The organism is Streptomyces sp. NPDC107517, from assembly GCF_055582645.1.
On sequence record NZ_JBVJPM010000013.1, the window covers coordinates 112,265 to 168,575 of the forward strand.

Consider the following 56,311-nt stretch of genomic DNA (forward strand, 5'->3'; position numbering starts at 1 on the left):
CGGCGGCCGCCCTCGCGTTCGTCCTGATGCTGCTCACCGCGGCGCTCACCTACGTCCAGTTCCGGCTCCAGAAGAAGTGGGTGCACTATGCCTGAGCGCTCCCGGATCCGCCCCGGCTCCGTCGCCACGCACGCACTGCTGTCGCTGGGCGCCCTGGTGATGGTCTTCCCGTTCCTGTGGCAACTGCTGACGGCGCTGAAGACCCTGCCGGAGGCGGTGCACGTCCCGGTGACGTTCTTCCCCGAACACGCCAACTGGGCGTCGTTCAAAGAGGTCTTCACCGCGATGCCGTACGGCGACATGCTCGGCAACAGCGTCGTCAACACCGTGGCCCGTACGGTGGGACAGCTCGTCTTCTGCTCGCTCGCCGCGTACGCCTTCGCCCGCATGCGGTTCCGCGGCAAGAACGTGCTGTTCGCGCTGTTCCTGTCGGTGCTGCTCGTACCCTCGTCGCTGCTGATCCTGCCGCAGTACGACATCATCCAGCGGCTCGGCCTGCTCAACACGACGCCGGCCCTCTTCCTCCCCGGCATGTTCAGCGCCTTCGGGACCTTCCTCCTGCGGCAGTTCTTCATGGCGCTGCCCAGAGAGCTGGAGGAGGCGGCCCGCATCGACGGCGCCGGGCCCTTCCGGATCTTCTGGTCGATCATGCTGCCGCTGATCCGCCCGGCGCTCGCCGCCCTCGCGGTCATCACGGCGATGTGGTCGTGGAACGACCTCCTGTGGCCGCTGGTCGTGAACACCGATCCGGCGAAGATGCCGATCAGTGCGGGCCTGACGTCCCTGGAGGGCCAGTTCGAGACCAACTACCCCGTGATGATGGCGGGTTCGCTCATCGCGAGCCTGCCCATGATCGTCCTCTACCTCTTCCTCCAGCGGCACTTCGTGCAGGGCATCGCCCAGAGCGGCACCAAGGGCTGAGTCGCAGGCAGGGCCGAACCTCCGTCTCCAGAAAGGAACGCCATGACACGCCTCGATGTGGGTCTGATCGGCGCGGGCGGCATCGCCCGGGCCCATCTGCCCGCGTGGATCGAGCTGGGCGCACGCGTCACCATCCTGTCCACGGACGGGAACGCGGAGAAGCTCGCCGCGAAGTACGCCGGGTCCGGCGTGACCGCCACGCACAGTCTGACCGGTCTCCTGGACCGCTCCACCGTCGTCGACATCTGTACGCCCACGTTCACACACCGGGAACTCGCCCTCGACGCGATCGCCGCCGGCAAGCACGTCGTCTGCGAGAAGCCCCTCGCGCTCACCGCGTCCGAGGCCGCCGAGATGGCGGACGCGGCCGAGGCGGCGGGCGTGCTGCTGTTCCCGGCGCACGTGGTCCGCTACTTTCCCGCGTACGCGGCGATGGCCGGGTCCGTCGCCGAGGGTGCCATCGGTACCCCGGCGGTACTGCGCTTCACCCGCTCGGGCGCCTATCCGGTGTGGGCCCCGTGGTTCTGCGACCCGGCGCTGTCCGGCGGCATCCTGATGGACCAGATGATCCACGACCTCGACTTCGCGCGCCTGCTCGCGGGCGACGTCGTACGCGTCCACGCACGGCTGCGCGGGCGCCAGGAGCCGGGCGCGAAGCCCGGTGACGTCGCGGTCGGCACGGCGGTGCTGACCCACGCGTCGGGCGCGATCAGCCACATTCTCGGCGTGTGGGGTCTGCCGGACCTCCAGTTCCGTACGACGTTCCGCGTCGCGGGGCCCGACGGGATCCTGGAGCACGACTCGACGGCGCTGCCCGGGTTCCGCATCCTCGCCCAGGGCACGCGCCCGCCCGGCGAGGGCATTCCCAGCAGCCCGATGACGGAGAGCCCTTACCTCACCGAGCTGCGCGAGTTCGCCGCTGCCGTGGAAGGCGGGCCAGCTCCCCGCGTGACGGCCCGCGACGGCGTCGAGGCGGTACGGATCGCGGAAGCGGCGGCGGCTTCGGCCCGTACCGGCGAGCCCGTGGAACTCAAGATCTCCGAGGAGGCGGCCCGATGAAGGTCGGAGTGCTGTCGTTCGCGCATGTCCACGCAGGCGGGTTCGCCCGCCTGCTCGACGGGATGGAAGGCGTCGAGGTCCTCGCGGCCGACCCGGACACGGACCTGGCGGCGCACGGCGAGGTCCGCGGCCGGGAGTTCGCCGACCGGCTCGGGGTGGCCTACGCCGACTCGTACGAGAAGCTGTTCGCCTGGGGCCCCGACAAGGTCGTCGTCTGCTCGGAGAACGTCCGCCACCGGCCCCTCGTCGAACTGGCGGCGGCGCACGGCGTGGACGTGCTGTGCGAGAAGCCCCTCGCGACGACGGAGGAGGACGGCACGGCGATGGTCGAGGCGTGCCGCGCGGCGGGCGTGCGGCTCGCGGTGGCGCACCCCGTCCGTTTCAGCCCGGCCTACACGGCGGTGCGCGCCGCCGTGCGGTCGGGCACGGCGGGCGGTGTCCTCGCGGTGTCGGGCGCCAACAACGGCTATCTGCCGGCGGCCCGGCGCCGCTGGTTCGCCGACCCCCAACTCGCGGGCGGCGGAGCCCTGATGGACCACACGGTGCACATCGCGGACCTCCTGGACGACCTCTTCGAGGCGTCCCCGGCGACCACGGTGTACGCACAGGTCAACAACGTGCTCCACGAGGGGCAGGTCGACGCGGACACCGCGGGGCTCGTCACCGTCGAGTACGCGAACGGGGCGGTCGCCACGATCGACTGCAGCTGGAGCCAGCCCCAGCACCATCCGGCCTGGGGCGGATTGCAGATGCAGGTGATCGGCGACCGGGCGACCCTGGAGATGGACGCCTTCGACCAGAAGGTCCACGGCTTCAGCGAGGCGTCCCGCGCGCCCTTCGAACTGCCCTACGGCGTCAACCTGGACGCCCTGATGCTGCACTCGTTCCTGTACGGGAGCGACGGCGGGACGAGCGTGACGGACGGCGAATCCGGTCTGCGTTCCCTGCGGATCGTCACCGCGGCGTACCGGTCCGCGGCCGAGGGGAGGGCAGTGCCGGTGCGGTGACGACCGGCCGCGTCTGCCATCGTGGCCGTATGAGCGAACTGGTGGACCGCGTGGACGAACAGGACCGCGTACTCGGCACGGTGGACCGGGGCGCGGCCGTCCGCGAGGGGTGGCTGCACCGGGTGGCGACGGTCGTGTGCCGCGACCCGGCGGGGCGGATCCTCGTGCATCGCCGGGCGCCGCACGTCTCGCGGTTCCCCGGGCGGTACAACTGGCTGATCGGCGGGGGTGTCGACGCGGGCGAGTCGTACGAGGCCGCGGCGGCCCGCGAGCTGTCGGAGGAACTCGGAGTCACGGCGCCGGTCCGTTATGTCTTCAAGTACCTCTGCCGCGGGGAGATCGGCCCGTACTGGCTCGGGGTGCACGAGGTCACCGTCGACGGGCCGGTCGCGCCGCTGCCCTCCGAGATCGTCTGGCACGACTGGCTCACCGAGACCGGCCTGACGAACGCGATGCGCCAGTACCCGTTCGTGTCGGACTCCCTCGAGGCGCACGCGCGCTATGTCGCGCTGGGCCGTGAGAACGGGCCGGGGACGGCGCGCTGAGGGGCGGCGGCGCGTGGCTCAAGGCCGGGCATCTGCCCTGTTGGCGCAGGTGAGGGCCATCCCCCGCGCGCGTGCACCTCGACGCGTGCGGCAGGATGTCCCGGCGCGTCGGTGCAGGCGCGGCAGCACCACCTACGGACAAGCAGGTAGCAAGGTGACGACTCATCACATACGGCCGCTCCCGGCGGCGCACGACGACCTCGTTCACGGCGCGGGAGGCCGCCGGTGAACCGCGCGATGACGCCCGACGATCTGATCGTGGCCGGGATCGCGATCGCCGCGGGGCTCGCGGCCGGACTGCTCCTGCGCATGATGCTGCGCTGGCTGGGCGTGCGGGCCGACCGGACGCGCTGGGGCGGCGACGACGTCATCGTGGACGCCCTGCGCACCCTCGTGCCGTGGGCGGCGGTCGCCGCCGGTGCCGCCGTGGCCGCCTCCGCGCTGCCGCTCACCACCCGGGCCCGGCACAACGTCACCGTGACGCTGACGGCGCTGCTGATCCTCGTCGCCACGTTCACCGCGGGCCGGGTGATCTCCGGGCTCGTGCGGTCGGTGGCGCAGTCGCGGTCCGCGGTCGCCGGGTCGGCCACCATCTTCGTGAACATCACGCGGGTCGTGGTGCTCGCGGTGGGCTTCCTCGTGGTCCTGCAGACGCTGGGCATCTCCATCGCCCCGCTCCTCACCGCTCTCGGCGTCGGCGGTCTCGCGGTGGCGCTCGCGCTCCAGGACACGCTCGCTAACCTCTTCGCGGGCGTCCACATCCTGGCCTCCAAGACCGTGCAGCCGGGCGACTACATCCGGCTCAGCAGCGCCGAGGAGGGCTACGTCGTCGACATCAACTGGCGCAACACCGTGGTGCGTCAGCTCTCCAACAACCTGGTCATCATCCCGAACGCCAAGCTCGCCTCCACCAACATGACCAACTACAGCCGCCCGGAACAGCAGATGACCCTGCTCGTCCAGGTCGGCGTCGGCTACGACAGCGACCTGGAGCATGTCGAGCGGGTCACGGCCGAGGTCGTCGAGAGCGTCATGGTCGACATCACCGGTGCCGTCCCCGAACACGAACCGGCCATCCGCTTCCACACGTTCGGCGACTCCCGCATCAGTTTCACGGTCATCCTGGGCGTCGGCGAGTTCAGCGACCAGTACCGGATCAAGCACGAGTTCATCAAGCGCCTGCACGCCCGGTACCGGGACGAGGGCATCCGGATCCCGGCGCCCACGCGGACGGTGGCACTTCAGCAGGGCGCGGTGGCCATCCCGCACCAGCGTGAGGCCGCACCGCAGATTCCGTAGCGACGGCACAGCCAGGGGGAGCCGGTCCGTCCGGACAGCGGACCGGCTCCCCCCACGTGCTTCCGACCTCTCGGGGTCAGTCGCGCGCCACCGTCCCCGTGACCTTCAGGTCCCGGATCCGGCCGTTGTTGTCGAACGAGCCGAAGCCCACACGGCCCGAGGAGAACACCGGGTCCGTGCCCGTGATCAGCGGCGTGCGGCTGCCGTCCATGTAGACGGCCGTCTCGCCGGTGTCCGCGCAGTGCGTGACGCGGACCTTGTGCCAGTCGGCGTCCTTGATGGCCGGGGGCGCGCCGTAGGTGCCGTTCCACTGGTCGTCGATGCGGAGCCGGTCCGCGTTGTTCACCGTGAACAGGCCGTTGTGCGGATAGATGCTGTTGTCGCTGGACAGGTGCGCGTACTGGAACTGGGTGTCGGAGTTGTAGTCCCAGACGACGATGACGTCCCGGTTGGTGATGTCGACCGGGGTGTCGATGCGTACCTCGGCCTCGATCGTCACGTTCGAGTAGCGCGGTCCCGCGGTGAGGACGGCGTACTCGAAGGGGCGGCGCGGGCCGGGGCGGGAGACGCCCGGCTCGGTGAGGACCGTCTCGCGCCGGGTGAACTCCCACTTGGCGGGGGTGACAGGCGCCCAGTTGTCCGCGCCGGTGGTGTGCGTGGTGGGGGTGTTGCCCACGTTGCAGTCCGCGAAGGTGCGGGTGCCGGTGACCTTCCAGACCTTGCCGTTCGCCTTGGAGACGATGTACAGGTCACCGGCGAGATCGGTGCCGAAACGCAGGTCGACGCGCTGGTCCCCGGCGAGGTCGCGCATGGTGACCTTCTTGCCGGTGGCCTGGTCGTACAGCATCAGCGACTTGAGGGGCGCTAGACCGGCGCCACGGCGCATGTCGTGCGTGTCGGCGGCCAGGATCCGCCCGTCGACGAGGTCACCGAAGATGTACGTGCCGCGCAGCTCGGGCGCGTCCTTGCCCCGGTACACGAAGCCTCCGGCGATCGCGCGGCCCACGTCGGAGCGGCAGTCCCAGTCGGCTCCGGGGTCGTGGTCGTACGCGGCGACGGGATACGTGTAGCCGTACTTGGCGTCGTCGGCGGGCAGCGGCGCGATGCGGGCGCACGGGTCGGTGGTCTTCTTGTCGAAGAGGAACGGGCCTTCGCGCTCGCTCCAGCCGAAGTTGTCGCCGGCCTTGACCTCGTACACCGACTCGATGGCGTGCTCGCCGATGTGGCCGAGGTACATGCGGTGGCTGCCGCCCGTGTCCCAGCTGAAGCGGTGCGGGTCGCGCATGCCGACGGCGTAGATCTCCCCGAGGGCGCCCGGTGTGGACACGAACGGGTTGGCGGCCGGGATGCCGTACTTGCCGTTGGCGCTGTTGCGGCCCGCCGGGTCGATGCGCAGGAGCTTGCCGTGCGGGAGCGCCATGTTCTGCGGTTCACTGTTGCCGACGCCCTGGCCGCCGTCGCCGACGGCCAGGTAGAGCAGCCCGTAGTCCTTGTCGTGGGGCTTGGCGGTCGGGTTGAAGTCGATCTGCTGGATGCCGTGCACCTGGCCGGTGAAGCCGATGCGCAGGACCTCGCGGTGGGTGCCGTGGAAGACGGCGGCCTGCGGGTCGTCGGCGGTCCACTCGGTGATGACGCCGTGGTAGGTGGTGGTGCCCGCCTGCTTGAAGTCGGGCGCCTGGGTGACCTGCGAGGCGAGTTCGGTGTGGATGGTGTAGAAGCGGCCGTTCTTCGCGAACTGCGGGTGGAACGCGGCGTATCCGAAGCCCTGGCCGAGGCCGCGGCCCGAGAAGAAGTGCGGGAAGGTGCCCTTCACGTCGAGGTACGGGTGCGGGGTGCCGCCCGTGTTCTTTCCGGCGGTGCCGGGGTCGGTGAGATACAGCGTCCCGTTGAGGTCCGGGGTCGCCATCCGGCCGGAACCGTCCGGGAGTTCGTTGATGGTGTTGATTCTGGCGTGGCGCATCAGACGCGGGTCCGTCGGCGCCGGTACCGGTTCCGACTTGGGGAACTGGGTGTACTCCGAGAGGACCAGGCCGGTCCTCGACTGGGCGGGCTTCTCCGGGATCGGGTCGCTGAGGCCCGCGGTCGCGGCGGCGGGGGCGGGCTCGTCGGCGTGCGAGGGCGCGGCGAGTCCGCCGAGCGCCAGGGTCGCGGTGACGGCGAAGGCCGCCCAGAGTCTTGGATTCTTGCGTCGTGCTGCCATGCGGGTCCCTTCGGACGGCGAGTACGGCTGGGAGGAGGTCGGGGGTACGCGGGTCAGCGGCCGCGCGTCATGCGGCGGTACTCGGCACCGACCTGATTTGCCGTCACCTCGCGGTCCAGGAAGAGGAGATCGTCCATGCGGCAGTCGCAGGCGTTGTTCTCGCGCGTGTTCTGCGGGAAGCTGCCGCCGATCTTGATGCCGCGCGGGTCGGTCGGCGAGGCGCGGTGCGGCGCCGGTGTGGTGGTGAGCTCCCAGGGGTCGCCCGGCGTGACGTAGAAGCCGTCGAGAGGCTTGCCGTCGCGGTACAGGGCCATCGTGCCGTCGCGGAAGTCGAAGGTCGCGGCCAGATGGACCCACTCGCCACGGGGCAGGAGCTGCTGCCAGTCGGCGGAGGCGGCGAAGGTCTGGGAGGCGCCGCTGTCGAGGCGGCGGCCGAGCGCGACGAGCTTCAACTCGCCATTGACCTGGATGAGTTCGAGCAGCGCGCGCACGGCGTGGCCGTCGCTGGTGCCGGACAGCACCCCGGCGAGTCCGATCGCTCCGTAGCGGTCGGTGGGGTTGGCGGTGTTGGAGTTGAGGGTGGGGTTGTCGCCCGTCATCTTGAACCAGCCCATGACGGTGGCGGCCTTGGCGCTGTTGAAGGCGCCGAGGGAGTCGACCCCGGCCTCGTTCCAAGTACCCGCTTTCCAGTCGTCGTTGCCGGCGGTGGCCGGGTTCTGCTGGCGGACCTGAAGGGCGGGCGAGCTGCCCGGGTAGGCCTCGTCGGCGACGCGCATCGCGGAGCCGCCGTTGATGAGCGTGAGCGGGGTGTGGGAGCGTCCGATGTCCCGCTCCTTCGCGGGATCGGCGGGATCGGGGTGCCCGAAGTCGTACGCGGCCACTGCGTGGGAGCGCAACGAGCCGTGTCCCGCAGAGCCGTTGGCCTGCGCGGGGACCCCGGTGGCGGGGCCGCTCGCCTGCGCGGGAAGCGCTGCGGCGGCGAGGACGGCGACCGAGGCGAGGGCCACGGCGGCAAGTGCGGTGTGTCGTGTGCCTCTGGCGGATCGGGTACGCCCGGCGCGTGGTGCGAGCCCGGCGCGGACGGCGGTCCGGGCGATCGCGGTACATCTGGTGCGGGGCAGTCTCATACGGCCTCCGAACGGCAACGAAGGGGCTGCCGACCGGGATTCCCCCGACCGGCAGAAAGCGCTTTCGTCACGTGCGGGGACCATGTAACTCCCTCGCCGCAACCCTGACAATGGGCGTGTCCGCGCCATTTTTCGAAGGCGCACCGCCGGGCAGCCGGGGCGGGCGGTGTACGGCGGAGAAGTCGCGCGCGTCAGCAAAGGGCGCGCATCACTCCGTGGACACTCCGAGGATTCCGGTCCCGAGCCGGCCGCCGACCGCGACCCGGACCGGCCCGCCCATGGCGTCGACCGAGGCCGTCCAGTGACCCGCCAGATGCAGAGTTCGATTGGGGAGCGCGCCGCGCGGCACGTACTGGCGGTGCAGTGCGCGGCCGTCCTGAGTGACGACGAGGACGGGCCGCACCAGCACCTGCGCCGTCCGCAGGACGAAGCGGTCCACCGGCGCCTGCGGAGCCACCCGGTTCGGCGCCACCCAGCGCAGGGGCGCCGCGACCTCGATCGCTGGACCGCCCGGAGCCGGACCCGCACCCTCCAGGAACGCGTGAACGGCGTCGGCCGCGAGAGCGCCTTCGCGGGCCGCCCACGGCGCCGGCTCCACCGCGTGCAGCACGTTCCCTACCGCGAAGACGCCCGTGACGCCGGTGCGGAACGCGCCATCGACAGCGGGCCCTCGCGTCCCCGCGTCGAGGGCCACTCCCCCGCGCCGCGCAAGCTCGTGGTCCGGCACGAAGTCCCCGGTGAACACCACGGTGTCGCAGCCGACGGTCGTCAGCCGGCCGTCGCGGTGCCGTAGCCGGACCCCCGACACCCGCCTCTTTCCCAGGAGTTCGGCCACGGTCGCGCCGGTGAGCACGGGGACGCCGTGACCGATACGGGCCGCCGCCGCCCGCGCCCGGCCCAGCTGGTGGCGCGGCTCCTCGGTGGTGAGCGCGGCGACGGTGACGCCGGCGCGGCGCAGGGCGGACAGGGCCGCGTAGCTGACCGGTTCGGTGCCGACGACGACCGCGCGGCTGCCGACCGGCTGTCCCTGCAGGTGGACGGCCTGCTGGAGCTCGCCGGTGGTGAGCACTCCGGCGGGCCGTGTGCCGGGTACGAGGCGTGCGCTGCGCGGGCGTTCGCGCGCGCCGGTGGCGAGGACGACGGCGCGTGCGGTGATGCGTTCGAGCCCGTGCGGGCCGGTGGTGTCGAGGGTGAGCGGCCCCGCCCATCCGGTGGCGGTGACGCCGGTCCGCACGCGTGCGCCGGAACCGAGCGCGGCCTCCACGGTCCTGGCCGCGTACTGCGGCCCGGTCAGGCCCCACCGCCCGAACCCGCGGTGGTGGCAGTGCCGCGGAACGCCGCCCGCCACCGCCTCACGCTCCAGGACCTCCACGACGCCCACGCCCTCCTCGGCGAGGCCACGGGCGACGGCAAGTCCCGCGGGCCCCGCGCCGACGACGATCACGTCGACGCTCCGCTGCCGCCGCGTCATTCCGGCCCCCACTCGCCCCGCCCCTCATGAAGTGCGCGCACGGCCGCCCCACAGTAGAACCCCTGGCACCGGCCGCCCCGCGCCCGGGTCCTGCGGCGCAGTCCCTCCAGGGAGGCGGGCGGGACCGTGCTGATCAGGGCGTCCCTGATCTCTCCGCGGGTCACGCGCTCGCAGTGGCAGACGATGGTGCCGTAGGCGGGGTCGGTCGCGATGAGGTCGGCGCGCTGGTAGGGGCGAGGGAAGGCCTCGCCCAGGTTGGGCATGCGGACGGGCGTCAGGTCGGCCGGCTCCTTGAGACCGAGGCCGGGGTCCGCCTCGGCGACGAGGCCCGCGACATGCGCCGCGATGGCCATCGAGGCGGTGAGCCCGGTCGAGCGGATGCCGCCCACGGTGACGTAGCGCCGGTCCTCGTGACAGCGGATGCGGTAGTCGTCGTGTTCGGTGGCGGCGCGCAGGCCCGCGTAGGCGGCGGTGACCTCCTCGTCGACCAGGGCCGGCAGGATGCGGCGCCCCTTCGCGAGGAGCCCGTCGAGTCCGTCCGCCGTCGTGCCGGTCGCCGCCTTGTCGTCGAGGTCCTCGGCGGTCGGGCCGAGGAGTACGTTGCCGTGGACCGTCGGCGCCACGAGGACGCCCTTGCCGAGCGCGGTCGGCACCGGAAGCAGGACGTGCCGGACCAGATCGCGGGCGAGCTTGTCGAAGACGATGAGCTGGCCGCGACGCGGGGTGACGGTGAAGTCCCGGCGCCCGAGGACGAACCGGTCGAGCACGTCGGCGTGGAGCCCCGCGGCATTGACGAGGAACCGCGCCCGGAGCTCGCCGCGCGACGTGGCCAGTACATGATCGCCGCCTGCCGAACCGACTGCCTCCACCGGCGAGTTGAGGTGCAGGTCGACACCGGAGCGCACCGCTTGGGTCGCGTACGCCAGTGTGGTCGTCCAGGGGCAGATGATGCTCTCGCCCGGGACGTCGAGCGCGCCGAGGACTCCGGGGCCGAGCTGCGGTTCGCGGGCCAGGGTCTCGTCGGCGCCGATGATCCGCGCCGCGTCGTATCCGTTGCGCCCGGCCTTTTCCAACAGGCCCGGCAGCGCGGCGAGTTGTTCTTCGTCCCAGGCGACGAGCAGCGCGCCGACGGGCTCGACGGGGATTCCGGACTCGGCCGCGTAGGCGGCGAGGAGCCGCTGCCCTTCCCTGACGAGGCGGGACTCCAGGGAGCCGGGCACGGCGTCGAAACCGGTGTGCAGGATCGCCGTGTTGGCCTTGGAGGTGCCGTCGCCGACATCGCCTGACGCCTCCACGAGAGCGATACGCAGACGCGGGTGGCGCGCCAGCTCGCGTGCGATCGCGGTGCCGACGACACCGGCACCGACGACTGCGACGTCGTAGGGCCGGGACGACATCTCCCCTCTGGACGACAGCGGCCCCTTGGTGGTGACGGTCATGGCGCCTCCCTGACGGTGACGGTCATGGCGCCTCCTTGACGGTGACGGTCATGGGGACACCGTCGGCGTGCGGTCGAGGAGCGTGGCCACCGCCGAGCGGAAGCCGTCGAGGCGTTCGGCGGCCTGCGCCGCGTCGATGCGCGGCTCGTACACGGCGGCGGGCCGCCCGCGCGGGACCGCGTCGCGCACGGTGAGCTCGGGATCGATCCCGAGCCGTGCGACGACCCCCACACCGAGCGCGGTCGCGTCCGTCAACTCGGCTACCTCCACGGGGAGTTGGAGGAGGTCCGCCTGGGTCTGCATGAGCAGGGCCGACCGGGTCAGGCCGCCGTCGACGCGGAGGGTCCGCAGCGGCTCTCCCAGGTCGGCGGCGACGGCGTCCGCGAGCGAGACGACCTGCGCGGCGATCCCCTCGCACAGGGCGCGGACGAGGTGGCCGGAGGTGGTGTCGAGGCCGAGGCCCGTGAGGGAACCGCGAAGGTCGCCTCGCCACCAGGGCGCCGCGAGACCGGCGAGGGCCGGCACGAAGGTGACGCCGCCCGTGTCGGGCACGGCCGATCCCACCGGGTCGATGTCCTCGGCCCCCGAGATCACCCCGAGGTCGGTGAGCCAGCGCACGGCGGATGCGGCGGTGTAGACCTGCCCGTCGAGGCAGTAACTGCTCTGCCCGGCGAGGCGCCAGGCGACGCAGCTGACCAGCCCCGAGTCCCCGCGGTGCGGGCGGTCACCGGTCGGGGCGAGCAGGAACGCCCCTGTCCCATAGGTGCACTTGGCACTTCCGCGCTCCGTGACGTCCTGGGCCAGCAGCGCGGCCTGCTGGTCCACCAGAAGCCCGGCGAGGGGGAGCTCGGGCCCGAACGCCTTGGTCGTACCGACGGGCCCGGCCGCGTCGACGACGTCCGGCAGCCGCTCGCCGCCGAGACCGAAGATGTCCAGGGCGCGCGGCGACCACGCGACGGCGTCCAGGTCGAGGAGCTGCGTGCGTCCCGCCGTTGCGGCGTCTGTGACGAACGCGCCGGTCAGCCGGTGGACGAGCCAGGCGTCGCTGGTGGTGACGACGCCGTCCCGGGTGAGGTGGCGGCGGATCCAGGCCATCTTCGGCGCGGCGAAGTAGGGGTCGACCGGCAGTCCCGTGAGCTCTCGTAACTCATCGGCGTGCGGGGCGAGTTCCGCGCACAGCGCATCCGCCCGTCGGTCCTGCCAGACGATCGCGTCCGTCAGCGGTCTGCCGGATGCGGGGTCCCAGGCGAGGACCGTCTCGCCCTGGTTGGCGAGTCCGACCGCGTCGACGGGCTCGCCCGCCGCGGCCAGCGCACGGCGCCCGGCGTCGACGACGGAGGCCAGGAGCGTGGCCGGGTCGACCTCGACGAGGCCGCCCGGGAGGTGGCGCGGACGCACGGGCGCACTTCCTGAACCGATCACGCCGCGCCGCGGGCAGACGACGAGGGCCTTCGTCCCCGACGTGCCCTGATCGATGGCGAGGACGGTCCCCTCGCGCGGCCCGCCGGAATTCGTGATCACCGCGGAAGCCTGCAACAGTCCCCGCAGGAGCGTCAAGGGTGCCTCCCTCACCATTGGCACCTACACTGACTGACCGTCAATCTCCTTATTCCACCTGTGACTTCAGGCCTCTCTCCCCACGCAAGAGGAGCTCATGTCCACACCGGAAATACGCACCACCTCGTCGAGCCCCGCCGAGGGCGGGCCGGCCGGGCCACCGGACGAGGAGGCCAGGCTCAGGGAGCTCGGCTACCAGCCGGTCCTGGCCCGGCGCATGGGCGGCTTCGGCAACTTCGCCATCAGCTTCTCCGTGATCTCTATTCTGTCCGGCTGCATGACCCTGTACGGATTCGGCCTCGGCACGGGCGGTCCCGCCGTGATGCTGTGGGGCTGGGCGGGTGTCGGCCTCTTCGTCCTCCTCGTCGGCCTCGCGCTCGCCGAGGTCACCAGCGCCTACCCCACGTCGGGCGCCCTCTACTACATGGCCGACCGGCTCGGCGGCCGCCGCTGGGGCTGGTACACGGGCTGGCTCAACCTCCTCGGTCTCCTCGGCGCGATCGCGGGCATCGACTACGGCGCGGCCCTGTTCACGGGCGCGTTCCTCAATCTCCGGTTCGACTTCGACCCGACACCCGGCTCCACGTTCCTGATCTTCCTCGCCATCCTGGTCGTGCACGCCGCCCTCAACCTCTTCGGCGTCCGTCTGGTCAGTGTGCTCAACTCCGTCAGCGTGTGGTGGCACCTGGCGGGCGTGGCCGTGATCGTCGGCGTCCTCGCGATCGTCCCGGACCACCACCAGTCGCCGTCCTTCGTGTTCACCGAGTTCGTCAACGACACCGGCTGGCACAACCCGCTGTACGTCGCCGCGATCGGGCTGCTCCTCGCGCAGTACACGTTCTCCGGCTACGACGCCTCGGCCCACCTCTCGGAGGAGACGTCGAACGCCTCCGTGTCCGCGGCCCGTGGCATCGTCCGGTCCATCTGGGTCTCGTGGATCGCCGGATTCGTGCTGCTGGCAGGCCTGACGTTCGCGATCCAGGACTACGCGGGAGCCCAGAACTCCGCGACCGGGGTGCCGCCCGCGCAGATCATGATCGACGCACTCGGCACGTCGGGGGCCACGGCGCTGCTCCTGATCGTGATCGTGGCACAGCTGTTCTGCGGCAACGCCGAGGTGGCGGCGGCCAGCCGCATGGTGTTCGCGTTCAGCCGCGACAACGCGCTGCCGGGCTCCGGGCTGTGGCGCAAGGTGAGCGCCCGCACCCGGACCCCTGTCCCCGCCGTGTGGCTCTCGGTCGTCCTCGCCGCGGTCATCGCGCTGCCGTCCCTGTACTCGACGACGGCGTACGGGGCGGTGACGGCCATCAACGTCATCGGGATCACCCCCGCGTACGCGATCCCGATCCTGCTGCGCCTGCGCGCGGGCGGCCGTTTCGAGCCGGGCCCGTGGAACCTGGGCCGCTGGAGCAGGCCGGTCGGCTGCGTGGCGGTGGCCTGGGTGGCCTTCGTGACGGTCCTGTTCTGCCTGCCACAGGCGTCACCGGTGACGGTCGCGTCGATGAACTACGCGTCGGTCGCTCTGGCCGTCGTGCTCGTCCTGGCGACGGTGTGGTGGTTCGTGGCCCGCGGCTCGTACGGCACCCCGTCGGCGGCGCACCAGCCCGAGGAGGCCGTCGGCACCGGCTCCTGAACACGCCTCGGGGGTCACCGGACTCCGGTGCCCCCCGAGCAGGCGCGGACCGGGTCCTCGTCCGCGCAGAAGTCCCAGGTGTGCGCGCTAGTCGCCGCCGTCCGGCGCCGCCTGCTTGCCCACACCCACGATGCGCAGCGCGATGTCTCCGTACTGGTAGGCGAGCTGGTCGACGGTGAACTCGCCGCCTTCGCGGAACCAGCTCGCGACGCCGATGCCCATGTCGAGGATCGAGTACGAGGCGATCCTGGCCGACTGCACGCGGAAGGCGCCCTCGGCCGCACCCCGCTCGATCAGTTCGCGGAAGCGGCGCTCGTAGTCGCTGCGGCCGGCGAGAACGCGGTCCTGGTCGGGCTGTTCGAGGCTGCCGATCTCGCGGTTGCCGACGAATGCCTCCAGGCGGTGGCGCGCGTGGTAACGGATGTGCGCCTCGACGGAGCGGCGCAGTTGCTTCCGTACGTCGTCGGTGTCCGCGACGGCCGCCGCGTTGTCGGCGATGAGCTGCTCCATCGTGCCGGTCATGATCTCGGCCAGCAGCTCCTGCTTGGACGCCACGTGTTTGTAGAGGCTCGGCCCGCGGATACCGATGGCGGCGCCGATGTCGGTCATGGTCGTGGACCGGTAGCCCTGCGCGGCGAAGAGCGTCAGCGCGGCGTCCCGGATTCCCGCCCGGCGGTCGACCGCGAGGGCGCCTCCCGGGTGCGGTGGCCGGTGCGGACGCTCGTAGACCTCGCGCGGCGATCCACTCACATGAACTCCCGTGCAGCTGTCGAAGGCGAAGCTATCGGATATTAGCTGAGCCCTGGGCTCATCGGACGTAACTATAGCCCGACCCCTTGACATTGAATCCAGTTCAGCCATCTCATGGCTAATGGTCAGTAGCCAAGATCAGGGGTGAGAAGTGTCCATCAGCTTCGAGATCGACGAACGGGTCGCCGACATCGCGCGGCGCACCACGGAGTTCGTGCGCGACGTGGTGATACCCGAGGAACAGGCATGCGACGGCGGTGACGTGCACGCGGGTCCCGAGCCGCTGCGGCGGCGGCTTCAGGAGGCGGCACGGGCGGCGGGCGTGTTCGCTCCGCACGTCGGCGAGGAGTTCGGCGGGCTCGGACTCGATCTGCGCGGGCAGGCCGTCGTGTTCGAGGCGGCCGGGCAGTCGCTGCTCGGTCCGCTCGCGCTGAACTGCGCCGCGCCCGACGAGGGCAATATGCATCTGCTGGAAGTCGTGGCCACCGAGGAGCAGAAGGAGCGGTATCTGCGGCCGCTCGCCGCCGGGGAGGTGCGGTCCTGTTTCGCGATGACCGAGCCGGCGCCCGGAGCCGGGTCCGATCCGCGCGCGCTGGCCACCACCGCGACGCGGACGGACGGCGGCTGGCGGATCGACGGCCGCAAGTGGTTCATCAGCGGTGCCGACGGCGCAGCCTTCGCCATTTGTATGGCCCGTACCAGCGGCACGCCGGGTGACGCGGGCGGCGCGACGATGTTCCTCGTCGACACCGACAACCCGGGGATGAAGATCGTCCGGAACATCGACACACTGGACCACGGCCTGTTCGGCGGGCACAGCGAAGTCGTCTTCGACGGCGCCGAGGTGCCGGACAGTGCCGTGCTCGGCGCGGTGGACGAGGGCTTCCGCTACGCGCAGGTGCGGCTCGGTCCCGCCCGCATGACGCACTGCATGCGCTGGCTCGGCGTCGCGCGCCGGGCCCAGGACATCGCCCTGGAGCGGGCAGCGGAGCGCTCGGCCTTCGGCGGACGCCTCGCCGAACTGGGCATGGTGCAGCAGATGCTGGCCGACTCCGAGATCGACATCGAGACGAGCCGGGCGATCCTGTGGCGGGCCTGCTGGGAGCTGGACCAGGACCGCACGGCCGCCCAGCACACCTCGATCGCCAAGACGTACGTCTCCGAAGCCGTCAACCGCGTCGTCGACCGCGCCGTGCAGGTGTGCGGCGCCCTCGGCATCTCGACAGACACCCCGCTGTCGCGCCTGTACCGGGAAGTACGTCCGTTCCGCATCTACGACGGCCCCTCCGAGACCCACCGCTGGGCGATCGCCAAGCGGGCGGTACGGGCGGCGACGGAGCGGAGGGACGCCCGATGAGCCCGGCACAGGCCGCGGTGGTCGGCGTGGACGTCGCCGCCCTGCAGCGCTACTTCGAACGTCATGTCCGAGAGTGCGCAGGCGAGTTGAGCCTGCAGCTGCTGCACGGGGGACGCTCCAATCTCACGTACGAGGTGACCGACGGGACACACCGCTGGGTGCTGCGCCGGCCGCCGCTCGGAGTGCTGACGCCGACGGCGCACGACATGGACCGCGAGTACCGAGTCGTCGCCGCACTGGGCGGAACCGGGGTGCCGGTCGCCCGCGCGGTGCTGTCGTGCACGGACCCGGAGATCATCGGCGCGCCCTTCTGCGTCGTGGACTTCGTCGACGGCACGGTGCTGCGCGACGGCACCGAGGCCGCCACCCTGCCGCCCGCCGAGGCCCGGCGCGCCGCGGACGCGCTCGTCCACGCCCTCGTCGAGCTCCACGCGGTGGACGCCGCCGCGGCCGGGCTCGGCGACTTCGGCCGGCCCGACGGCTATCTGGAACGCCAGGTGCGCCGCTGGCGCGGCCAGTGGGACAAGGTCGCCACGCGAGACCTGCCCGACCTCGACGCCCTGCACGACCGACTCGCGCGCTGCCTCCCCGCGAGCGGCGCCCCCACGGTCGTACACGGCGACTACCGCCTGGACAACACGATCCTCGCCCCCGGCGACCCCGGACGGATCGCGGCGGTCGTCGACTGGGAGATGGCCACGCTCGGCGATCCGCTCGCCGACCTCGGGATGCTCCTCATGTACTGGGACCCGGTCTGTGAACCGGTCCTCGGCGCACGCCACGTCCCGACCTCCAACCCAGGCTTCCCCACCGGCCGCGAACTGGCAGAGCGGTACGCCGAGCTGTCCGGCCGGGACATCAGCTCCGTCGCCTGGTACCAGGCGCTCGGCTGCTTCAAGCTCGCCGTGATCGCGGAGGGCATCCACGCCCGCTATCTCGCCGGGCAGACCGTCGGCACGGGCTTCGAGCACGTCGGCGCGGCGGTGCCGGCGCTGCTGCGCTCGGGAAGGGAACTGCTGTCTTGACCGCGGTCCGGCGCACCACTGACCAGCACACCGATGCCCAGCACACCACTGACCAGCGCGCAGATGTCCAGCGAACCGAGGGAGTACGAGTGTCGAAGCGCCTGTCCGGAGAGGTCTGTCTGATCACCGGCGCAACGGGCGGGATCGGCACCGCCGTCGCGCACCGCCTCGCTGCCGAGGGCGCCGCGGTGGCGGTGACCGACGTGGACGCGGACCGCTGCGAGGAGCTGGCCAAGGAGTTGACGGCGGGCGGAGCGCGGGCCCTCGGCCTCGCCCTCGACGTCACCGACGAGGAGGCGTGGCGCGGCGCCGTCGAGCGGGTGACCGACGAGCTGGGCGGCCTGTCCGTGCTCGTCAACAACGCGGGGATCGCCGAGATGCGGACCGTGGAGACGGAGACCCAGGAGTCCTGGGAGAAGGTCATCGCGGTCACCCAGACCGGTGTCTGGCTCGGCATGAAGCACGGCGGGGCCGCGATCGAGCGGACCGGCGGCGGCTCCGTCGTGAACATCGCGTCGATCTTCGGGACGGTCGGCGGCTTCGGCAGCCAGTTCTCGTACCACGCGGCCAAGGGCGCGGTCCGGCTGATGACGAAGAACGCCGCGCTGCACTGGGCGACGCGCGGGGTCCGCGTGAACTCGGTCCACCCGGGGTTCATCGAGACGCCGCGCTCGCGCGAACTGTGGCGGGGCACGCCCAGGCACACGGCCATGGTGGAGGGCACGCCGATGGGCCGGCTCGGCAGCCCCGAGGAGGTCTGCGGGGCGGTGGCGTTCCTCGCCTCCGACGACGCGAGCTTCGTCACGGGTTCCGAGCTGTACGTCGACGGCGGCTGGACGGCCCGCTAGACGCCGACAGAACTGGGGGGCGTGGCAGTTGCCACGCCCCCCGAAGCGCTCAGAGGAACTGCTGTGTCAGTTCACTCGCGTGTACTGATCGACATCGCCGACGCGCGCCACGGAGATCCGCCCCCGCAGCACCAGGACGTCCAGATGGGCCGCCGTCTCGTTGATCGCGAGCATCTGGTTGAAGTCGCTGAGCTCGCCGAACGGCACTTCCCGGCGTGTCCAGCCGAGCTTACGGGCGACCTCGTGCGCGTCGAGGGTCGCGTCGCCGAGCGCTTTCAGGCTCTTCGCGAGGCGGTCGTCGTGGTGGGTGAGCAGTTCGGCGACGCGGGTGTGCGCGCTGTCGGCGACGGGGCCGTGCGCGGGCAGCAGCTGTGTGTCGGCGTACCGGGTCATCAGGTGCAGCGAGTCCAGGTAGTCGGCGAGCGGTTTGCCGCCCGGCTCGGTGAGTTCGAAGCCGATGGACGGGGTGATGTGCGGCAGGACGTGGTCGCCGGAGAACAGCAGGCCGCGCTGTTCGTCCAGGAAGACCACGTGTCCCTGGGTGTGTCCGGGGGTCGGCACGACCCGCAGCTCCCCCGCACCGAAACTGACGGTCTCGGCGCCCAGCCAGCGGTCGGGGGCCTCCCAGACGGCGGGGTCGTAGCCGCCGTGGTCCAACTGCTCGATGCGGTTGGCAAGTTCCACGGCCCCCGCGTCGCGCAGGGTCCGCAGCGAGCCGGCGGGCGAGTCGCTGCGCAGCCGGCCGAGCATCTCGAGGCCCGGCCGCTCCCCCGCCCCCAGATAGACGCGCGAGCCGAGGAGGCGGCGCAGTTCCACGGCGTTCGTGTAGTGGTCGCGGTGGATGTGGGTGACGAGGATGTGGCTGATGTCGGAGAGATCGCGGCCGATGGCGGCCGTGGCTTCCTCAAGCGCCTTGCGGGCCTCGGGAATCGCCCAGCCGCCGTCGATCATGACGATGCCGTCGTCCTCGGCGAGGTTCTCCAGCAGATAGACGTTGACGGCGTGGAGTCCGTCGTTGGGCAGCGGCAGGGGTACGCGGTGCACTCCGGGCCGTACGGTCTGGACTCCGGCCGCGGCCCATGGACCCTGATCGAACCGCGCTGTCATGGTGCTCTCCCTCGCTCTGGCTGGTGTACCGCTGTGGATCGGGCGGGCATCGGCACGAGCGCCCGCCGCTGTTCAGGCCGTCGGCGCGAGGTCCGTACACACCGCTGTTCGGGCGTCGGCGTGAAGTCCCCGCACAGACACCGCTGTTCAGGCGTCAGAGCAAAGCCGCACACAAACACCGCTGTTCGGGCGTCGGCGCGAAGCCCGCGCAGGGACGCCGCTGTTCAGTCGTCGGCCCGAAGGCTCTGCGCCAGTCGTCCGGCCGCCGACCGGTCGAGCTTGCCGACCTTGGTCTGGGGCAACTCCTTGACTGCGTAGACGAATTCGGGCCACTTGGTCTTGGCGAGTCCGAGGCTCTCCAGATGCCCGGTGACCTCCCCGAGGTCCATGCCGGCGCCGTCCTCCGTGACGACGAGCAGCGCGACGCGTTCGCCGAGCACCTCGTCGGGCACCGCCGCCACACAGGCCCGGGAGACACGCGGGTATCCGGCGACGGCCCGTTCGATCTCGGTGATGTCGATGTTGCGGCCGCCGCGGATGATGATGTCCTTCTCGCGGCCCATGATGGTGACGGTGCCGTCCTCGTGGGGCATCAGGAGGTCGCCGGTGGGGAAGTAGCCGTCCTCGGTCAGCGCCGGCGGTTCGACCCGGCCCGAGCGGGCGTACCCGAGGAAGAGGGACGGGCCGCGCACCTGCGCCCGGCCGGTCACCTCCGGCCCGGCCTCGGCCCCGTCGGGGGTGAGGGCACGCAGGTCCGTGCCGGGAAAGGGGCGGCCGTCCCGGCCGAGCCGGATCTCCTCGCTCTCGTCGGGCCGGGGCGAGGTGTGCCCGAGGCACTCGGACATCCCGAAGACCCTGAGGATCTTCGTGCCGAGGGACTGCTCGGCCCGTGCCAGCGCGCCACGGTCCATCGGCCCGCCGCCGACGGTGATCGCGCGCACTCCGGAGAGGATGCCGGAGCCCGCGGCCTCGGCTCCCATCTGCAGCGCCATCGTCGGTACGCACATGGTCCAGCGGACGGCGTGCTCGGCCATCCGGCGCATCGCGAGCGCCCGGTCCCACTTGGCCGTCAGGACGAGCGGGCCGCCGAGGACCAGGGAGAGGTGGACACCGAAGCAGTACGCGGCGGTCGACGACAGCGGCACGATGGCGGCCACCGCGTCGCCGGGCCGCAGCCCGTTGATCCTGATGGTGCTCTCGGCCGCGTAGGTCAGCGCCTCCGCCGACTGCACGACGCCCTTGGGCCGCCCGGTCGAACCGGAGGTGAGCCCGATGAGGACGCCGCCCGACCAGCGCGCCGCGTCGGGTCGTCCGGTGCCGCGATGTACCTGCCACCCGTCGAGCACCGTGTCGTCGGCGCGGCCCGTCAGCAGCTCGGCCACCGCCCACTCCGCCAGCGCCGAGGGTTCGGCGACGACGGCGTCCGGCCGGATGTCCTCGAAGGCCGCCGCGAACTCGCCCTGTGTCGTGTGGCGGTTGACGACGGCGAGGACGCCGCCGCTCAGGCCCACGGCGAGTGCACCCGCCACCGTGCGCCACGAGTTGTCGGCCTGGAGCATGACGGTGCCGCCCCCGCCGTGGGGGAACATCCCGTCCCTCAGCCGGGTCGCCTCGGCGAGCAACTCCCGTGCCGTATGGCTGCCTTCATCGTCGACGACGGCCACGAAGTCCGCCCGCCCGGCCCTCTGCCGGAACTCCCGCACTACCTGTCGCATCCGCTTCCTCGCTACGCCGTGCCGAACCCGTTGTCGAACGCTCCCGTGTCCAAGGCCGTCGGGGCCTCAGGCGGTGTACAGCTCCTTCTCGGTGCCCATGACCGCGATGCGGCGGCCCTTCATGTCCCCGACCTGCGCGACGGCGGCCGCCCACTCGGGGCTGGCGAGGGCCGTCTTCAGGTCCTCCGGGGAGTCGAAGCCGAGCACGGACATCCCGTCCCAGCCCTCGGAGCGCGGCTCCAGCGCCTGGTCGATCTCGGTGTGCCGCCAGGAGCGCAGACCGGGCAACTTGTAGGTCAGCTCGGCGTGGTCACCGCGCCACCAGTCGATGAACCGCTCGTGGGTCCACTCCGGGGGCCGGGCCGCCAGCAGGACGAGGTTGTACATGACGATCCTCCGTAAGAATTCAGGAAACAGGGCCGGAACAAGACCGGCGGGAACAGGATCGGGCTGAGCTCACTCGAAGCGGATCTGCGAGGACCGCCCGATCAGCAGCCGCTGCAGCCGCCCGCCCGTGTCCACCCGCCCGGCGGCGACGAAGCTCGCCTCGGGAACTCCGTCGCGCCGCACCTCTCCGAGGAACAGCTCGTCCTGGCCGAGGGTGGTGGCGGAGAGCCGGTGGTGTGTGCGCGTGCCCCGCTCGCGCTGCCGGAGGTAGCCGACCAGCGCGGCACGGTCGCCGGCGAAGTCGGTGGCGTTGCCGTCGCCGGTGGAGAACAGGATGGACAGTGTGAAGTCGTCGCTGATCAGGTCGAGGATCCGGTCCGGCGTGTCGGTGTCGAGGATCTCGAACCAGGCGGTGAGAAAGGGGGCCGCGACGGAAGCGGCCTCGGGCGTGGTGGTGTCGGTCATATCGGCTTCCCTTGTGCTGAGGCCGAGCGAGCGCTCGGTCGACGCGGTGGCGGCTACTGCGGCGGGTCGATCAGGTCGTAGGTCGTGGTGAAGTACGACTGGTAGCGCGCCATACGTCCCTCGGGCGTGACGACGGCGGCCGACAGGAAGGACCCCATGGCCTTCCCCGACTCGGAGACGTATCCGTACACGGTCTCCAGGTCACCGTCGACACTGTGCCGGAGGATGTGGTGCACGCGCTCGACGGCGTTGCGTCCCCCGATGTATGTCTCGAACTCACCCTTCGACCGTCCCGTCGCCTCCCGGTTCGGCAGGGCGATACGGAACTGGAAGTCCGGAGCGAGGAGTTCGAGCGCCCGCTCGGGGGTGTCGCTGTCCATACGTGCCATGTATTCGCGCAGCACACTGTCCATGGAAGGTCCTTTCACTGGTCGCAAAGAAGGGAGGAGACAGATCACGTCAGTCGCGGGTGGGCGGTGTGAAGAAGTCGCCCTGCGACTCCCAGCGGCCGTTCCTGACGACGACCTTCTGCAGGTCGCGTGTGCCGAGGTGCCGACCGGCGCCGTAGTTGAGGACCGGACCCACGCCCGTGTCGACGTGGCGTGCGGTGCGGTAGGCCCGCGTCAGTGACTCGCTGGTCACGGGCCCGTCGATGGACTTGGCGATCTCGACGAAGGCCTTGGCCGCTTCCCAGCCCCACAGGGTGATGAAGTCGGCGGGCTGCCCCCGCTCGTACTTCTGCATCGCCGCACGGAACTCCTTGATGGCCGGGTCGTCGTCGTTCGGCGACTTGACCAGCTGGAGCGCCTTGAGGCCTTCGGTCGCCCCGCCCCCCAGCGTCAGCGTGGCCCGTGCAGCGACGGGCGCGTAGCCGTACACGGGGGCGGTGACGCGCTGCAGCTTCGCCTCCTTGAGGTAGGAGGCGGTCTCCGCGGCGGTCAGGATCAGCACGACGGCGTCGGGCTTCGCGGCCTTGACCTTGCTGATCACCGGGCTGTAGTCGGTGGTCTGGTACTTCACCGACAGCCGCTTCACCTGGATCGACGGATCGGACTTCCGTGCGGCGGGGCCGATCACCTTGGCCACGTTCACGAACGCCGCCGGGTCGCTGTGCACGACGAGTACCTTTTTCGCCCCGTCCCGCGTCACCCAGTCCCCGAGCGCGGCCGCCTGGTCCTCGTACAGCGTCTGCAGGCCGAACAGCCCGTCGCGGGCCGGCTCGTACCAGGAGGCATCGCCGCCCAGTGTGTTGAGGACCGGCACCTTCCTCTGCCCGAGCACGAAGGGGAAGGTGGCCTGGGTCTGGGAGGTGCCGTTGGTCGCGACGATCGCCACGACCCCGTCCTGGTCCACGAGCCGGCGGGCGATCTGGACGGTCTGCTGCGGATCGTTGGCGTTGTCCTTGACGACCCAGTCGATGGTGCGCCCGTTGATCCCGCCGCGAGCGTTGACCGACTTGAAGTAGGCGTCGGCGCCGGCCCGTTCAGGGATTCCGAACGAGGCCAGGGGTCCCGTGAGCGGGTACCAGGCGCCTATTTTGATGACTTTGTCGTCCCCTGCCGAGGGGCTCTTGGTGCCGCAGGCGTTCGCCGCCAGTGCGAGCATGGCGGCGAGTGCGGCAATGAACGTGCGTGTCGCGCGTCGTCGCATGACCCCTCCTCAACCGATATAACTCAACCTGAGTTCAGTTCAGTTGAAGTGATGTTAATCCCGGGGAAACGTGCCTGGCAATGGTCCGGCGCTGGGCGGAAACGAAAAGATCCCCTGACGGGAGTCCCGTCAGGGGATCACACGACGCGGAGCGCTCAGGAAGCGATCATCCGCACGCAGGCACCCTCGATCAGCTCGCTGATCTCGGACAGCGGCGTCGGCCCGGACGGCCGGTACCACCGCCACACGCTGACGATCAGGCCCAGCACGCTGGCCCCGAGCAACTGCGCGTCCCGCAGCGGGAAGGTGCCCTGCGACATCCCGCGCACCAGCAGGTTGGTCCAGTCCCGCTCGACGACCTGGACCAGCTGCCGGGCGGCGACCCGCTCTGCCTCCTCGCGCTTGGACTTGCGCGCCCCGGAGAGCAGGTCCATGTGGTTCTGCAGGATGCGCATCTGCAGGACCTCGTGCTCGGAGACGTCGTAGGCGGCGCGGACGCCCGCCCGCAGGGCCTCCACAGGGTCCTCCGCGCCCTCGGTGGCCTCCACGAACCGGTCGTGGGAGCGCTCCAGTTCGAGCCGCATGATGGTGAGGAGGCAGTGCGTCTTCGACTCGAAGTAGTGGTAGAGAGCGGTCTGGCCGATGCCCACCCGCTCCGCCACCGTGGACCACTTCGTGGCCTCGAAGCCGGTCTCGCCGAAGCAGTCCACTGCCGCGGCGAGGATGGCCGCGCGCTTGGACCGCGGCCCCGCCTCCCGTTCAACGATCCTGGTCATGACCCTCTCTCCTGGCCGTCACTCAGCGTGTCCGTACCCGAGAGTAAACCCAACTTGAACTCAGTTGCCAAACCGGTTCCTCACAGGGTCTCCAGGACGGTCGCGTTGGCCATGCCGCCGCCCTCGCACATCGTCTGCAGACCGTAGCGTCCCCCGGTCCTGCGCAACTGGTGAACGAGCGTGGTCATCAGCCTCGCGCCGGTCGCGCCCAGGGGATGTCCCAGGGCGATGGCGCCGCCGTAGGCGTTGACCCGCCGCGGGTCCGCGCCGGTCTCCCGCTGCCAGGCGAGGACGACGGAGGCGAACGCCTCGTTGATCTCGACGAGGTCCATGGCGTCGATCGCGAGGCCGGCCCGCTCCAGGACCTTCTCCGTGGCGGGGATCGGCCCGGTCAGCATCTGGATCGGGTCCGAGCCGACCACGGCCATGCTGTGCACACGCGCCAGCGGGGTCAGCCCGTGGCGGCGCACCGCGTCCTCGGAGGCGATCAGCAGGGCGGCGGCGCCGTCGGAGATCTGGCTGGAGACGGCGGCCGTCAGCCGGCCGTCCTCGGTCAGCGTCCTCAGACCCGCCATCTTCTCCAGCGTGGTGTCGGCCCGCGGCCCTTCGTCGGCGGTGAGGCCGAAGGACGGAACGATCTCCGCGTCGAACACCCCGTCGGCCTGGGCGGCCAGCGCCCGCTGATGGCTGGTGAGGGCGAAGCGCTCCATGTCCTCGCGGGTCACGCCCCAATTCTCGGCGATCAGCTCGGCCCCGCGGAACTGGGAGACCTCCTGCTCCCCGAAGTGCTCGCGCCAGCCGTCACCGGCGTACGGGCTGCCGAGGCCCGCCTGCTCGCCGACCGTCATGGGGCTGCCGATGGGAACGAGGCTCATCACCTCGACGCCGCCGGCCACCACCAGGTCCGCCGCCCCCGAGCCGACCGCCTGGGCGGCGAAGTGCACGGCCTGCTGCGAAGAGCCGCACTGCCGGTCGATGGTGGTGCCGGGCACGTGCTGCGGCAGCCCGGCCGACAGCCACGCGGTGCGGGCGACGTTCCCGGTCTGTGCGCCGATCTGGCCGACGCAGCCGAAGTACACGTCGTCGACGGCCGCCGGGTCGGCGCCGGAACGCTCCAGAAGAGCCTGCAGTACATGGGCGCCGAGGTCGGCGGGGTGCACACCGCTGAGCGCGCCCTTGCGACGGCCGACGGGGGTACGGACGGCTTCGACGATGAAGGCTTCCGGCATGGTGGCTCCAGAGGGGTTGGTGAGGGAAGGGAGTTGAGAGCGCGTACGCACCACTCAGGGCGGGGACACAGCGCTGCGGAACGCGGGCGGGCGTTTGCCCAGGAAGGCGGCGACGCCCTCGCGGCCCTCCACCCCGCAGGCCGCGGCGGCCAGCGCGCGGGCCTCCCGGTCCAGGTGCGGGCCGAGATCGGAGGTCAGCCCCGCGGCGACGAGCCGACGGGTCGCCCCGAACGCGCCCGCGGGTCCGTCACGCAGGACCTCGGCGGTGCGCGCCGCTTCGTCGGCCAGCAGCCCGGCGGCGACGGTGCGGCTGGCGAGCCCGATCTCCACGGCTTCGGATGCCGGTATCCGCCGGTTCGTCAGCAGGAGGTCGAGCGCGCGCTTGGGCCCGGCGAGGCGGGGCAGGAACCAGCTCACCCCGGCGTCCGGCGAGTATCCGATCCCGGTGTACGCGGCGGTGAACGAGGCGTTGTCGGCGGCGAGCGTCACATCCGCGGCGGCCGCGAGACCGATACCCGCCCCTGCGACAGCGCCCTGTACGGCGGCCACCATGGGCGCGTCCAGCCGCGCGAAGACACGCAGCGCCTCGTGCAGCGCACCGGTCACCGCGATGAGGTGCTGTTCCAGCTCCTCACCTTCGAGCCGCGCGAACTCCCGCAGATCGCCGCCGACGCAGAAGGACCTGCCCTCACCGGTGAGGAGGACGGCCCGCACGTCGGCCCGCTCGCACGCCAGCGCCGCGTCGAGCAGGCCCCGCGCCGTCGCCAGGTCGATGGCGTTGCCCGCCTCGCCGCGCCGCAGGGTGACGCGGGCCAGCCCGTCGTCTCGGATGTCGATGCCGACGCCGCTCATCGTGCCGTCCATCCGCCGTCGACGGTCAGGACCTGCCCGGTGCAGTACGTGGACGCGTCCGAGGCGAGGAAGAGCAGCGCCCCGTCGAGTTCCCGCGCCTCCCCGCCGCGCCGCAGCATCGTCCCGCGCTCGACCCACCGCCGCGAGCTCTCGTCTCCGAACAGCTCGGCGGTCATCTCGGTGCGGAACCAGCCGGGCGCGAGGGCGTTGACGCGCGTACCGGACCGCCCCCACTGGCCGGCCAGCTCGCGGGTCAGGCCGATCAGTCCCGCCTTCGACGCGGAGTAGCTCGCGCCGCCGAGCGGGGCTCCGGAGACGAGTCCGAGGACGGAGGAGACGTTGATGATGCTCTTGCCCGCGGCGCCGGGCGCCTCGGCGGTGAGCCGGGCCAGATGGAAGGGCGCGGTGAGGTTCACCCCCAGAACGTCCGCGAAGGAGTCCGCCGACTCGTCCTCGGCGCGCGTCTGTCCGGACGTGGCCGCGTTGTTGACCAGGACGTCGAGATGCCCGGTGGCGTTCAGCGCCGTCTCGGCCAGCCTCGTACGGTCGGCCTCCAGGGACACGTCGCAGGCGACGGGGTGGATACGTGCGTCGCTGTCCGCGAGTTCCTTGAGCCGGTCGATCCGGCGGGCGGCGGCGAACACCGTGGCGCCGGCCTGTGCGAGGACGGTGGCGAACCGCGCGCCGAGCCCGGCGGAGGCGCCGGTGACGATCGCCGTCCGGCCTTCGAGCGAGAAGAGTTCCACGGCGGACGACGGGCTGCTCACTCGTCCACCCCGATCGGAAGTGCGGTGGCGCCACCGTCCAGCACAAGGGTCTGCCCGGTCATCCAGGACGACGCGTCGGACGCGAGGAACAGCGCAGCGTTCGCCACGTCCTCGACCGTGCCGAGGCGGCGCATCGGCAGCTTGGCGGTGAGGATGGGTTCGCGCACCTCCCATACGGCGCGGGCCAGTTCGGTCTTGATCAGCCCGGGGGCGATGGCGTTCACACGGGCCCGCGGGCCGAGTTCGTAGGCGAGCTGCCGGGTCATGTGGAGCATGGCGGCCTTGGTGGCGTTGTAGTAGCCGATGTGGGGATCGACGATGAGCCCGCCGACGGAGGCGATGTTGATCACCGCTCCCCCGTGCTCGGCGATCCAGGCGCGCCACGCGGCCCGGGTCCAGGCGATCATGCCGTACTGGTTGACGCGTACGGTCTTCTCCGCGCGCGGCAGGTCCAGGTCGAGCAGGTCTCCGTTGTACGGGTTGGTCGCGGCGTTGTTGACGAGGATGTCGAGCCGGCCGAAGCGGGCCATGGTCTCCTCGACGCAGGCCTCGGCCTGGTCGGGCTCGCCCGCGTTGGCGACCACGGTGTGGACGTCGCCGTCGCCCTTGACGCGCAGCAGCTCCTCGCGCGCCTCGGCGAGTCCGGCGGCTTTGCGGGCGGCGATCACGACGTGCGCGCCGGCCGCTCGGAATGCGGTGGCGATGCCGAGGCCGATGCCGCGCGATCCGCCGGTGATGACGGCGACCTTGCCGTCGAGGATGTCGGTGCTCACGCCGCTCCTGCCTTCGTGTCGGTGTTCTTCCCGGGCTTCCCGGGCTTCTGGTACTTGGCGAGTTCCTGCCGTGCGACGGTCCGCAGATGTACTTCGTCGGGGCCGTCGGCGATGCGCAGTGCCCGGGTGATGGCGTACAGCCGGGCGAGCACGGTGTCGTCGCTGACGCCGGCGGCGCCGTGGGCCTGGACGGCGCGGTCGACGACCTTGTGGGCGACCTCCAGGGCCGCCACCTTGATCGCGGCTACTTCCATGCGAGCTGCGGCGTTGCCGACGGTGTCCATCAGCCAGGCCGACTTGAGGACGAGGAGCCGCAGCTGCTCGATCTCGATGCGACTGCGGGCGATCCACTCCCGTACGACACCCCGCTCGGCGAGCGGCCCGCCGAAGGCGACGCGTTCGCTGGTCCGCTCACACATCAGCTGGAGCGCCCGCTCGGCGAACCCGACGGCCCGCATCGCGTAGTGCATCCGCCCCGGCCCGAGCCGGCCCTGCGCGAGCGCGAAGCCTTCGCCCTCCCCGCCGAGGATGTGGTCGACGGGGACACGGACGTCCTCGAAGAGCACCTCGCCGTGTCCGCACCGGTCCGTGTACCCGAACATGGGCAGGTCGCGTACGACGGTGACGCCCGGGGTGTGACGCGGGACGAGCACCATGCTCTGCTGCCGGTAGGTGGGCGCGTCGGGGTCGGTCTTGCCCATCAGGATGATGAGCTCGCAGTCGGGGTCGAGGATCCCGGAGGTGTACCACTTGCGGCCGTTGACGACGTAGTGGTCGCCGTCACGGGTGATGCGCGTCCGGATGTTGCGCGCGTCGGAGCTGGCGACCTCGGGCTCGGTCATGGCGAAGCAGGAGCGGATCTCGGCCGCCAGCAACGGCTTGAGCCAGCGCTCCTGCTGCTCGGGCGTGCCGTACAGGGCGAGGAGTTCCATGTTGCCGGTGTCGGGCGCCGAGCAGTTGAACACCTCGGGGCCCATGATGGAGCGGCCGGCCAGCTCCATGAGCGGCGCGTATTCGAGGTTGGTGAGTCCGGCGCCCCAGTCGCCGTGGGCCATGAAGAGGTTCCACAGGCCTTCGGCGCGGGCCTTCTCCTTCAGCTCGGTCATCACCGGCGGCAGCGCGTGCGGGTCGGCGGCTTCGGCGAGCTGCCGGTCGTGGAGCGCTTCGGCCGGGAGGACGTGTTCGTTCATGAACGACCGCATGCGGTCCTGGAGTTCACTCGCGCGGGGCGAGAATCCGAAATCCACGAAGGGCTCCTGTCCACCGGTGCCCCGTCGGCGTGGGCACCGGTGTAGTGACGTGGGTGGGCGGCGGGCCGGGCGGCTCGGCCGATGGGTCCGAGCACGATGCTGCTCGGCCGGGATCGATGAGCACGGTGCGGCTCAGCCGGGATCGGTGAACACGGTGCGGTTCAGCCGAGGATGGCGCGCGCGGTGCTGATCATCGCGGCGATGGTGGGCGGCAACCGCTCCTGGTCCGGGTCGTGGTGCTTGCCCTCGCGGTGCCGGCGCAGGTTGTGGCCCATGATCGCGGCCATCTTCATGCGACCGAGCGCCCGGAACCAGTCCATGGCGGGCAGCGCGGGGGCGCCGTCGAGATAGGCGGCGAGCAGCTCGTCCTCGGTGGGCAGTCCCGGCACGGCCCGGCCGATGCCGGGGAAGTTGCGGTGGTCGGCGAAGAGCAGGAACCAGCCCAGATCGATCCGGGGATCGCCGACGCTCCAGATCTCCCAGTCGACGACGGCGACCGCCCGCTCGTCGACGCAGAGCACGTTGCCGAGCCGGAAGTCGCCGTGCAGCAGCACGGACGGCAGATCGGCCGGCGCGTCCTCGGCGAGGCGGTTCAACAACTCCTGTGCACCCGGCCTGAGTTCTGCGGGCACGGCGTGCATGGTGCGGCTCCACCGGTCGAGCTCCCCGGCCGCCCCGAGCGGCTGCGGGGCGTCCAGGCCGGGGGCCTGGATGTCGGTGGCGTGCAGTCGCCGCAGTACGTGGGCGATCTCCAGCATGCGGGCCCGCGCGGTGGCCGCGGGCACCTCGGGATCGTCGAGCACGGGTTCCAGCGCCTCCCCGGCCGCGAACTCCATGGCGAACCAGGCCGGTTGGGCCTCGTCCATGGCGGCGACACCCGGCACGGGCACCGGGGATCCGGCGAGCGCGGCGAGAACCCGGGCCTGGCGCAGCACGTCGTTGCGCCCGACGGGCTTCTGCCCGGGGGGCACCGCCTTGACGACGTATCTCTCCTCCCCCGCCGTGACGGAGTAGGTCAGCCCGGAGTGACCGCCGGGCAGGACCTTCAACTCTCCCGTGTCCTGGCCGAGATGGGTGGCCACCCGCTGGGCCAGTTCCTTCTCCTGGACGGCCGTGCTCATCGGACGGGCTCCTTGGGCAGGCCGAGCACGCGCTCGGCGAGGATGTTGTGCTGGATCTCGTCGGTGCCGCCCGCGATGCTGTAGCCGGGCGCGCCGAGGAGGTGTTCGGTCCAGGCGTACGTGCCCCACTCTCCGGTGTCGGCGACGAGTGCCGGGCCGAGGAGTTCACAGACGAGGTCGCCGGTGCGGCGCATGGTCTCGGTGGCGTACAGCTTGCCGACGGAGGCCTCCGCGCCGGGTTCGCGTCCGGCGACGAGAGCGCCGGTGACGCGCAGTCCGATGAGGCGCTGGACGAGGGCCCGTACGTAGAGGTCGGCGGCCCTGTCCTGTTCGGCGCCGGTGAGCGGGCGGGGCAGGTGCCCGGCCAGGTCCACCGCACGGTCGGCGTTGTCGAGACCGAGGTTGCCGGAGTCGAGGCGTTCGGCGGCGAGCACGCTGAGGGTGACGCGCCAGCCCTCGCCGACCGGTCCGAGCCGGTCGGTGTCGGGGACGCTGACGCCGTCGAGGTAGACCTCGTTGAAGCTGGCGCCACCGGTCATCTGCCGGATGGGCCGCACGGTGACGCCGGGCGCGTCCATGCGGACCAGGAAGACGGTGATGCCCGCGTGTTTGGGCACGTCGGGGTCGGTGCGGCACACGGCTACGCCCCAGGTGGCGACGGTGGCGCCCGAGGTCCACACCTTGTGCCCGGTCAGCAGCCAGTTGTCGCCGTCGCGCACCGCCTTCGTCCGCACTCCGGCGAGGTCGGAGCCCGCCTCGGTCTCGGAGAAGAGCTGGCAGGCGAGTTCGTCGCTGCGCAGCATGGGCCGCAGCCAGCGCTCCTTCTGTTCCTCGGTGCCCCAGATGCCGATGGCGGGTGCGACGAGCTGCCGGGTGACCGGGAAGATCTCGGTGCGGTGCGGTACGTCGAAGGCGGCTTCCTCGGCGCGGTAGAGCTGTTCGTAGTACGCGGGCAGGTCCCGACCGCCGTGCTGGGCAGGCCAGTTGAGGGCGCCCCAGCCCTGGTCGTGGCGGGTGCGTTCCCATTCCTGGGTGCGGCGGGTGTGGGCCCGCTCCTGCTCCTCGGTCCATTTCTCGAAGACGGCGACGGAGTCGGAGCCGCTGCCCCACCCCCCTGCGGCGGCGCGCGGCTTGGCGACGCCGCCGAGCCAGCGCCGGGCCTCGGCGCGGAATGCTTCGGGATCCGGGATACGTTCGGGGAGGTCTTCCGGGTTGGCGTTCATCGGGTCATGCACCTCCGTTCAGCGGGTCAGGACCGTGCAGGCGCTCACGCCCGGCGCTCCGTACACATGGGTGAAGCCGGTCCGGGGCGCGCCGGGAACCTGGCGGTCGCCGGCGCGGCCGCGCAGCTGCTGGACGATCTCGTAGACCTGGCGAAGCCCGGAGGCGCCGATGGGTTCGCCGTTGGCGATGCAGCCGCCGTCGGTGTTCACGGGCAGCGCCCCGCCGATCTCGGTGGCCCCGGCGGCGATCAGCCGCTCCTGCTCGCCGTCCTCGCACAGCCCGCACTCGGCCATGTGCATGACCTCGGCTCCGCTCTCGGTGTCCTGCAACTGGCAGACGTCGATGTCGCCGGGGCCGATCCCCGCCTCCTCGAACGCCGCGGCGGAGGCGGCGCGGCTGACACTGGTCAGCTCGCCCCCGGCGACCCAGGGGCTGAACACCTCGAACGAGCCGAACTGCCGGGTCCGCAGCGCCGCCGACCTCAGCGCGACCGAGGGACCGTCCAGGGTCCGCGCCACCTCGGGCGAGCAGAGCACGAGCGCCGCGGCGCCCGCCCCCGGAGAGCAGAACATGAACCGGGTCAGCGGGTCGCTGACCATGCCGGAGTCCAGGATCTCGGCGGCGGACACGGGCTTGCGGCGCCACGCCTGCGGCGTCAACTCGCCGTTCCTGTACGCCTTTTCGGCCACCTGCGCCAGCGTCTGCGGGGTGATCCCGTGGTCGTGCATATAGCGCCGGATCTTCATGCCGAAGAACTGCGTGGTGACCATGAGGCCGTCGCTGCCGTACTCCTCGCCCAGGCCCCAGTCCTCGGGCCTCGGGTCGAAGGCGCCGCGCGGGTGTTTGTCGAAGCCGACGGCGAGGACGACGTCGGCCATGCCCGAGCGGATCGCGTTCACGGCGGAGATCAGCGCGCTGCCCCCGGTGGCGCAGCCGTTCTTCACGTTGACGAACGGCAGGCCGGTCAGGCCCAGTTGGGACACGAGGGTGTCGGCGAGCCCGGCGCTGTCGCTGCCGCCGAACGCGGCGCCCACCCGTGACCACTCGACTCCGGCGTCCTTCAGCGCGGCGTTCACCGCGTCGACGGCGAGCTGTCGGCCGCTCGCCTCCGAGCGGCCGAACGCGGTCCGTGCGGCGCCGCAGATCAGCACGTCCGCGGTCATGAGCTCTCCTCCGCTGTCGTGGTGGGCCGGGCCCGTGGCACGCCGTCACCGGCGCGGACCGTGAGCGGCATGCCGATCCTGATCGTGTCGAGGTCGTCGACCTCGATCACGGCGGCGACGCGGACGCCGTCACCCAGCTCGACGTAGCCGACCGCGAACGGTTCGAAGCCGCCGGGCGGGGGCTGGTAGGGCGGGGACTTGGGCGCGTACCGCTGCACGGTCCAGGTCCACAGCGTGCCCGCGCTGCCGAGGGCGGCCGGCTCGGCCGGTCCCCCGCAGCGCGGGCACGCCGCGTCCGCGGGGTAGACCGCGACCGAGCAGCCGCGGCAGCGTGCGCCTTGGAGCCCGGCGGCCGGACTCCGCGGATGCGTGGTCATCCGGCTCAGCGCCCCTGCCACTTGGGCTCGCGCTTCTCCAGGAACGCCGAGACCCCTTCGTTGGCGTCCTCGGAGTTGAGGGCGACGCCGACGGCGAGGTGCTCCATCACCATCAGCGACTGGGTGTCGGCGTCGAGGCTGCGGTCGATGGTCATCTTGGTGAGCCACATGGTGAAGGGGCTCTTGTCGGTGAGGTGGGAGATGAACTCCTCGACCGTCTCGTCGAGCTTCTCGGTCGGCGCGTGGTCGTTGATCAGGCCGAACTCGGTGGCCTCGATACCGGAGAGGAGCTTTCCGGTGAGCATGAGCTCCTTGGTCTTGCGGATGCCGATCATGCGCGGCACGCGGTAGATCGGGCCCGCTCCGCCGAACAGCGCGCGGCGGATGTGGAAGTCGCCGATCTTGGCGTCGTCGGCGGCGATCGCGAAGTCGCAGGAGATCATGATCTCGAAGCCGCCGGCGGTGACGTGGCCCTCCAGGACGGCCACCGACGGGGTCTTCATCGAGTAGAGCCGGTCGCACACCTTCGCGGACTTGACCGCGACGTCGATGGCGTTCGACTTGCCGACGAAGTCGGCCTTGAGGCTGTCGAGGTCGAAGCCCGAGCAGAAGGTGCCGCCACGGCCGCGGAAGACCAGGACGCGCAGCTCGGGGTCCTCGTCGACCTCGGTGATGATCTCGTCGAGCCGGTCCAGGATCGGCACCGTGACGCAGTTCTTCTTCCAGGGGCGGTTGAGCCAGACGCGGGCAACGTGGCCGTCACGCTCGAACTGGATCTCGTCTTCCACTGCCATCTCAGGTTCCTCCGCTTCGAAACTGAACTGAATTCATTACGAGTTTGGGGAGCTGGTGATCCACTGTCAAGGCCAACTCCGAGATTGGTTCGGGAAGGATCAGGCGTCGCGGCCCGGCAGGTCGACGAGGACCTTGAGCCGCCGCGCGTCGCGCACGTCGTGCAGCCCGGCCACGGTCTCGGTGAGCGGGATGTGATCGAGCCAGCCCTCGGTCGGGTAGCGCCCGGCCGCCATGTGCGCGATGACCCGCTCGAAGACCCCGTCGGGGTACGCCTCGCAGCCCAGCAGCGCGAGTTCGGCCAGGCGCACGACGGAGGCGTCGACCGTGACGGGCCCCGAGTACAGGGCGACGAGGACCACGGGCGCGCGGGCGGCGACGGAGCGGATCGCGGCGTCGAGCACCTCGGGCCGGCCCGCGCACTCGATCGCGGCGTCCACACCCCGGCCCCCGGTGCGCCGCAGCACCTCGGCGACCACGTCTCCCGCGGCCGGATCGAGGACCTGGGCGCCGTGCCGCGCCGCGGCCGCGCGGCGGGCCGGCGAGGGCTCGACGACGATCACCTCACGCGCGCCCTGCGCCCGGAGCGCGAAGAGCACACCCATGCCGACGGCGCCGGCCCCCATGACCAGCGCGGTGTCGCCCGCGCCCACCCCCGCCCGCTCGACCGCGTTCAGGCCGACCGCCATGGGCTCCACCAACGCCCCTTGCTCCAGGGGCACTTCATCGGGCAGCCGGTGCGCGGCCTCGGCGCGTACGACCACGTACTCGGCGAGCCCGCCGCCGGGCGAGGTCACGCCGATCGCCGCGAGGGAAGCACACAGATGAGAGAGCCCCGACGTGCAGCGGGCGCACACCCCGCATGTGCGGATCGGCCGGACGCAGACCCGGTCGCCGGCCGCGATGCGATCCACTCCCGGACCGCACTCGACCACGGTCCCGGCGAACTCGTGCCCCAGCGTCTGGGGCAGGGTGGCGCCGGTCAGCGGGTTGGGTTCGTGCGTGGCGCGCGGCATCTCGAAGTACTCGTGCACATCGGTGCCGCAGATACCCGCGTGCGCCACGCGGATCTTCACCTCGCCGGGCCCCGGCTCGGGTTCGGGCATCTCCTCGATCCGCAGATCCTTGGTTCCGTACAGCCTGGCGGCGAGCATCGTTCCTCCCGGGGATCACGCTGGAATCGCATCGTTGCGACCACCCGAGACTGCCACCGAACTGAACTGACTTCAATGATTCTCTTGAGACCTGCACCTACTTCGGTTCAGTATGGAGAGGTCTCTGTGAGCATCCGCCCCCAAGCCGTCGCGGCCGGGGGCAGTCAGGAGTGCAGCACATGCCGCGCGCTCAGCATCCCGTCCGTTTTGTCACCGCTTCCAGCCTCTTCGACGGGCATGACGCCTCGATCAACATCATGCGGCGCATCCTTCAGGCCCAGGGCGCGGAGGTGATCCACCTCGGGCACAACCGCTCCGTGAGCGAGGTGGTCGATGCCGCCTTGGAGGAGGACGTCCAGGGTGTCGCGGTCAGCTCCTACCAGGGCGGCCACATCGAGTACTTCGAATACCTGGTGGAGCTGTTGCGGGAGCGCGGCGCCGGGCATGTGCGCGTGTTCGGCGGCGGCGGAGGCGTGATCGTGCCGCAGGAGATCGAGCGGCTCTCGGCGGCCGGGGTGCGGATCTTCTCGCCGCAGGACGGGCAGCGCCTGGGCCTGGCCGGAATGATCGCCGCGATGATCGAGGAGTGCGACCACGCCCCGTGGGCGGACGAGCCCGCCGACATCGAGCGGGTCCTCGCGGGTGAGCGCCCGGCACTGGCCCGCCTGCTGTCGGCCGCCGCGGCCGGGACGGTACCGGCCGCAGACCTGCGCCGCCTGGAGAAGGCGGCCGGAGCGCGCCCGGTGCCGGTGCTCGGCATCACCGGCACCGGCGGCTCGGGCAAGTCCTCCCTCACCGACGAACTGGTCCGCCGGATCCGCACCGACCAGGAGGACTCACTTCGGGTGGCGGTGCTGGCCGTGGACCCGACACGGCGGCGGGGCGGCGGCGCGCTGCTCGGCGACCGCATCCGCATGAACTCGCTCGACGGCGACCGGATCTTCTTCCGCTCGCTCGCCACCCGAGGCGCCGGCGAACTGCCCGAGGGGCTCGGCGAGTCCATCACCGCCTGCCGGGCGGCCGGCTACGACCTGGTCGTCGTCGAGACGCCCGGCATCGGGCAGGGCGACGCCGCGATCGTGCCGTTCGCGGATGTGTCGCTGTACGTCATGACACCCGAGTTCGGGGCGGCGTCGCAGCTGGAGAAGATCGACATGCTCGACTTCGCGGACGTCGTCGCCGTCAACAAGTTCGAGCGGCGGGGCGCGGCGGACGCCCTGCGCGACGTGGGCCGCCAACTTGTGCGCAACCGGCAGGCGTTCGGCACGCCGCACGAGGAGATGCCGGTGTTCGGCACCAGCGCCGCCACGTTCCACGACGACGGCGTCACCGCCCTCTACCAGCATCTGCGCGGCCTGCTCGGCGAGCGCGGTCTCGCGCTGCGCCCAGGCGCGCTGCCGGTGGTATCGGTACGTCATTCCAGCGGGGCCGCTCAGATCGTGCCGACGTCGCGGGCCCGCTGTCTGGCCGACATCGCCGAGACGGTACGTATGTACCACGCGCGCACCGACGCCCAGGCCAGGGCCGCCCGCCGTGTGCAGCAACTGACGGCCGTCCGGGACGAGTTGGCGGGCATGGCCGAATCCACCGCAGCTGTGGAACGGCTGCTCGACGAGGCGTGCGGGGCGCTCGACGACGACGCCCGGCGGGCCCTGGAGCAGTGGCCGGGGACCGTACAGGCCTATTCCGGCGACGAGCTGGCGTTCACGGTGCGCGGGCGCGAGATACGCACCCCCCTGGTCCGCGAGTCCTTGTCGGGCAGCCGCATCCCCCGCGTGGCGCTGCCACGGACGACGGATCACGGGGACCTGGTCCGCTTTCTGCGCGCGGAGAACCTGCCGGGGTCCTTCCCCTTCACCGCGGGGGTGTTCCCGTTCAAGCGGGACGGTGAGGACCCGGCGCGGATGTTCGCGGGCGAGGGTGATCCGTTCCGTACCAACCGCCGGTTCAAGCTGCTGTCCCAGGACGGCGCGGCGACCCGGCTCTCCACCGCCTTCGACTCGGTCACGCTGTACGGCCGCGATCCCGACCTGCGCCCCGACATCTACGGCAAGGTCGGCACCTCGGGCGTCTCGGTCGCGACGCTGGAGGACATGAAGGCCCTGTACGACGGCTTCGACCTCACCGCGCCCACCACCTCCGTGTCGATGACGATCAACGGTCCCGCGCCGACGATCCTCGCGTTCTTCCTCAACACCGCGATCGACCAGCAGCTCGACGCGTACGCCGCCGAGCACGGCCACGCGCCCGACGACGGGCAGGCGCGGGAGATCCGGGCCGAGGTGCTGCGCAGTGTGCGCGGCACTGTGCAGGCCGACATCCTCAAGGAGGACCAGGGACAGAACACGTGCCTGTTCTCCACGGAGTTCAGCCTGCGCATGATGGGCGACATCCAGGAGTGGTTCATCGAGCAGGACGTACGGAACTTCTACTCCGTCTCCATCTCCGGCTACCACATCGCCGAGGCGGGGGCGAACCCCATCAGCCAGCTGGCGTTCACGCTGGCCAACGGGTTCACGTACGTGGAGTCGTACCTGGCACGCGGCATGAGCGTCGACGACTTCGCGCCGAACCTGTCGTTCTTCTTCTCCAACGGCATGGACCCGGAGTACTCGGTGCTCGGCCGGGTCGCCCGCCGCGTCTGGGCGGTGGCGATGCGCGACCGGTACGGGGCGAACGAGCGCAGCCAGAAGCTGAAGTACCACGTGCAGACGTCGGGCCGCTCACTCCACGCGCAGGAGATGGACTTCAACGACATCCGCACCACGTTGCAGGCGCTCATCGCGCTCTACGACAACTGCAACAGCCTGCACACCAACGCCTACGACGAGGCCGTGACGACGCCCACGGAGGAGTCGGTGCGCCGGGCGCTCGCCATCCAGCTGATCATCAACCGTGAGTGGGGGCTCGCGATGAACGAGAACCCGCTGCAGGGCTCGTACATCATCGACGAGCTGACCGACCTCCTGGAGGAGGCGGTGCTCATCGAGTTCGAGCGGATCAGCGAGCGCGGCGGGGTGCTCGGTGCGATGGAGACGGGCTATCAACGCGGCCGTATCCAGGACGAGTCGATGCTGTACGAGGAGCGCAAGCACGACGGATCGCTGCCGATCATCGGCGTCAACACCTTCCGTTCCCCGCACGCCGACGAGGAGGGGCAGCCGGCGCCGGTCGTCGAACTCGCCCGCGCCACCGAGCAGGAGAAGCAGTCCCAGCTCGACCGGGTGCACGGCTTCCGGGCCCGCCACCAGGACGCCGCCGGCGAGGCGCTCGCCTCGCTCCGGCACGCGGCCACGAGCGGCGGGAACGTCTTCGCCGTGCTGATGGACGCGGCGCGGGTCTGCTCGCTGCAGCAGATCACCGAGGCGTTCTTCGAGGTCGGCGGCGCCTATCGGCGCAACGTCTGACGCACGTGCGCCGACGCCCGGCGATCTGAGACAGCCGAAGCCGAGGAGACACCCCGATGTGGCCCACCCATCCCCCCGCGCCCGAACGCGCCGCCCACTACCGTGCCATCGGCGCCTGGCGCGACGACCCGGTCGGCCGGTATCCGAGCAGGGCCGCCGCCCTGTGGCCGGACGCGCTCGCCGTGATCGACGGGGCACGCCGCCTGACGTTCGCCGAGGTCGACCGACGGGCCACGGAGCTGGCCGCGGCGCTGCACGCGCACGGCATCGGCCAGGATGACGTCGTCTCGTTCCAACTGCCCAACCGCGCTGAGGCCTTGGTGGTCTTCCAGGCCGTCATGAAGGTGGGTGCCGTCGCCAATCCGGTCGTGCCGATCTACCGGGGCAGCGAGCTGCGCTTCATCCTCGGCCAGGCCCGGACGAAGCTCGTGTTCGTGCCGGGCCGCTACCGGGGCTTCGACTACCCGGCGCTCTACCGCGGCCTGCGCGACGACCTCCCCGAGTTGCGGGACGTGGTGGTCGTCGACGGGGAGCAGGGCGACGAGGCCGAGGGCAGCGAGCAGCCGGGCACCGTCGCCTGGGACACGTTCCTGAACTCGGCCGGCCCCGATCCCGAGGCGACGGTGCGCGCACTGCCCGAGCCGGATCCCGACCAGGTCTGCCTGCTGCTCTACACCTCCGGAACGACCGCCGCCCCCAAAGGAGTTCTGCACAGCCACAACACCGTGGTGTACGAGAACGCCGCGCTGATCGACCGGTTCGCGCTGAACGAGCGCGACGTGATCTTCAATCCGTCGCCGGTCACCCATGTCACCGGCGTCAACTGCGCCCTCGTGCTGCCGTTCCTGCTCGGCGCACCCGTGGTCCTCCAGGACCGCTGGGAGCCGACGCTCGCCCTGCGCCGGGTCATCGACGAGGGGGCGAGCTTCGCGATCTTCTCGACTCCGTTCCTCACCGATGTCCTCGCCGCCGCCGAAGCCGCTGATGTCACGGCACCGACGATCCGCTACCTCGTGTGCGGCGGCGCGGACATCCCCGACGAACTCGCCCGACGGGCGGCGGACCGGCTCGGTGTGGTGACGCGGATGTACGGGGCGACCGAGGGGCCGTCGGTGACGGCGGCCAACCGCTGGGACCCGGCCGGGGTCCGCACCCGCACGGACGGCCTGCCGCTCGCCCCCACCGAGGTCATGGTGGCGGGTCCCGACCCGCTCGGCGAGGTGCTGTGGCGCGGCCCCGACACCTGTCTCGGCTACCTCGAGGCGGGCCTGAACGAGGCCGCGTTCACGCCTGACGGCTGGTTCCGAAGCGGCGACCTGGCGCGGTTCGACGAGCACGGCGCGCTCCACATCGAGGGCCGCCTCAAGGACGTGGTCAACCGGTCCGGCGAGAAGATCAGCGTCCGTGAGGTGGAGAACCTCCTCGGTGAACACCCGGCCGTCGCGGAGGTCGCCGTCGTCGCCGGGCCCGACGCGCGTACGGGCGAGCGGGCGTGCGCGTTCGTCGTCACCGGCCCTGGACAGCAGCTCACCCTCAAGGAGATCGGCGAGCATCTGACCGGCCGTGAGGTCGCCGCGCAGAAGATCCCCGAAAGCCTCGTCCTCGTCGACGCCCTGCCGTACACGACGATCGGCAAGGTCAAGAAGTTCGCCCTGCGTCAGTGGCTGCGCGACCGCGCCGGAGCCTCGGACGCCATCGAGGGCATGACCGTCCGCGCCGTCCACGAACGCTGACGCCACACCCCCTTCTGAAAGGACTCTCATGTCTGTCATCACCCGTCTCGGTGTCGTCGGCTGCGGCCTCATGGGCTCCGGCATCGCCGAGGTCGCCGCGCTGCGCGGCCTGGACGTCACCGTCGCCGAGTCGAGCCCCGAGCTCGCCGCCGCGGGCCGCGCCCGGGTCGTCGCGTCCCTGGACCGCGGGCTGCGCCGCGGCAAGCTCACGGAGGCCGAGCGCGAACAGGCACTGACCCGGCTGTCGTTCACCCACGACCTCGGCGAACTGGCCGACCGCCAGTTCGTCATCGAGGCCGTCGCCGAGAACCGGGAGGTGAAGACCGAGGTGTTCCGGCAGCTCGACAAGGTGCTCACCGACCCGGACGCCGTGCTCGCCACCAACACCTCCTCGATCCCCGTCGTCGACCTCGCCGTGACCACCGGCCGCGCCTCCCACGTCGTGGGGCTGCACTTCTTCAACCCCGTACCGGTACAGAAGCTCGTCGAGGTCGTGCCCGCGCTCACCACCACCGCCGAAACCCTGGAGCGCGCCCGCGCGTTCGCCGTCGAAGGGCTCGGCAAGGAGACCGTCGAGGCGCCCGACCGGTCCGGCTTCGTGGTCAACGCGCTCCTGGTGCCGTATCTGCTCGCCGCGATCCGCATGGTGGAGTCCGGCACGGCCCGCGCGGACGACATCGACCGCGGCATGGAACTGGGCTGCGCCCACCCGATGGGCCCGCTGCGGCTGGTCGACCTGATCGGCCTGGACACGGCGCAGGCCGTCGCGGAATCGCTGTACGACGAGTTCAAGGAGCCGCTGTACGCCGCGCCTCCGCTGCTGCAGCGCATGGTGGCGGCGGGCCATCTCGGGCGTAAGAGCGGGCGCGGGTTCTACGTGTACGAGGACTGACGTCAGGGGTGAGGGCCGGTCGCTGGACTCCCGTGGCCGGCCTTTCCATGTGCCCCACCTGGCCGACGCGACCGTGCAGTTGGTCCGTCCACTCCGGTCGGTCACCGGCGGGGACCGGCTGCCTGCGCCTGTTCGGAATCTGCTCGGGCTCGGCGATGCCCGTGAAGAAGGCCGGTGACGGGAAGGGGAAGTTGACGGCGACCGGGGGCGGCCCTGCGGGAGAAGGGCCGCCCCCGGTGCGACGTCGCCAGGATCTTGTCTCGTGTCGGTTACGACAGCTGTGCCCCGCGCAGGTCGTCGGCGCAGCGCGCCGCCGGCATCATCGTCGTCGTTTGCCCATGGTCGTCGTCGACCAGTCCTTGAGAACGGGGTTCGCCGTGCGGTGACGGGTTGTAGTGCGGTCACGGCGCGCGGTGCGCGACCGCCTCTGCCGCCGCGCGTCCCTCGGCGACGGCGTGGGTCACCAGGCGGGGTACGACGCAGTCGCCGATCGCGCGGACGGTCTGGCCGTCCACGGGTGTGAAGTTCGGTCGGCGCGAGAGTCGTTCGCCGACGGTCACCAGGACGTCGGCTGCGAGGTCGGTCTCGCGTCCGTCCAGGACGCCTCGCAGTCGCATGCCGTCGTCTGTCGTGGCGGTCACGGTGTTCAGTGCGATGACGCGGAGCGGTGCGCCGGCCAGCCGATTCATCAGCTGGGTGCGGTTCTCGGGGGAGATGCCGGTGGCGAAGCCGTTGCCCGGGGTGACGAGGGTGACCTCGCGGGCACCGGCCGCCAGGGCGCTCTCCACGGCGCTGATGCCCTGCCACCAGCCGAACCCGTTGTCGAGGACGGCCACCCGGGGCGCGCTCGGCACCAAGTCGGCGCAGCGGTCGAGGAAGTCCGTGCTCCGGAGGGTGGGCAGCGTGCCGGGCACGGACACCCCTGCCTCCCGGGCGCCGGTGGCGAGCACTACCTCTGCGTACTCCGAAAGTTCGGCCGACGCCGGCGCGGTGTCGAGGCGCAACTCGACGGCCAGGTCGACGAGTTGATCGCGCTGGTAGTCGATGAGCTTCAGCCACCCGGAGCGGTGCGCGGCGCGTCCTGCGAGCCGGATCTGCCCGCCGACGTGCGGGGCGCCGTCGAAGACGACGACCTCGTGGCCGGTGCGGGCCAGTGCCGCCGCGCACTCCATCCCCGCGGGACCTGCGCCGACGACGGCGACCGGGCCGTCGCAGCCGCCGGTGCCGTGGCGGCCGATCAGCAGCGGCACGGCCGGGCGGGCGGTCGTACCGGGCGGTCCGAGCTCGGGGTTGACCGAGCACGAGCCGGTGGGTTCGAAGGTCCGGCAGCCCTCGTTGCAGCTCGTGCAGGGGCGGATGGAGCGTTCGTCCCCGGCGACGACCTTCCGGGCGAAGTCGGGGTCGGCGATGAACGGGCGCGCCATGCCGACCAGGTCGGCGCCCGAGTCCAGCGCCCGCTCGATGTCGGCACCGGACCGGAAGCTCTGGCTGACCAGCAGCGGCAGCCCGGTCGCGGCGCGCAACCGGGCGACGGACGCGAGGAGCGGCGGGCGGGTGGTGGCCATGCCGGGGACGTAGGTGTTGCGGACGCCGGTGGTGACATTGGCGTACGTGATCGGCGCGGCGGCGTGCAGGCGCGGAAGGAGTTCGACGAGGTCGTCGAGGCCGAGTCCGGAGTTCTCGCCCGGTTCCACCGACACCCGTACGCCGATGGGGTGTTGCCCGATCTCGCTACGGATCGCGTCGGTCACCTGGGCGAGCAGGGCGATCCGGTCGCCGTACTCGTCGTCGCGGGTGTTGGTGGCGCGGGAGAGGAACTGGGCGAGCAAGTAGCCGTGTCCGGCGTGCAGTTCGACGCCGTCGAAACCGGCCTGCACGCTGTTGGCCGCCGAGACGCGGAAGGCGTCGACGACGCGGCGTACCTCTTCTGTGCTCAGCGGGTGGGGCGCGCTCGCCTCGCGGGGCGAGCGGACGGCGGCCGCCGAGACCGGCGGGTAGTACGTTCCCGCGCCGAGCGTCTCGCGCCCGAGATGCACGAGCTGGGCGATCGCCACCGCGCCGCCTTCGGTGACGGCCTCGGCGCGGCGGCGTAGGGCGTCCTTGATCTCGGGGCGCCACGCCTCGGTGAGATAGCGCTGCGGCAGCGTCGACTCCGGGGCCACGGCGGTGCCGCCGGTGATGACCATGCCTGCGCCGCCCTGTGCCAGGCGGCGCCAGTAGGCGTGGTCGGCTTCGGTGGGGGCGCCGTCGGCGACGGCCGCGGTGGCGTGCGCGGTGGCGACGAGACGGTTGCGGAGGGTGTGCCCGCCGAGCGTGAAGGGTGCGGCGAGGGCAGGGGTGCTCGGTGCGTTCATGGATGTCTCCCTCGGCTCAAGCGGCGGTGGCGGTGTTCGCGCTGAGTCCGAGGCCGATGACTTCGGCGAGCCGTGCTCGGTGACTCGCAGGCGTGCCGAAGAGCACCGCTCCGCTGCGCGCGCGGCGCACGTACAGGTGCGCGGGGTGTTCCCAGGTGAAGCCGATCCCGCCGTGCAGCTGGACGTACTCGGCCGTGGCCAGCCTGAAGGTCTCGGCGCAGACCGCGGCGGCGGCGCTCGCGGCCACCGGCAGCTGGGGCGAGCGGAGCGCGACACAGGCGGTCGCGTACGCGGATGCCGAGCGGGCCGCCTCCAGGGCGACCAGCACATCGGCGAGGCGGTGCTTGACGGCCTGGAACGAGCCGATGGGGCGCCCGAACTGGTGGCGCTGCGCAACGAATGCGACGGTGGCGTCCAGGGCGTGGCTGCTGCCGCCGACCTGCTCGGCGGCGAGCGCGGCCCGCGCCGTGTCGAGGACGGACGTCGTCTCGTCGGACTCCCCCACGGGCGTGGCGGGCGCGCCCCGGAACTCGACCCGCGCCTGGCGCCGGGTCTCGTCGAGGACGCGGTGCGGGGTCCGCAGGCAGGTGTCCGGGTCCGGTTCGACGGCGAACATCCGTGGTCCGTCAGGAGTTTGGGCCCGTACGAGGATGAGGTCGGCGCCCGCTCCGTCGAGCACGAAGTCCGCGGCACCGCGCAGCACGGTCCGACCGTCCGTGTTCTCGGCGCCGATGCCGGGCTCACCCTCCTGAAGGCCCGCCACGGTCGCGGTCAGCGTGCCGTTCGCGATGCCCGGCAGATACCGCTCGCACGCCTGCCGGTCGCCGCTGCCGAGCAGGGCGGGCGCGGCGAGGCCCACCGTGGGCAGCAGCGGGACGGTGCACAGGGCGCGGCCCGACTCCTGCAGGGCGACGGCGAGTTCGGCGAAGGTGCAGCCGGATCCGCCGTACTCCTCGGGGATCGCGAGGCCTTGGACTCCGATCTCGCCGGCGAGCCGCGCCCGGAGCCGCTCGTCGTGGCCGCGCGGGCCCGCCATGTGCGCGCGGACGTCGTCGGGACCGCTGACCTCGGTGAAGAAGTCCCGTAGGACGGAGTGGAGTTCGCGTTGTTCGTCGGTCTCGGACAGGAGTCGGGGATCGATGTCGGGGTGCCGGTCGTGCATGGTGCGTTCTCCAACGTGAAGGTGCGAGTGGGGGTCGGTGGGTACCGGGTCCCGTCGTCAAGGAACCCGTCGGCGTCGTGGCGAGTCGGGGGCGGGGTGCGCGGCGACGATGTCGAGGACGCCGGGTCCCTGCCGCGAGCGCGGGTTCTCAGTCGTGGGCCGCCGCGGCGGCAGTGCCTGCGGCCGTCAGGCCGAAGACGAGGGCCGAGGCGATACCGCCCGCGTAGGCGCGGTCCCACAGGCCTCCGGTGTCGGACCCGGCTGCGAGGAGCCCGGGCAGCGGGACGCCGTCCCCGTCCAGCACGCGGGCCCGGTCGTCGATGCGCAGGCCGTGAAAGGGGAACGTGATGGCGGGCACGGTCTCGATGACGTAGTACGGCGCCTCGTCGAGCGGGAGGCGGTCGAGCGCGCGGCCGGGTACCGGACCCGGCTCCGCGGTGACCTGCTCGTTGAAGCGCCGGACGGCGTCCCGGACGACCTCGGCGTCGTACCCCCACTCCTCGGGCAGGTAGGCGAGTTCGTCGAGGTCCTCGGCGAGTCCGACGCGGCCTCCGCGCTTGCTCGCGAGGGCGAACTTGTCGACGGCGACGGCCCCTTCGACGTACGAGCCGACGATCCAGTCACGGAACACGCGGGCGTCGGCGATGAGCAGGCCGCGGCTCTCGGGCTGGTCGAGGAGGGCCATGGTGGTGAGGTGGTCGCCGAGCGTCTCGTCGACGAACCGCTCGCCGCGCAGGTTGAGCAGGAGGGCGTGCTCGCTGTAGTAGAGCGACATGTCGACGAAGTCGGCCGGGTCGGCGAAGGGAATGCCGCTGGGGATGAGGTGTCCGTAGAACCCGGCGTCCTCGCTGCCGGTGGCCGCGCCGATCGCGGTCGCGAGCCGGTACCCGCCGCCGGTGCTGTGCGGGTTCGAGCGCAGCTGCATGCGGTCCGCGTGCGGATGCACGTGTGCGGTGCGCAGTTCGGTGTCGCCCTGGAAGCCGCCGGTGGCGAGGAGGGTGGTCGTGGCGCGGATGCGGCGGCGTCCGCCGTCGGCGGCGCGCACGTCCGCGCCTCTCACGCCCCCGTCCTCGACGAGGAGCTGTTCCGTCTCGGTGTTCAGGAGCAGCTCGCCCTGGCCCTCGGCGATCAGCCGGCGGCAGGTGTCGACATAGTGATTCGTGTCGAAGCGGTGGCCTCGGCCGAAGCTGAGGATCGGCTGCGCGTCGTCGGCCTCGACGCCGACGGACCGGATCCAGTCGATGCCGTCGGCGAACCGGTCCACGAGGGCCCGCTTGAGCGCCCGGTCGCCGCGCGGGTTGTGCGCGTCCATCGTCGCGTGGTCGGGGGCGGTCCAGGCGTAGCCCGCGAAGCGCGCGGAGCCGCCGACGTCCGGGGCGCTCTCGACGACGGCGACGGACAGCCCGTCCCGGACGGCTCGCGCGGCGGCGGTCAGTCCGGCCATGCCCGCGCCGACGACGAGCAGGTCGACCCCGTCCGCTCCGGTCGCGGGCAGGTCGGCACCTTGTGCTTGCACGGTGGTTCTCCTCCATCTGGATCTGTCGGTACGCGTTCGGACTCAGCCCTGTACAGCGGCGACGGACGCGTCCTCCTCGCCGTCGAAGCGGTCGAAGCCGTCGAAGTAGGCCCGTTCGGCGTGGGCGAGGAACTCGGGGTCGGCGGGCTCGCCCTGGGCGGCCACGCGGCCGTCGTGCAGGACGACGACCTCGTGGCAGGCGGACGCGGCGCGGGTGAGCGACTGTTCGAGGAGGACGACCGTCATGCCGTCGTGCGCGAGCCGGCCGAGGCGGGCGTACACCTCGGTGACCATCGCCGGGGAGAGGCCGAGGGCCGGTTCGTCGACGATCAGCAGATCGGGCCGCGCCATCAGGGCGCGGGCGAGGGCGAGGATCTGCTGTTCGCCGCCGGACAGGCCGGCGGCGGGCATCCCCATGCGTTCGCGCAGCCGCGGCGGCAGCCACTCGCCGGTCTGCGCGAGGCGGGCGCGCAGCTCCGCGCCCTTGATGCCCGCGGCGTACGCGGCGACCTCCAGGTTCTCCCGCAGGGAGAGCGTCTTGAACAGGGCCCGGCCCTCGGGCACGAGCGCGCTGCGCAGGTCACCCTCGGCTGTGCGGCGGCCGTGGGTGGGGGCGAGGGTGCCGTGCAGGATCTGGCCCAGGGTGGACTTGCCCGCACCGTTGGCGCCGACGACGCCGAGCACGCTGCCCCGGGGGACGGTGAGGTCGATGCCGCGCAGCGCGGCGACGCCGCCGTAGGAGTGATCGACTCCGGTGAGGTGTACGGCTGGTGCCGCGAGGCCGTCGCGGGGCGGGAGTTCGACGCGGTCGCCGCCCTCGCCGAGATAGGACGTACGGACCCGCGGGTCGTCCAGGATCGTGCCGGGCAGGCCCTCGCCGACGGGCCGGCCGAAGTCGAAGGCGACGACCCGGTGGGCCACGGCGAACAGGTCGTCGAGGACGTGGTCGATGATGACGACGGCGGTGCCGCGCTGCTGCTGGCGCACGATCTCCCGCGCGAGCAGGGTGCGTTCACCGGCGTCGAGCCCGCCGAACGGCTCGTCCAGGACCAGTAGTCGGGGTTCCTCGGCGAGCGCCCGGGCCAGGTCGATGCGCTTGTGCAGGCCGAAGGGCAGCTCGGCGGGACGGCGGTCCGCGAAGGGTGCGAGGCCGACGCTTTCCAGGAGTTCGGCGGCCCTGGCCCGGTGGTGGGCGGTGACGCGGCGGTGGGTGCACAGGATGTTCTCGGCGACGGTCAGCTCCGGGAACGTCTCGGCGTGCTGGAAGGTGCGGCCGATGCCGAGCCCGCGCCGCGCCGTGGCCCGGCTCTTGAGCAGGGGCTTGCCCGCGTACTGTGCGCCGCCCGTCACCCGGCCGCCGCCGACGAGCCCGGACAGGACGTTCAACAGCGTGGTCTTTCCCGCCCCGTTGGGACCGATGATCGCGACGGTCTCGCCGGCCCGTACGGTCATCGACGCGCCTTCGAGTGCCTTCACGCCGCCGAAGGAGACGCCCACGTCGTCGACGCGCAGCAGCTCGGGGGCGGACGGCGCGGGTGCGGGCACCGGTGGCGGCACCTGTTCGGCCGCTTCGACGAGAGTGGGCGGCTTCGCCGTGGCGCGCCCGAGGAGCCGGCGCGCGGCACGCCCGAGGAACGGCGCGACACCGCCCGGCAGGAACACCAGGGCCGCGATGAGCACGACTCCCTGAAGGATCGGCTGCGCGACGCCCACGGTCTCGGCGGCGGCGGGCGCCCAGGTCAGATACGCGCCGCCGACCACCGCACCGACCAGCGTCCCGGCGCCCCCGAGCACACACGCGGCGATCAGCGAGATCGCCAGGGCCAGCGAGAACGGCTCGGGGCTGACGAATCCGACGACCAGTGCAAGAAGTACGCCGGCGAGTGCCGCGAACACGGCACTGACGGCGAAGGCGAGGGCCGACTGGGCCTCGGGCGCGATCCCGACCGAACGTGCGGCCAGCGGATGGGACTTGGCGGCGACCAGCCGCATGCGCAGGGCACTCGGCCGGGCCAGCGCACCCACGGCCAGGGCTGCTCCGGCCACACCCACGGCGAGGTACTGGGCCTGCGTGCCGGCGCTGGAGAGCGTGCCGAGCCCGAGGGCGCTGTGCAGCTCCTCCATCGGAATGCCCTGGTCACCGCCGGTGACAGCGGTCCACTGACCCATCACCTCCAGGGACACCATGGTGAACGCGAGGGTCAGCAGGGCCAGATACAGCATGGAGAACCGGGCGCCGGCTCCGCCGAGAAACGCCCCGAAGGCGGCGGCGCACCCGGCGGCCCCGAGCACGACGGCCTCCAGTGACCAGCCGTGGGTGCTGCCGTACGAGGCGAAGTAGGCACCCAGGGCGAAGAAGGCGGGATGCGCGATCGACCAGATGCCGGCCCATCCGGCGAGCAGGTTCACGGAGAGCACGAGCACGGTGTAGACGGCGGCGAGCCCGACGGAGTAGGCCTGGTAGCGCGGTACGACGCCGCTGCGCAGGACGAGGATCAGGAGGACCGCGGCGAGCGGCCCGCACCCGGCCCTCAGGAGGTTGGAACGGCTGAAGACGGACATGGAGCGCTCCCTCAGACCCGCTGGAACGCGCGCATGCCGAACAGCCCCTGCGGGCGGATCAGCAGCACGACGATGGTGAACGTGAACACGAACGTGTCCCGGTATCCGGCCGATACGTAGCTCGCGGCCAGGTTGTCGAGCACGCCGACGGTCAGCCCGCCGATGACGGCGCCGTACATGCTCGTCAGCCCGCCGAGGAACATCCCGGCGAAGGCGCGGAAGAGCGGGGCGCTGAGCACGGTGGGCATCAGCCCCGCGCGGGGTGCGTACAGGATGGCGGCGAGCGCGCCCAGGCCGAGGCCGAGCGCCCAGGCGACGCGGGCGATGCGCTGCGAGCCGAGGCCGAGGATCTGCGCGGTGTCGGCGGACTCGGCGACGGCGCGCATCGCGGAGCCGATGGTGGTGCGACCGAAGAGGTACGCCACCAGCGCCATGGCGACGGCCGCCACACCGATGGTCAGCAGGCTCTGCGTCGGGATCGCGGCGTCGCCGAACGAGACCGACCCGTCCACCAGGCTCGGGAAGAGCCGTGGCTGATCGTCCCAGATCGTACTGATGACGCTCTCCGCGATGAGGGACACGCCCATGGTCATCACCAGGGCCGAGAGCAACTCGCCATGGGCGAGGGGCCTGATGACCGTCTCCCGGGCGGCGAGACCGACCGCCGCGGTGACGACGATCGCGGCCCCTGCGGCCAGGATGAGCGGCAGGCCCTCGTCGTACAGGGTCAGCGCCGCGTACAGCCCGATCGTCGCCAGGCTGGCGAGGGCGAAGTTCACCACGTCCGTGGCCCTATAAATGATCACGAGCCCGAGCCCCATCAGGCCGTACACCGCGCCGCTGGCGAGACCGCTCACCAGGACGAGCAAGAACTGATCCACGTCGACCGTCTCCTCGTGCCGTACGCCCGGGTCCGGAGCCTCGGCATCACCGATCAAATTACGAACTGAACTCAATTCATGGACCGTAGACACTCGGCTCCGGCTCGGGCAATACCCGTGCACGAGTTGATTTGCCGCGAAGCCGATCAGTCCGCGCATCGAGCAGTGATTCAGGCCCCGGATCGGGTCGCCGATCGGGCCCGGGATCAGGCCCCGGATCGAGCCCGGATCAGGCCGTGAAGCGGCCCCCGTTGGCGAGCAGTACCGCTCCGACCAGGTTCGCCGCGGCGTCGCTCGCCAGGAACAGGGCGATGTCGGCGATCTCCCCGGGCGTCGCGTAGGGGCGCACTCGCGGATCGGCGAAGCCACTGCGCAGCGCGTCGGGCGTGCGCGCGGCCATGCCGGTCTCCGTCGGGCCCGGCGCGACCACGTTGACCCGGATCCCGGAGGCGATGACCTCCTTGGCCACGGCCTGACTGAGCGCGTGCACGCCGGCCTTCGACGCGGAGTAGTGGGGGTATCCGACCGGTGTGTCGAAGGCCGACGAGGAGCCTATGACGACGATCGCGCCGGAACCGGCCGGGCGCATCACCCGCACCGCCGCGCGCAGCACATGGAACGTGCCGTCGAGATTGACCCGCATGACGCGCCCCCAGGAGGTGTCGTCCAGCCGGTCGGTGACCTCGGGCGGACGCCCCTCGACCAGTGCGTCCGCGATGAGCTGCTTGGCTTTCGGATCGTCGACGCCGGCGGCGTGCACGACCACGTCGAGCCGGTTGTGCTCGCGCACCACATCGCCGACGGCGCCTTCGACCGCCGCCGCGTCGGCCACGTCGAGTGCGACCGCGACCGCCCGCCCGTCGGGCAGTTCGGCGGCCACGGCCTTGGCCGACTCACCGTTCAGATCGGCGAGCACCACGTACGCCGCTCCCTCTGCCGCCAACTCCCGTGCGACGGCAGCCCCCATGCCCGATCCGGCGCCGGTCACCAAGGCGACCTTGCCCGTGAACCGTCCCTGCCGCGCCTGCCGCGCCTGCCGCGTACTCTCGCTCATGTTCCAGCCCTTCGCCAGGTCGACCACGACCATTATTGAACTGACTTCATATCTGTTATCGTCACGGCCGCCGAACTGACAAGACCCCGGACGGTGAAACCGTGAAGATGAAGGCGCTGCGACTGAAGGACTGGGGACAGGAACCGGAGCTCACCGACCTCGACCGGCCGGTGCCAGGCCCGGGAGAAGTCCTGGTGCGCGTGGAGGCCGCCGGGCTGTGCCACTCCGACCTCCATGTCCTCGACGCGGCCCCGGGCGCCCTGCCCTACCGGCCGCCGTTCACGCTCGGCCACGAGATCGCCGGGCGGGTCGCCGCCCTCGGCCCCGGCGCGGACGGCGGACCGGCGCTCGGCGAGCGTGTCGTGGTCTACGGCCCGTGGGGATGCGGGCGTTGTACGCGCTGCGCCGCCGGACAGGACAACCACTGCGACCGGCGCGGCACCCTCGGCTGGCACGGGGCGGGACTCGGCCGCGACGGCGGCACGGCCGAGTACGTGCTCGTCCCCGCCGCCCGCCATCTGGTCCCGATCGGCGACCTCCCGGCCGATCAGGCGGCGCCGCTGTCCGACGCCGGTCTGACCTCGTACCACGCCGTCGCCGGTGTGCGGCAGGCACTCGGCGAGGGCAGCACGGCGCTGGTCATAGGCGTCGGCGGCCTCGGACACCTCGCCGTCCAGATCCTGCGTGCGACCACCCCGAGCCGGGTGCTCGCCGTCGACCTGCGCCCCGAGGCCCTCGCCCTCGCGGACCGCTGCGGCGCGCATCAGAGCATCCTCATGGACGCCGGCACCGCCGCCGCCCTGCGGAAGGCGACCGACGGGGTCGGCGTGGACGCCGTGCTCGACTTCGCGGGGGCACAGCCCACCCTCGACCTCGCCACCGAAGTCCTGCGCCCCGGCGCAGAGTTGGCGATCGTGGGCAGCGGCGGCGGCCAACTCACGGTCCGCAAGCCCGGGTTCCTGCCTCCGGGCGTCCGCCTGTCGCTCCCTTTCTGGGGCACCCGCCAGGAACTGGCCGAGGTCATCGCCCTCGCCCGTTCCGGCGCCCTGCGCGTGGAGACGGAGCAGCTCCCACTGTCCTCGGCACCGGACGCCGTCGACCGCCTCCGCAGGGGGCTGATCCGGGGGCGGGCGGTGCTGGTGATGCCCACCTAGGCGAATGAGGAACGGCTCCGGCTCCGGCTCCGGCTCCGGCTCCGGCTCCGGCTCCGGCTCCGGCTCCGGAAACGATCCAGGGCCGGTTTCGGAATCCTCCGAAACCGGCCCTGATCTGCGGCTCTCACAATGCAGAAGTCAGAAGGCGGGACAGCGGGATGTGATCCTGCGGCCCCCGGCCCCGCCCTCGGCCGTCACCCCAGCCCGTCCAGCTCCCGGCCCACCGCGTCCGCGTCGACGCCGTGGCCGCCGTTGTCGAACTCCAGGATCCGGGCTCCCGTCCAACGGCATTCCGCGGTGGACGCCTTGTCCCAGAAGGCGTCCCAGTCGGCCAGCTTGGACGCGTCGCGGGCATGGCCACGGGCCCGCACCCGTGCGTGGGCGGTCTCCTTGTCCACGCGGACCCGGACCACCACGTACTCGATGTCCCGGGGCCAGCCATGCCGGTCGGCGAGCGACGTCAGGTAGCCGGGATCGGAGAAGTAGCGGCCGAAGGGGGCGTCGAGGACGACCGAGCTGCCGAGGCGGAGGTTGTCCCCTGCCAGGTCCAGGAGGGTCGCGTACTCCAGGTCCATGACGACGGACTGGTAGTACGGGTTGTGGTCGCGCTCGGACGGGTCCGTGCCGGCCGCGGCCAGGAGCGCCTCGGTCAGCCTCGTGCAGACGGTGTCCTTGTCCAAGTAGACGGCGGCGGACCGCTCGGCGATCAGCCGGGCCACGCTGGACTTGCCGGACCCGGCGGGGCCGATCACCAGGTGGACTCGGGGAGTGCTCATCTACGGGCTCCGGGTGGGTCAGGCGGCGACGGCCGGGCGGCGGTCCTTGACGAAGAGCAGGTACGACAGGCCGCCGACGATCAGCAGCACGCCGCCGATCAGGAAGACCAGGCTGTAGTTGTTTCCGGTGGCGTCGAGGATCGCGCCGGAGACGACAGGGGCCGCGGCGGCACCGAGGAAACCGCCGAAGTTCTGGATCGCTCCGAGCGAGGCCACCTGGTGCTTCTCCGCGATGTCTCCGGCGAGCGTCCACAGGCAGCCCATCGGGGCCTGTGCCGCGAAGTATCCGACAGAGAGGAGGACCATCGCGAGGGCCGTGCTGTCCACGTAGGCGACAGGGATGACCGCGACGGCGGCCAGCGCGGCGCCGCCGACGATGGGCACCTTGCGCGAGGTGACTGGGGAGTGGCCCTTGCGGATCAGCCGGCCGGACAGCCAGCCGCCGGCCAGGACGCCCGCGATGCCGCAGAGATACGGCAGGGAGGACAGCCAGCCGGTGTCGGCGAGGCTGAAGCCGCGGGAGGTCTGGAGATAGCTGGGAAGCCAGGTGAGGTAGACCCAGACGGTGTAGAAGATGCCGAACGCGCCGAGCACCATGAACCAGGTGTTCTTCTGCCGGAACATCTGGCCCCAGGCGGCCTGCGGATCGCCGGACGCCTTGGCGGCGGCCGCGGCCTCGGCGGCCTCCGCGCCCTTGATCAGCGCCTCTTCGCGCAGCGTCGGGTCGCGGTAGATCCGCAGCCAGACGAGGACGATCACCAGGCCGAGAGCGCCGACGGCGAGGAACATGCCGCGCCAGCCGAAGGTGATCAGCAGGCCCGTGAGCAGCGGCGGGGCGAGGGCATTCGCGATCTGCGAGCCGGTGTTGACGATCGAGACGGGCAGAGCGCGCTCGTCCTTGTTGAACCAGCGCTCGTTGACCTTGAGCCCCGCGGTGAAGAACGGCGACTCGGCGACGCCCAGGGCGACGCGGGCCGCGTAGAGGGTGCCGAAGGAGGTCGCGGCCGCGCCGATCATGGACACCAGCGACCAGAGCCCGGCCGCCCAGGCGTACATCTTCTTGGGGCCGAAGCGGTCGACGAGATATCCGGCCGGCAGGTTGGCGACCGCGTACGGCCACGAGAAGGCGGCGAGCAGCAGACCCATCTGCGTGGAACTGAGGTCGAACTCATCGGCGATGGTGGTGTTCGCGATGCTCAGGGTCGCCCGGTCGAGGTAGTTGACGACGCCGCCGATCACCAGCAGGGCGACAAGGACCCAGCGGATACGGATCGACTTGCGCAGGGCGGTCCCGTCCTGGTCCAGGGAGTCCGGGGACAAGGGGGCGAGGGTCTGCTCGGCCATGGAAGAGAGCTCCTTTGCTCCATTAACGGCGGGGCGGGGACGGAGAGGTGCCGTAGGGCGGAGGTGTGCGGATCAGGCCCGGGCCTCGGCGATGGCGCCGAGCATGGTGGCCGCGGCCCTGGTGACCTTGTGGTAGTCGCCGTCGGCGCGCGCGGCCTTGGTGACGGAGGAGCCGACACCCACGGCGCTCACCCCGGCGTCGAACCATTCCTTCACGTTCTCCGGTGTGACCCCGCCCGCGGGCATGACCGGCGCCTGCGGGAGGGGGGCCTTGACCGTGCGGACGTAGGCCGGACCGAGGAACTCGGCCGGGAACAGCTTCACGATGTCGGCGCCGGCCTGCATGGTGTCGACGATCTCGGACGGCGTGAAGGCGCCGCTCACGGAGACCGCCTGGTAGCGATTGGCGACCGCCAGCATCGCCGGGTTGAGGTTGGGGCTGACCAGGAGGTTGGCCCCGGCGGATATGCAGCGGTGTGCGGCCTGCTCGTCGAGGACCGTGCCCGCGCCGATGACGATGCCGTCCGCGCTGTGGCGGTCGGCGAGACTGGAGATGACATCCAGTGCGCCGGGCACCGAGAGCGTGATCTCCAGCGCACGGATGCCTCCCTCTATCGCCGCTTCGGAGACGGCCAGGGCTTCTTCGGCGCTGTCGAGGCGGACGATCAGGAGGGCCCCAGGACGGGTGATGGCGTCAAGGGCGTTAAACTTTGTTCCCATAGCGCAACACCGTAGAACAATCTTTCACATCGTGTCACGCGGATGAGAGTGGAGTCACATGAGCGACAAGGCACCGCTGATCCCTGAGCAGCGCCACCAGGAACTCCTGCGCCTCCTGCGCAGCAACGGCGTCCTGAGCATCAGGGAACTGACCGCCAGCCTGGGCGTCTCCCATATGACCGTCCGCCGCGACATCGCCGCCCTGGAAGACGCCGGCCAGGTCGTCTCCGTGCAGGGCGGCGTCCGCCTCGCCGACTGGACGGGCAGCGCACCGCCCCGGGAACGCGCCTCCCGGGCCGCACTGGAGGTCCCCCGCAAGCAGGCCATTGCGCATGCCGCCGTCGAACTCGTCGACGACGGCATGACGCTGTACCTGGACGCCGGAACGACCTGCCAGGAAGTCGTTCCGCTCCTCGCCGCCCGCACGGACCTGACGGTCGTCACCAACGACTTCCACGCTGCCCTCGGCCTGATGGCCCTGCCGTCCGTGCACACCATCCACACGGGCGGCGAGACCGACGCGGACAGCGGTTCGAGCAGCGGCCCTCTCGCCGCCCGGACGATCGAGGTACTCAACATCGACCTGGCCTTCCTCAGCACGGGCACCTGGGATCTCGCTCACGGCGTGACCAGTCACTCCTCGGAGAAGGTCCTGCTGAAGCAGGCCGTCATGGCCTCGGCCGCCTCGGTCGCCCTGCTCGCCGACAGCTCGAAGTGGGGCGGCGTCGAGCGCTTCACGGTGGCACGCCTCGACCAACTGGACGCCGTCGTCACGGACACCGGCCTGCCGGCCGAGATCACCGACAGCATCGCGGATCGGGGACCGAACGTGCTTAGGGCGGGCTGATCGGGGCGAGTGCGACCGGGGACTCAGCCGACCACGTCCGCGACCAGCTTCTCGATCTCCGCCGCCGTGCGCTCGTCCGGGTGGCCGACCGTCATGCGGGCCGTACCGGCCGGCAGACCACGTGCGATCAGTGCGTGCTTGATGCGGCCCGTGCTCGGACCGAGCAGCGCGACCACGCGGTCGACGCGTTGCTGGAGGCGGGCGAGTTCGTCGGCGTCGGCGCCCGCGCGGTGCGCCGCCGCCAGCTCCAGGAACGGCTCCGGGATCGCGCCCGAGCAGCCGGAGACGACGCCCGCACCGCCTGCGTCGAGGACATCGGTCAGCAGGGCGTCGCTCCCGGAGTAGACGGCGAAGCCGTCGGGGAGGGCGGCACGGTAGGCGGCGACCTCGGTGGACGGGGAGCCGCTGAGCTTGACGCCGACGAAGTCACCGTCGGCCGCGAGGCGCCCGAACAGCTCGGGCCCCACGGTGATGCCGCTGCGCTCGGGGAACAGGTACGCGTACAGCTCGGCCTCGCCCGCGGCCTCGCGCACCCGGCGGAAGTAGTCGCGCAGTTCACCCTCGGTGGCGGCGAAATAGTACGGGGTGAGGGCGGCGATACGGGTGGCACCCACGGCGACGGCGTCGCGGGTCAGGGCGGCAGCGGTGTGGGCGTCCGGGGCGCCGGTGTGTGCCATCACGGCCTCGGGACCGGCGGTCTCCAGCGCCAGTTCGAGGAGCCGGCGGCGCTCGGCACGGTCCAGAGCGGGGAACTCGCCGGTGGTTCCCGCGATCATCAGCCGGCCCGTGGTGGCGGCTGTGAAGCGGAACAGCTCGCGGGCGGCAGCCAGGTCCACCTCTCCCGTCGTCGTGAACGGGGTGACGAGCGG

The 56,311-nt window shown here is 71.6% G+C and carries 49 protein-coding genes (2 of these 49 cut by a window edge); 15 read left to right on the forward strand and 34 right to left on the reverse strand.

Annotated elements, in window-relative coordinates:
- The 6 genes from ACZ67T_RS27780 to ACZ67T_RS27805 all read left to right on the forward strand — a co-directional run.
- Positions 1–95, forward strand: the 3' end of a protein-coding gene (locus ACZ67T_RS27780; protein ID WP_469987704.1) for a carbohydrate ABC transporter permease. The gene continues 874 nt to the left of window position 1, outside the view; only the last 95 of its 969 coding nucleotides appear in the window; its start codon lies off the left edge, out of view; the stop codon is at positions 93–95.
- Positions 88–921 carry a carbohydrate ABC transporter permease gene (locus ACZ67T_RS27785; protein ID WP_469987705.1) on the forward strand — a complete coding sequence of 278 codons (834 nt, stop codon included), beginning with the start codon at positions 88–90 and terminating at the stop codon, positions 919–921. Before ACZ67T_RS27780 ends, ACZ67T_RS27785 begins: the two co-directional genes overlap by 8 nt.
- 42 nt (positions 922–963) lie before the next feature.
- On the forward strand, positions 964–1,980 hold the full coding sequence (locus ACZ67T_RS27790; protein ID WP_469987706.1) for a Gfo/Idh/MocA family protein: 1,017 nt from the start codon (positions 964–966) through the stop codon (positions 1,978–1,980).
- Entirely contained in the window at positions 1,977–2,987 is a 1,011-nt protein-coding gene (locus ACZ67T_RS27795) for a Gfo/Idh/MocA family protein (RefSeq protein WP_469987707.1), read from the forward strand. Before ACZ67T_RS27790 ends, ACZ67T_RS27795 begins: the two co-directional genes overlap by 4 nt.
- A gap of 29 nt (positions 2,988–3,016) precedes the next feature.
- Positions 3,017–3,532, forward strand: a complete 516-nt coding sequence (locus ACZ67T_RS27800) for an NUDIX hydrolase (RefSeq protein WP_469987708.1) — start codon at positions 3,017–3,019, stop codon at positions 3,530–3,532.
- A 225-nt stretch (positions 3,533–3,757) separates the two neighbouring features.
- A complete protein-coding gene (locus ACZ67T_RS27805) occupies positions 3,758–4,831 on the forward strand; it encodes a mechanosensitive ion channel family protein (protein WP_469987709.1) in 1,074 nt (357 codons plus the stop codon).
- 76 nt (positions 4,832–4,907) lie between these two features.
- On the opposite strand, the gene ACZ67T_RS27810 is transcribed toward ACZ67T_RS27805, so the two are convergent.
- From ACZ67T_RS27810 to ACZ67T_RS27830, 5 genes are all read right to left on the reverse strand, one after another.
- On the reverse strand, positions 4,908–7,031 hold the full coding sequence (locus tag ACZ67T_RS27810) for a PQQ-dependent sugar dehydrogenase (RefSeq protein ID WP_469987710.1): 2,124 nt from the start codon (positions 7,029–7,031) through the stop codon (positions 4,908–4,910).
- A 53-nt stretch (positions 7,032–7,084) separates the two neighbouring features.
- Positions 7,085–8,038: a LamG-like jellyroll fold domain-containing protein gene (locus ACZ67T_RS27815; protein WP_469987711.1), complete on the reverse strand. Its 954-nt coding sequence runs from the start codon at positions 8,036–8,038 to the stop codon at positions 7,085–7,087.
- 328 nt (positions 8,039–8,366) lie between these two features.
- Positions 8,367–9,629: an NAD(P)/FAD-dependent oxidoreductase gene (locus ACZ67T_RS27820; protein WP_469987712.1), complete on the reverse strand. Its 1,263-nt coding sequence runs from the start codon at positions 9,627–9,629 to the stop codon at positions 8,367–8,369.
- Positions 9,626–11,068, reverse strand: coding sequence for an FAD-dependent oxidoreductase (locus ACZ67T_RS27825; RefSeq protein ID WP_469987713.1), 1,443 nt, complete (start codon positions 11,066–11,068; stop codon positions 9,626–9,628). Before ACZ67T_RS27825 ends, ACZ67T_RS27820 begins: the two co-directional genes overlap by 4 nt.
- Before the next feature lie 48 nt (positions 11,069–11,116).
- The gene (locus ACZ67T_RS27830; RefSeq protein ID WP_469987714.1) at positions 11,117–12,589 is read right to left on the reverse strand and encodes an FGGY family carbohydrate kinase; all 1,473 of its coding nucleotides are present in this window, start codon (positions 12,587–12,589) and stop codon (positions 11,117–11,119) included.
- Between the two features lie 133 nt (positions 12,590–12,722).
- Between ACZ67T_RS27830 and ACZ67T_RS27835 the strand changes: the two genes are divergently transcribed.
- Positions 12,723–14,258 carry an amino acid permease gene (locus ACZ67T_RS27835; RefSeq protein ID WP_469987715.1) on the forward strand — a complete coding sequence of 512 codons (1,536 nt, stop codon included), beginning with the start codon at positions 12,723–12,725 and terminating at the stop codon, positions 14,256–14,258.
- 87 nt (positions 14,259–14,345) lie between these two features.
- Here ACZ67T_RS27835 and ACZ67T_RS27840 read toward each other — a convergent pair whose 3' ends face one another.
- A complete protein-coding gene (locus ACZ67T_RS27840) occupies positions 14,346–15,008 on the reverse strand; it encodes a TetR/AcrR family transcriptional regulator (protein WP_469987716.1) in 663 nt (220 codons plus the stop codon).
- 151 nt (positions 15,009–15,159) lie between these two features.
- Between ACZ67T_RS27840 and ACZ67T_RS27845 the strand changes: the two genes are divergently transcribed.
- The 3 genes from ACZ67T_RS27845 to ACZ67T_RS27855 all read left to right on the forward strand — a co-directional run bounded on the left by ACZ67T_RS27845 (position 15,160) and on the right by ACZ67T_RS27855 (position 18,238).
- Positions 15,160–16,365 carry an acyl-CoA dehydrogenase family protein gene (locus ACZ67T_RS27845; RefSeq protein WP_469987717.1) on the forward strand — a complete coding sequence of 402 codons (1,206 nt, stop codon included), beginning with the start codon at positions 15,160–15,162 and terminating at the stop codon, positions 16,363–16,365.
- The gene (locus ACZ67T_RS27850) at positions 16,362–17,390 is read left to right on the forward strand and encodes a phosphotransferase family protein (RefSeq protein ID WP_469987718.1); all 1,029 of its coding nucleotides are present in this window, start codon (positions 16,362–16,364) and stop codon (positions 17,388–17,390) included. The genes ACZ67T_RS27845 and ACZ67T_RS27850 overlap by 4 nt, the downstream gene beginning before the upstream one ends.
- Positions 17,391–17,479: 89 nt before the next feature.
- Positions 17,480–18,238 (forward strand): SDR family NAD(P)-dependent oxidoreductase, encoded by a 759-nt coding sequence (locus tag ACZ67T_RS27855; RefSeq protein ID WP_469987719.1) that lies wholly within the window; start codon positions 17,480–17,482, stop codon positions 18,236–18,238.
- A 66-nt stretch (positions 18,239–18,304) separates the two neighbouring features.
- Here ACZ67T_RS27855 and ACZ67T_RS27860 read toward each other — a convergent pair whose 3' ends face one another.
- From ACZ67T_RS27860 to ACZ67T_RS27945, 18 genes are all read right to left on the reverse strand, one after another.
- The gene (locus ACZ67T_RS27860; protein ID WP_469987720.1) at positions 18,305–19,345 is read right to left on the reverse strand and encodes an MBL fold metallo-hydrolase; all 1,041 of its coding nucleotides are present in this window, start codon (positions 19,343–19,345) and stop codon (positions 18,305–18,307) included.
- A 224-nt stretch (positions 19,346–19,569) separates the two neighbouring features.
- Positions 19,570–21,060 carry a class I adenylate-forming enzyme family protein gene (locus ACZ67T_RS27865; protein WP_469987721.1) on the reverse strand — a complete coding sequence of 497 codons (1,491 nt, stop codon included), beginning with the start codon at positions 21,058–21,060 and terminating at the stop codon, positions 19,570–19,572.
- A 66-nt stretch (positions 21,061–21,126) separates the two neighbouring features.
- Complete coding sequence (locus ACZ67T_RS27870) at positions 21,127–21,447, reverse strand: EthD family reductase (RefSeq protein WP_469987722.1); 321 nt, start codon at positions 21,445–21,447, stop codon at positions 21,127–21,129.
- Positions 21,448–21,516: 69 nt separating this feature from the next.
- Positions 21,517–21,912, reverse strand: coding sequence for a hypothetical protein (locus ACZ67T_RS27875; RefSeq protein ID WP_469987723.1), 396 nt, complete (start codon positions 21,910–21,912; stop codon positions 21,517–21,519).
- Between the two features lie 53 nt (positions 21,913–21,965).
- Positions 21,966–22,325 carry a nuclear transport factor 2-like protein gene (locus ACZ67T_RS27880; RefSeq protein WP_469987724.1) on the reverse strand — a complete coding sequence of 120 codons (360 nt, stop codon included), beginning with the start codon at positions 22,323–22,325 and terminating at the stop codon, positions 21,966–21,968.
- 46 nt (positions 22,326–22,371) lie between these two features.
- Positions 22,372–23,562, reverse strand: coding sequence for an ABC transporter substrate-binding protein (locus ACZ67T_RS27885; protein ID WP_469987725.1), 1,191 nt, complete (start codon positions 23,560–23,562; stop codon positions 22,372–22,374).
- Positions 23,563–23,717: 155 nt separating this feature from the next.
- The gene (locus ACZ67T_RS27890; protein ID WP_469987726.1) at positions 23,718–24,338 is read right to left on the reverse strand and encodes a TetR/AcrR family transcriptional regulator; all 621 of its coding nucleotides are present in this window, start codon (positions 24,336–24,338) and stop codon (positions 23,718–23,720) included.
- Positions 24,339–24,418: 80 nt separating this feature from the next.
- Positions 24,419–25,567 (reverse strand): acetyl-CoA C-acetyltransferase, encoded by a 1,149-nt coding sequence (locus ACZ67T_RS27895; protein ID WP_469987727.1) that lies wholly within the window; start codon positions 25,565–25,567, stop codon positions 24,419–24,421.
- 54 nt (positions 25,568–25,621) lie between these two features.
- Positions 25,622–26,431: an enoyl-CoA hydratase/isomerase family protein gene (locus ACZ67T_RS27900; protein WP_469987728.1), complete on the reverse strand. Its 810-nt coding sequence runs from the start codon at positions 26,429–26,431 to the stop codon at positions 25,622–25,624.
- The gene (locus ACZ67T_RS27905) at positions 26,416–27,186 is read right to left on the reverse strand and encodes an SDR family NAD(P)-dependent oxidoreductase (RefSeq protein ID WP_469987729.1); all 771 of its coding nucleotides are present in this window, start codon (positions 27,184–27,186) and stop codon (positions 26,416–26,418) included. The genes ACZ67T_RS27900 and ACZ67T_RS27905 overlap by 16 nt, the downstream gene beginning before the upstream one ends.
- Positions 27,183–27,959 carry an SDR family oxidoreductase gene (locus ACZ67T_RS27910; RefSeq protein WP_469987730.1) on the reverse strand — a complete coding sequence of 259 codons (777 nt, stop codon included), beginning with the start codon at positions 27,957–27,959 and terminating at the stop codon, positions 27,183–27,185. Before ACZ67T_RS27910 ends, ACZ67T_RS27905 begins: the two co-directional genes overlap by 4 nt.
- Entirely contained in the window at positions 27,956–29,206 is a 1,251-nt protein-coding gene (locus ACZ67T_RS27915) for an acyl-CoA dehydrogenase family protein (RefSeq protein ID WP_469987731.1), read from the reverse strand. Before ACZ67T_RS27915 ends, ACZ67T_RS27910 begins: the two co-directional genes overlap by 4 nt.
- A 164-nt stretch (positions 29,207–29,370) precedes the next feature.
- Complete coding sequence (locus ACZ67T_RS27920) at positions 29,371–30,330, reverse strand: phosphotransferase family protein (protein WP_469987732.1); 960 nt, start codon at positions 30,328–30,330, stop codon at positions 29,371–29,373.
- A complete protein-coding gene (locus ACZ67T_RS27925; protein WP_469987733.1) occupies positions 30,327–31,553 on the reverse strand; it encodes an acyl-CoA dehydrogenase family protein in 1,227 nt (408 codons plus the stop codon). Before ACZ67T_RS27925 ends, ACZ67T_RS27920 begins: the two co-directional genes overlap by 4 nt.
- Before the next feature lie 18 nt (positions 31,554–31,571).
- Entirely contained in the window at positions 31,572–32,717 is a 1,146-nt protein-coding gene (locus ACZ67T_RS27930; protein ID WP_469987734.1) for a thiolase family protein, read from the reverse strand.
- Positions 32,714–33,094 (reverse strand): Zn-ribbon domain-containing OB-fold protein, encoded by a 381-nt coding sequence (locus ACZ67T_RS27935; RefSeq protein ID WP_469987735.1) that lies wholly within the window; start codon positions 33,092–33,094, stop codon positions 32,714–32,716. The genes ACZ67T_RS27930 and ACZ67T_RS27935 overlap by 4 nt, the downstream gene beginning before the upstream one ends.
- A gap of 5 nt (positions 33,095–33,099) precedes the next feature.
- Entirely contained in the window at positions 33,100–33,888 is a 789-nt protein-coding gene (locus ACZ67T_RS27940; protein WP_329566893.1) for an enoyl-CoA hydratase/isomerase family protein, read from the reverse strand.
- 99 nt (positions 33,889–33,987) lie between these two features.
- On the reverse strand, positions 33,988–35,040 hold the full coding sequence (locus tag ACZ67T_RS27945) for an alcohol dehydrogenase catalytic domain-containing protein (RefSeq protein ID WP_469987736.1): 1,053 nt from the start codon (positions 35,038–35,040) through the stop codon (positions 33,988–33,990).
- Between the two features lie 179 nt (positions 35,041–35,219).
- Between ACZ67T_RS27945 and icmF the strand changes: the two genes are divergently transcribed.
- From icmF to ACZ67T_RS27960, 3 genes are read left to right on the forward strand one after another with little or no spacing between them, the layout of a single operon-like run.
- On the forward strand, positions 35,220–38,447 hold the full coding sequence (gene icmF / locus ACZ67T_RS27950; RefSeq protein WP_469987737.1) for a fused isobutyryl-CoA mutase/GTPase IcmF: 3,228 nt from the start codon (positions 35,220–35,222) through the stop codon (positions 38,445–38,447).
- Between the two features lie 56 nt (positions 38,448–38,503).
- Entirely contained in the window at positions 38,504–40,180 is a 1,677-nt protein-coding gene (locus tag ACZ67T_RS27955) for an AMP-binding protein (protein ID WP_469987738.1), read from the forward strand.
- Between the two features lie 28 nt (positions 40,181–40,208).
- Positions 40,209–41,072: a 3-hydroxybutyryl-CoA dehydrogenase gene (locus ACZ67T_RS27960; RefSeq protein WP_469987739.1), complete on the forward strand. Its 864-nt coding sequence runs from the start codon at positions 40,209–40,211 to the stop codon at positions 41,070–41,072.
- 401 nt (positions 41,073–41,473) lie between these two features.
- Here ACZ67T_RS27960 and ACZ67T_RS27965 read toward each other — a convergent pair whose 3' ends face one another.
- The 6 genes from ACZ67T_RS27965 to ACZ67T_RS27990 all read right to left on the reverse strand — a co-directional run bounded on the left by ACZ67T_RS27965 (position 41,474) and on the right by ACZ67T_RS27990 (position 50,628).
- Positions 41,474–43,426 (reverse strand): oxidoreductase, encoded by a 1,953-nt coding sequence (locus ACZ67T_RS27965; RefSeq protein WP_469987740.1) that lies wholly within the window; start codon positions 43,424–43,426, stop codon positions 41,474–41,476.
- 16 nt (positions 43,427–43,442) lie between these two features.
- Positions 43,443–44,588: an acyl-CoA dehydrogenase family protein gene (locus ACZ67T_RS27970; RefSeq protein ID WP_469987741.1), complete on the reverse strand. Its 1,146-nt coding sequence runs from the start codon at positions 44,586–44,588 to the stop codon at positions 43,443–43,445.
- A 148-nt stretch (positions 44,589–44,736) separates the two neighbouring features.
- The gene (locus ACZ67T_RS27975; protein ID WP_469987742.1) at positions 44,737–46,104 is read right to left on the reverse strand and encodes an FAD-dependent oxidoreductase; all 1,368 of its coding nucleotides are present in this window, start codon (positions 46,102–46,104) and stop codon (positions 44,737–44,739) included.
- 42 nt (positions 46,105–46,146) lie between these two features.
- Complete coding sequence (locus ACZ67T_RS27980) at positions 46,147–48,666, reverse strand: ATP-binding cassette domain-containing protein (protein ID WP_469987743.1); 2,520 nt, start codon at positions 48,664–48,666, stop codon at positions 46,147–46,149.
- A gap of 11 nt (positions 48,667–48,677) precedes the next feature.
- Positions 48,678–49,547 carry a branched-chain amino acid ABC transporter permease gene (locus tag ACZ67T_RS27985; protein ID WP_469987744.1) on the reverse strand — a complete coding sequence of 290 codons (870 nt, stop codon included), beginning with the start codon at positions 49,545–49,547 and terminating at the stop codon, positions 48,678–48,680.
- A gap of 229 nt (positions 49,548–49,776) precedes the next feature.
- Entirely contained in the window at positions 49,777–50,628 is an 852-nt protein-coding gene (locus ACZ67T_RS27990; RefSeq protein WP_469987745.1) for an SDR family NAD(P)-dependent oxidoreductase, read from the reverse strand.
- An 80-nt stretch (positions 50,629–50,708) separates the two neighbouring features.
- Here ACZ67T_RS27990 and ACZ67T_RS27995 point away from each other — a divergent pair, with 80 nt between their 5' ends.
- Positions 50,709–51,755, forward strand: coding sequence for an NAD(P)-dependent alcohol dehydrogenase (locus ACZ67T_RS27995; protein ID WP_469987857.1), 1,047 nt, complete (start codon positions 50,709–50,711; stop codon positions 51,753–51,755).
- Between the two features lie 194 nt (positions 51,756–51,949).
- Here ACZ67T_RS27995 and ACZ67T_RS28000 read toward each other — a convergent pair whose 3' ends face one another.
- From ACZ67T_RS28000 to ACZ67T_RS28010, 3 genes are all read right to left on the reverse strand, one after another.
- Entirely contained in the window at positions 51,950–52,531 is a 582-nt protein-coding gene (locus ACZ67T_RS28000) for a P-loop nucleotide/nucleoside kinase family protein (RefSeq protein WP_469987746.1), read from the reverse strand.
- An 18-nt stretch (positions 52,532–52,549) separates the two neighbouring features.
- Positions 52,550–53,875, reverse strand: a complete 1,326-nt coding sequence (locus tag ACZ67T_RS28005; protein WP_469987747.1) for an MFS transporter — start codon at positions 53,873–53,875, stop codon at positions 52,550–52,552.
- Positions 53,876–53,947: 72 nt separating this feature from the next.
- Positions 53,948–54,595, reverse strand: a complete 648-nt coding sequence (locus ACZ67T_RS28010; RefSeq protein ID WP_469987748.1) for a bifunctional 4-hydroxy-2-oxoglutarate aldolase/2-dehydro-3-deoxy-phosphogluconate aldolase — start codon at positions 54,593–54,595, stop codon at positions 53,948–53,950.
- Between the two features lie 58 nt (positions 54,596–54,653).
- Here ACZ67T_RS28010 and ACZ67T_RS28015 point away from each other — a divergent pair, with 58 nt between their 5' ends.
- The gene (locus ACZ67T_RS28015) at positions 54,654–55,442 is read left to right on the forward strand and encodes a DeoR/GlpR family DNA-binding transcription regulator (RefSeq protein ID WP_469987749.1); all 789 of its coding nucleotides are present in this window, start codon (positions 54,654–54,656) and stop codon (positions 55,440–55,442) included.
- Positions 55,443–55,465: 23 nt separating this feature from the next.
- Here the strand turns inward: ACZ67T_RS28015 and ACZ67T_RS28020 are convergent, their stop codons facing one another.
- Positions 55,466–56,311, reverse strand: partial view of a dihydrodipicolinate synthase family protein gene (locus ACZ67T_RS28020; protein WP_469987750.1) — the 3' portion only. 39 nt of this gene lie beyond the right edge of the window; 846 of the gene's 885 nt are visible here — the last part of the coding sequence; its start codon lies beyond the right edge, outside the window — the gene reads right to left on this strand; its stop codon occupies positions 55,466–55,468.

Excerpts from the sequence above, each read along its gene's own strand:
- ACZ67T_RS27880 (WP_469987724.1), bottom strand. The coding sequence starts at position 22,325 with ATGGACAGTGTGCTGCGCGAATACATGGCACGTATGGACAGCGACACC.
- ACZ67T_RS27865 (WP_469987721.1), bottom strand. The coding sequence starts at position 21,060 with ATGCGACAGGTAGTGCGGGAGTTCCGGCAGAGGGCCGGGCGGGCGGAC.
- ACZ67T_RS27900 (WP_469987728.1), bottom strand. The coding sequence starts at position 26,431 with ATGGACGGCACGATGAGCGGCGTCGGCATCGACATCCGAGACGACGGG.
- ACZ67T_RS28005 (WP_469987747.1), bottom strand. The coding sequence starts at position 53,875 with ATGGCCGAGCAGACCCTCGCCCCCTTGTCCCCGGACTCCCTGGACCAG.
- ACZ67T_RS27825 (WP_469987713.1), bottom strand. The coding sequence starts at position 11,068 with ATGACCGTCACCACCAAGGGGCCGCTGTCGTCCAGAGGGGAGATGTCG.
- ACZ67T_RS27870 (WP_469987722.1), bottom strand. The coding sequence starts at position 21,447 with ATGTACAACCTCGTCCTGCTGGCGGCCCGGCCCCCGGAGTGGACCCAC.
- ACZ67T_RS27820 (WP_469987712.1), bottom strand. The coding sequence starts at position 9,629 with ATGACGCGGCGGCAGCGGAGCGTCGACGTGATCGTCGTCGGCGCGGGG.
- ACZ67T_RS27935 (WP_469987735.1), bottom strand. The coding sequence starts at position 33,094 with ATGACCACGCATCCGCGGAGTCCGGCCGCCGGGCTCCAAGGCGCACGC.
- icmF (WP_469987737.1), top strand. The coding sequence starts at position 35,220 with ATGCCGCGCGCTCAGCATCCCGTCCGTTTTGTCACCGCTTCCAGCCTC.
- ACZ67T_RS27940 (WP_329566893.1), bottom strand. The coding sequence starts at position 33,888 with ATGGCAGTGGAAGACGAGATCCAGTTCGAGCGTGACGGCCACGTTGCC.
- ACZ67T_RS27945 (WP_469987736.1), bottom strand. The coding sequence starts at position 35,040 with ATGCTCGCCGCCAGGCTGTACGGAACCAAGGATCTGCGGATCGAGGAG.
- ACZ67T_RS27965 (WP_469987740.1), bottom strand. The coding sequence starts at position 43,426 with ATGAACGCACCGAGCACCCCTGCCCTCGCCGCACCCTTCACGCTCGGC.
- ACZ67T_RS27850 (WP_469987718.1), top strand. The coding sequence starts at position 16,362 with ATGAGCCCGGCACAGGCCGCGGTGGTCGGCGTGGACGTCGCCGCCCTG.
- ACZ67T_RS27785 (WP_469987705.1), top strand. The coding sequence starts at position 88 with ATGCCTGAGCGCTCCCGGATCCGCCCCGGCTCCGTCGCCACGCACGCA.
- ACZ67T_RS27790 (WP_469987706.1), top strand. The coding sequence starts at position 964 with ATGACACGCCTCGATGTGGGTCTGATCGGCGCGGGCGGCATCGCCCGG.
- ACZ67T_RS27835 (WP_469987715.1), top strand. The coding sequence starts at position 12,723 with ATGTCCACACCGGAAATACGCACCACCTCGTCGAGCCCCGCCGAGGGC.
- ACZ67T_RS27875 (WP_469987723.1), bottom strand. The coding sequence starts at position 21,912 with ATGACCGACACCACCACGCCCGAGGCCGCTTCCGTCGCGGCCCCCTTT.
- ACZ67T_RS27925 (WP_469987733.1), bottom strand. The coding sequence starts at position 31,553 with ATGAACGCCAACCCGGAAGACCTCCCCGAACGTATCCCGGATCCCGAA.
- ACZ67T_RS27960 (WP_469987739.1), top strand. The coding sequence starts at position 40,209 with ATGTCTGTCATCACCCGTCTCGGTGTCGTCGGCTGCGGCCTCATGGGC.
- ACZ67T_RS27885 (WP_469987725.1), bottom strand. The coding sequence starts at position 23,562 with ATGCGACGACGCGCGACACGCACGTTCATTGCCGCACTCGCCGCCATG.
- ACZ67T_RS27795 (WP_469987707.1), top strand. The coding sequence starts at position 1,977 with ATGAAGGTCGGAGTGCTGTCGTTCGCGCATGTCCACGCAGGCGGGTTC.
- ACZ67T_RS27920 (WP_469987732.1), bottom strand. The coding sequence starts at position 30,330 with ATGAGCACGGCCGTCCAGGAGAAGGAACTGGCCCAGCGGGTGGCCACC.
- ACZ67T_RS27895 (WP_469987727.1), bottom strand. The coding sequence starts at position 25,567 with ATGCCGGAAGCCTTCATCGTCGAAGCCGTCCGTACCCCCGTCGGCCGT.
- ACZ67T_RS27930 (WP_469987734.1), bottom strand. The coding sequence starts at position 32,717 with ATGACCGCGGACGTGCTGATCTGCGGCGCCGCACGGACCGCGTTCGGC.
- ACZ67T_RS28015 (WP_469987749.1), top strand. The coding sequence starts at position 54,654 with ATGAGCGACAAGGCACCGCTGATCCCTGAGCAGCGCCACCAGGAACTC.
- ACZ67T_RS27980 (WP_469987743.1), bottom strand. The coding sequence starts at position 48,666 with ATGTCCGTCTTCAGCCGTTCCAACCTCCTGAGGGCCGGGTGCGGGCCG.
- ACZ67T_RS28000 (WP_469987746.1), bottom strand. The coding sequence starts at position 52,531 with ATGAGCACTCCCCGAGTCCACCTGGTGATCGGCCCCGCCGGGTCCGGC.
- ACZ67T_RS27800 (WP_469987708.1), top strand. The coding sequence starts at position 3,017 with ATGAGCGAACTGGTGGACCGCGTGGACGAACAGGACCGCGTACTCGGC.
- ACZ67T_RS27970 (WP_469987741.1), bottom strand. The coding sequence starts at position 44,588 with ATGCACGACCGGCACCCCGACATCGATCCCCGACTCCTGTCCGAGACC.
- ACZ67T_RS27995 (WP_469987857.1), top strand. The coding sequence starts at position 50,709 with ATGAAGGCGCTGCGACTGAAGGACTGGGGACAGGAACCGGAGCTCACC.
- ACZ67T_RS27810 (WP_469987710.1), bottom strand. The coding sequence starts at position 7,031 with ATGGCAGCACGACGCAAGAATCCAAGACTCTGGGCGGCCTTCGCCGTC.
- ACZ67T_RS27860 (WP_469987720.1), bottom strand. The coding sequence starts at position 19,345 with ATGACAGCGCGGTTCGATCAGGGTCCATGGGCCGCGGCCGGAGTCCAG.
- ACZ67T_RS27955 (WP_469987738.1), top strand. The coding sequence starts at position 38,504 with ATGTGGCCCACCCATCCCCCCGCGCCCGAACGCGCCGCCCACTACCGT.
- ACZ67T_RS27890 (WP_469987726.1), bottom strand. The coding sequence starts at position 24,338 with ATGACCAGGATCGTTGAACGGGAGGCGGGGCCGCGGTCCAAGCGCGCG.
- ACZ67T_RS28010 (WP_469987748.1), bottom strand. The coding sequence starts at position 54,595 with ATGGGAACAAAGTTTAACGCCCTTGACGCCATCACCCGTCCTGGGGCC.